50 protein-coding genes and 1 pseudogene (1 of these 51 only partly in view) are annotated in these 57,671 nt (G+C 67.3%); 42 read left to right on the forward strand and 9 right to left on the reverse strand.

Features of this window, described 5'->3' with window-relative positions:
• Positions 1 to 409: 409 nt before the first annotated feature.
• The 11 genes from rpsJ to rpsQ are packed head-to-tail and all read left to right on the forward strand — an operon-like array spanning position 410 to position 5,652.
• Positions 410 to 715, forward strand: a complete 306-nt coding sequence (rpsJ, locus tag NF4_RS14345; RefSeq protein ID WP_003938093.1) for a 30S ribosomal protein S10 — start codon at positions 410 to 412, stop codon at positions 713 to 715.
• 14 nt (positions 716 to 729) lie between these two features.
• Complete coding sequence (gene rplC / locus NF4_RS14350) at positions 730 to 1,395, forward strand: 50S ribosomal protein L3 (protein ID WP_030522699.1); 666 nt, start codon at positions 730 to 732, stop codon at positions 1,393 to 1,395.
• Positions 1,392 to 2,066 (forward strand): 50S ribosomal protein L4, encoded by a 675-nt coding sequence (gene rplD, locus NF4_RS14355; RefSeq protein ID WP_030522698.1) that lies wholly within the window; start codon positions 1,392 to 1,394, stop codon positions 2,064 to 2,066. Before rplC ends, rplD begins: the two co-directional genes overlap by 4 nt.
• On the forward strand, positions 2,063 to 2,368 hold the full coding sequence (rplW, locus tag NF4_RS14360; RefSeq protein ID WP_030522697.1) for a 50S ribosomal protein L23: 306 nt from the start codon (positions 2,063 to 2,065) through the stop codon (positions 2,366 to 2,368). The genes rplD and rplW overlap by 4 nt, the downstream gene beginning before the upstream one ends.
• 33 nt (positions 2,369 to 2,401) lie before the next feature.
• Entirely contained in the window at positions 2,402 to 3,238 is an 837-nt protein-coding gene (gene rplB, locus NF4_RS14365) for a 50S ribosomal protein L2 (protein ID WP_063127855.1), read from the forward strand.
• 14 nt (positions 3,239 to 3,252) lie between these two features.
• Complete coding sequence (rpsS, locus tag NF4_RS14370; protein ID WP_030522695.1) at positions 3,253 to 3,534, forward strand: 30S ribosomal protein S19; 282 nt, start codon at positions 3,253 to 3,255, stop codon at positions 3,532 to 3,534.
• The gene (rplV, locus tag NF4_RS14375) at positions 3,531 to 3,929 is read left to right on the forward strand and encodes a 50S ribosomal protein L22 (RefSeq protein ID WP_030522694.1); all 399 of its coding nucleotides are present in this window, start codon (positions 3,531 to 3,533) and stop codon (positions 3,927 to 3,929) included. Before rpsS ends, rplV begins: the two co-directional genes overlap by 4 nt.
• Complete coding sequence (gene rpsC / locus NF4_RS14380; protein WP_063127856.1) at positions 3,930 to 4,727, forward strand: 30S ribosomal protein S3; 798 nt, start codon at positions 3,930 to 3,932, stop codon at positions 4,725 to 4,727.
• Positions 4,728 to 4,730: 3 nt separating this feature from the next.
• Positions 4,731 to 5,147, forward strand: a complete 417-nt coding sequence (rplP, locus tag NF4_RS14385) for a 50S ribosomal protein L16 (protein ID WP_063127857.1) — start codon at positions 4,731 to 4,733, stop codon at positions 5,145 to 5,147.
• Positions 5,147 to 5,386 (forward strand): 50S ribosomal protein L29, encoded by a 240-nt coding sequence (rpmC, locus tag NF4_RS14390; RefSeq protein WP_039822435.1) that lies wholly within the window; start codon positions 5,147 to 5,149, stop codon positions 5,384 to 5,386. Before rplP ends, rpmC begins: the two co-directional genes overlap by 1 nt.
• A complete protein-coding gene (gene rpsQ / locus NF4_RS14395) occupies positions 5,383 to 5,652 on the forward strand; it encodes a 30S ribosomal protein S17 (protein ID WP_063035579.1) in 270 nt (89 codons plus the stop codon). The genes rpmC and rpsQ overlap by 4 nt, the downstream gene beginning before the upstream one ends.
• A 439-nt stretch (positions 5,653 to 6,091) precedes the next feature.
• On the opposite strand, the gene NF4_RS14400 is transcribed toward rpsQ, so the two are convergent.
• Positions 6,092 to 6,424, reverse strand: coding sequence for a winged helix-turn-helix transcriptional regulator (locus NF4_RS14400; protein ID WP_063127858.1), 333 nt, complete (start codon positions 6,422 to 6,424; stop codon positions 6,092 to 6,094).
• Between the two features lie 120 nt (positions 6,425 to 6,544).
• On the opposite strand from NF4_RS14400, the gene NF4_RS14405 reads away from it, so the two are divergent.
• On the forward strand, positions 6,545 to 7,747 hold the full coding sequence (locus NF4_RS14405; RefSeq protein WP_232330465.1) for an oxidoreductase: 1,203 nt from the start codon (positions 6,545 to 6,547) through the stop codon (positions 7,745 to 7,747).
• A gap of 55 nt (positions 7,748 to 7,802) precedes the next feature.
• Positions 7,803 to 8,393, forward strand: coding sequence for a hypothetical protein (locus NF4_RS14410; RefSeq protein WP_232330466.1), 591 nt, complete (start codon positions 7,803 to 7,805; stop codon positions 8,391 to 8,393).
• A 54-nt stretch (positions 8,394 to 8,447) separates the two neighbouring features.
• Here the strand turns inward: NF4_RS14410 and NF4_RS14415 are convergent, their stop codons facing one another.
• The 3 genes from NF4_RS14415 to NF4_RS14425 all read right to left on the reverse strand — a co-directional run bounded on the left by NF4_RS14415 (position 8,448) and on the right by NF4_RS14425 (position 11,188).
• Positions 8,448 to 9,191, reverse strand: coding sequence for a CPBP family intramembrane glutamic endopeptidase (locus tag NF4_RS14415; RefSeq protein ID WP_063127859.1), 744 nt, complete (start codon positions 9,189 to 9,191; stop codon positions 8,448 to 8,450).
• Positions 9,192 to 9,254: 63 nt separating this feature from the next.
• The gene (locus NF4_RS14420; protein ID WP_063127860.1) at positions 9,255 to 10,208 is read right to left on the reverse strand and encodes an RluA family pseudouridine synthase; all 954 of its coding nucleotides are present in this window, start codon (positions 10,206 to 10,208) and stop codon (positions 9,255 to 9,257) included.
• A 272-nt stretch (positions 10,209 to 10,480) separates the two neighbouring features.
• A complete protein-coding gene (locus NF4_RS14425; protein ID WP_063127861.1) occupies positions 10,481 to 11,188 on the reverse strand; it encodes a siderophore-interacting protein in 708 nt (235 codons plus the stop codon).
• 289 nt (positions 11,189 to 11,477) lie between these two features.
• On the opposite strand from NF4_RS14425, the gene NF4_RS14430 reads away from it, so the two are divergent.
• Positions 11,478 to 12,770, forward strand: coding sequence for a SidA/IucD/PvdA family monooxygenase (locus NF4_RS14430; protein ID WP_063127862.1), 1,293 nt, complete (start codon positions 11,478 to 11,480; stop codon positions 12,768 to 12,770).
• Positions 12,771 to 12,812: 42 nt separating this feature from the next.
• Here the strand turns inward: NF4_RS14430 and NF4_RS14435 are convergent, their stop codons facing one another.
• Positions 12,813 to 13,481, reverse strand: coding sequence for a GNAT family N-acetyltransferase (locus NF4_RS14435; RefSeq protein WP_084533126.1), 669 nt, complete (start codon positions 13,479 to 13,481; stop codon positions 12,813 to 12,815).
• Between the two features lie 153 nt (positions 13,482 to 13,634).
• Here NF4_RS14435 and NF4_RS14440 point away from each other — a divergent pair, with 153 nt between their 5' ends.
• The 10 genes from NF4_RS14440 (at position 13,635) to NF4_RS14485 (ending at position 37,715) form a co-directional block, all read left to right on the forward strand.
• Positions 13,635 to 14,390 (forward strand): thioesterase II family protein, encoded by a 756-nt coding sequence (locus NF4_RS14440; protein WP_063127864.1) that lies wholly within the window; start codon positions 13,635 to 13,637, stop codon positions 14,388 to 14,390.
• A gap of 47 nt (positions 14,391 to 14,437) precedes the next feature.
• Entirely contained in the window at positions 14,438 to 15,760 is a 1,323-nt protein-coding gene (locus NF4_RS14445) for a beta-ketoacyl [acyl carrier protein] synthase domain-containing protein (RefSeq protein WP_063127956.1), read from the forward strand.
• Complete coding sequence (gene nbtC, locus NF4_RS14450) at positions 15,753 to 18,839, forward strand: nocobactin polyketide synthase NbtC (protein WP_063127865.1); 3,087 nt, start codon at positions 15,753 to 15,755, stop codon at positions 18,837 to 18,839. Before NF4_RS14445 ends, nbtC begins: the two co-directional genes overlap by 8 nt.
• 14 nt (positions 18,840 to 18,853) lie before the next feature.
• Positions 18,854 to 23,395, forward strand: coding sequence for a non-ribosomal peptide synthetase (locus NF4_RS14455; RefSeq protein WP_063127866.1), 4,542 nt, complete (start codon positions 18,854 to 18,856; stop codon positions 23,393 to 23,395).
• A gap of 42 nt (positions 23,396 to 23,437) precedes the next feature.
• Positions 23,438 to 28,543 carry a non-ribosomal peptide synthetase gene (locus NF4_RS14460; protein WP_063127867.1) on the forward strand — a complete coding sequence of 1,702 codons (5,106 nt, stop codon included), beginning with the start codon at positions 23,438 to 23,440 and terminating at the stop codon, positions 28,541 to 28,543.
• Between the two features lie 118 nt (positions 28,544 to 28,661).
• Positions 28,662 to 30,029 (forward strand): serine hydroxymethyltransferase, encoded by a 1,368-nt coding sequence (gene glyA / locus NF4_RS14465; protein WP_063814585.1) that lies wholly within the window; start codon positions 28,662 to 28,664, stop codon positions 30,027 to 30,029.
• Complete coding sequence (locus NF4_RS14470) at positions 30,026 to 33,502, forward strand: non-ribosomal peptide synthetase (RefSeq protein WP_063127868.1); 3,477 nt, start codon at positions 30,026 to 30,028, stop codon at positions 33,500 to 33,502. The genes glyA and NF4_RS14470 overlap by 4 nt, the downstream gene beginning before the upstream one ends.
• Positions 33,503 to 33,901: 399 nt before the next feature.
• A complete protein-coding gene (locus tag NF4_RS14475; protein ID WP_063127869.1) occupies positions 33,902 to 34,972 on the forward strand; it encodes an acyl-CoA synthetase family protein in 1,071 nt (356 codons plus the stop codon).
• A gap of 435 nt (positions 34,973 to 35,407) precedes the next feature.
• Complete coding sequence (locus NF4_RS14480; RefSeq protein ID WP_063814595.1) at positions 35,408 to 36,712, forward strand: SidA/IucD/PvdA family monooxygenase; 1,305 nt, start codon at positions 35,408 to 35,410, stop codon at positions 36,710 to 36,712.
• 61 nt (positions 36,713 to 36,773) lie between these two features.
• On the forward strand, positions 36,774 to 37,715 hold the full coding sequence (locus tag NF4_RS14485; protein ID WP_063127870.1) for a methionyl-tRNA formyltransferase: 942 nt from the start codon (positions 36,774 to 36,776) through the stop codon (positions 37,713 to 37,715).
• 55 nt (positions 37,716 to 37,770) lie between these two features.
• On the opposite strand, the gene NF4_RS14490 is transcribed toward NF4_RS14485, so the two are convergent.
• Positions 37,771 to 39,786: a M13 family metallopeptidase gene (locus NF4_RS14490; protein ID WP_063127871.1), complete on the reverse strand. Its 2,016-nt coding sequence runs from the start codon at positions 39,784 to 39,786 to the stop codon at positions 37,771 to 37,773.
• Positions 39,787 to 40,267: 481 nt separating this feature from the next.
• Between NF4_RS14490 and rplN the strand changes: the two genes are divergently transcribed.
• From rplN to NF4_RS14530, 7 genes are all read left to right on the forward strand, one after another.
• The gene (rplN, locus tag NF4_RS14495) at positions 40,268 to 40,636 is read left to right on the forward strand and encodes a 50S ribosomal protein L14 (RefSeq protein WP_014349098.1); all 369 of its coding nucleotides are present in this window, start codon (positions 40,268 to 40,270) and stop codon (positions 40,634 to 40,636) included.
• A gap of 1 nt (position 40,637) precedes the next feature.
• The gene (gene rplX, locus NF4_RS14500; RefSeq protein WP_030522663.1) at positions 40,638 to 40,955 is read left to right on the forward strand and encodes a 50S ribosomal protein L24; all 318 of its coding nucleotides are present in this window, start codon (positions 40,638 to 40,640) and stop codon (positions 40,953 to 40,955) included.
• A gap of 1 nt (position 40,956) precedes the next feature.
• Entirely contained in the window at positions 40,957 to 41,520 is a 564-nt protein-coding gene (rplE, locus tag NF4_RS14505; protein WP_030522662.1) for a 50S ribosomal protein L5, read from the forward strand.
• Between the two features lie 3 nt (positions 41,521 to 41,523).
• Positions 41,524 to 41,709 (forward strand): type Z 30S ribosomal protein S14, encoded by a 186-nt coding sequence (locus NF4_RS14510; RefSeq protein WP_014349101.1) that lies wholly within the window; start codon positions 41,524 to 41,526, stop codon positions 41,707 to 41,709.
• A 486-nt stretch (positions 41,710 to 42,195) separates the two neighbouring features.
• Positions 42,196 to 43,326: an alpha/beta hydrolase gene (locus NF4_RS14515; RefSeq protein ID WP_198165337.1), complete on the forward strand. Its 1,131-nt coding sequence runs from the start codon at positions 42,196 to 42,198 to the stop codon at positions 43,324 to 43,326.
• A 933-nt stretch (positions 43,327 to 44,259) separates the two neighbouring features.
• Positions 44,260 to 44,667, forward strand: a complete 408-nt coding sequence (locus tag NF4_RS14525; protein WP_063127874.1) for a hypothetical protein — start codon at positions 44,260 to 44,262, stop codon at positions 44,665 to 44,667.
• A 496-nt stretch (positions 44,668 to 45,163) separates the two neighbouring features.
• Positions 45,164 to 45,499: a hypothetical protein gene (locus tag NF4_RS14530; RefSeq protein ID WP_063127875.1), complete on the forward strand. Its 336-nt coding sequence runs from the start codon at positions 45,164 to 45,166 to the stop codon at positions 45,497 to 45,499.
• An 80-nt stretch (positions 45,500 to 45,579) separates the two neighbouring features.
• Here the strand turns inward: NF4_RS14530 and NF4_RS14535 are convergent, their stop codons facing one another.
• Positions 45,580 to 46,272, reverse strand: coding sequence for a class I SAM-dependent DNA methyltransferase (locus NF4_RS14535; RefSeq protein WP_063127876.1), 693 nt, complete (start codon positions 46,270 to 46,272; stop codon positions 45,580 to 45,582).
• A 181-nt stretch (positions 46,273 to 46,453) separates the two neighbouring features.
• Between NF4_RS14535 and NF4_RS14540 the strand changes: the two genes are divergently transcribed.
• The 3 genes from NF4_RS14540 (at position 46,454) to NF4_RS14550 (ending at position 50,290) form a co-directional block, all read left to right on the forward strand.
• Complete coding sequence (locus tag NF4_RS14540; RefSeq protein WP_157120322.1) at positions 46,454 to 48,424, forward strand: TPM domain-containing protein; 1,971 nt, start codon at positions 46,454 to 46,456, stop codon at positions 48,422 to 48,424.
• Positions 48,425 to 48,582: 158 nt separating this feature from the next.
• A complete protein-coding gene (locus NF4_RS14545) occupies positions 48,583 to 49,809 on the forward strand; it encodes a cytochrome P450 family protein (RefSeq protein WP_063127877.1) in 1,227 nt (408 codons plus the stop codon).
• Positions 49,810 to 49,831: 22 nt separating this feature from the next.
• Positions 49,832 to 50,290: a helix-turn-helix domain-containing protein gene (locus NF4_RS14550; protein ID WP_063127878.1), complete on the forward strand. Its 459-nt coding sequence runs from the start codon at positions 49,832 to 49,834 to the stop codon at positions 50,288 to 50,290.
• Here NF4_RS14550 and NF4_RS14555 read toward each other — a convergent pair.
• Positions 50,277 to 51,407: an alkaline phosphatase family protein gene (locus NF4_RS14555; RefSeq protein ID WP_063127879.1), complete on the reverse strand. Its 1,131-nt coding sequence runs from the start codon at positions 51,405 to 51,407 to the stop codon at positions 50,277 to 50,279. The genes NF4_RS14550 and NF4_RS14555 overlap by 14 nt on opposite strands.
• Positions 51,408 to 51,749: 342 nt before the next feature.
• On the opposite strand from NF4_RS14555, the pseudogene NF4_RS39275 reads away from it, so the two are divergent.
• Together NF4_RS39275 and NF4_RS39280 are read left to right on the forward strand one after the other, a co-directional pair.
• A pseudogene (locus NF4_RS39275) lies at positions 51,750 to 53,201 on the forward strand (MFS transporter); the annotation flags it as partial.
• Positions 53,196 to 54,254 (forward strand): MSCRAMM family protein, encoded by a 1,059-nt coding sequence (locus NF4_RS39280; protein ID WP_232330476.1) that lies wholly within the window; start codon positions 53,196 to 53,198, stop codon positions 54,252 to 54,254. The pseudogene NF4_RS39275 and the gene NF4_RS39280, both read left to right, overlap by 6 nt.
• Before the next feature lie 179 nt (positions 54,255 to 54,433).
• Here the strand turns inward: NF4_RS39280 and NF4_RS14565 are convergent, their stop codons facing one another.
• Positions 54,434 to 54,841 carry a hypothetical protein gene (locus tag NF4_RS14565; protein WP_063127880.1) on the reverse strand — a complete coding sequence of 136 codons (408 nt, stop codon included), beginning with the start codon at positions 54,839 to 54,841 and terminating at the stop codon, positions 54,434 to 54,436.
• A gap of 254 nt (positions 54,842 to 55,095) precedes the next feature.
• Here NF4_RS14565 and rpsH point away from each other — a divergent pair, with 254 nt between their 5' ends.
• The 6 genes in view from rpsH to rplO are tightly spaced (at most 46 nt apart) and all read left to right on the forward strand, a layout consistent with a single transcriptional unit that may run on beyond the window.
• Positions 55,096 to 55,494, forward strand: coding sequence for a 30S ribosomal protein S8 (rpsH, locus tag NF4_RS14570; protein WP_039822465.1), 399 nt, complete (start codon positions 55,096 to 55,098; stop codon positions 55,492 to 55,494).
• Positions 55,495 to 55,509: 15 nt separating this feature from the next.
• Positions 55,510 to 56,046 (forward strand): 50S ribosomal protein L6, encoded by a 537-nt coding sequence (gene rplF, locus NF4_RS14575; protein WP_063060509.1) that lies wholly within the window; start codon positions 55,510 to 55,512, stop codon positions 56,044 to 56,046.
• Between the two features lie 2 nt (positions 56,047 to 56,048).
• The gene (gene rplR / locus NF4_RS14580; protein ID WP_063127881.1) at positions 56,049 to 56,456 is read left to right on the forward strand and encodes a 50S ribosomal protein L18; all 408 of its coding nucleotides are present in this window, start codon (positions 56,049 to 56,051) and stop codon (positions 56,454 to 56,456) included.
• A gap of 46 nt (positions 56,457 to 56,502) precedes the next feature.
• Positions 56,503 to 57,150, forward strand: a complete 648-nt coding sequence (gene rpsE, locus NF4_RS14585; RefSeq protein WP_030522648.1) for a 30S ribosomal protein S5 — start codon at positions 56,503 to 56,505, stop codon at positions 57,148 to 57,150.
• A 1-nt stretch (position 57,151) separates the two neighbouring features.
• Entirely contained in the window at positions 57,152 to 57,331 is a 180-nt protein-coding gene (gene rpmD, locus NF4_RS14590) for a 50S ribosomal protein L30 (protein ID WP_030522647.1), read from the forward strand.
• 1 nt (position 57,332) lies between these two features.
• Positions 57,333 to 57,671 carry the 5' portion of a 50S ribosomal protein L15 gene (gene rplO, locus NF4_RS14595; protein WP_063127882.1) on the forward strand. Its footprint extends 105 nt past the window's final position, so only the first 339 of its 444 coding nucleotides appear in the window; the start codon lies at positions 57,333 to 57,335; its stop codon lies beyond the right edge, outside the window.

The following is a 57,671-nucleotide window of genomic DNA, read 5'->3' on the forward strand; positions in this document are numbered from 1 at the left end:
GCCGGACCTCGGCCGACCCCGATTTGAAACGCCTCGGGGGGCTCGTGCATACTGTTCGGGTTGCCTTGCCCCGGGTGGCGGTCGTTTTCGTGAAACGGCCAGGCCGGGCGGGGTGAGCAAAACCAGCGAGTACCTCATCGTTCACCGATGCGGGTACGTCCGGGACGTAGTTCCGAAGGTCACGATCGAAGTTTTCTTCCGGGGCCGAGGAATGAGCGGAGAGGCGACACGCCCGACCGCGTGGACCGGAGAACCATGACAGATGAACAGCGGCGCGGATCGGGGTATGCCCTCGATCGTGGTCTCCACTGAGACGTCATCGTGTGTTCGGGCTGTGCAAATGAAGGTGGTACGGACGCCGTAGCCGGTATCCGGATCACGGACGAAAGCGGAGAAAAGGACACTTAGCGTGGCGGGACAGAAGATCCGCATCAGGCTCAAGGCCTATGACCACGAGGCGATCGATGCGTCTGCGCGCAAGATCGTCGAAACGGTGACCCGCACCGGGGCCCGGGTCGTCGGGCCGGTGCCGTTGCCGACCGAGAAGAACGTGTACTGCGTCATCCGTTCGCCGCACAAGTACAAGGACTCGCGCGAGCACTTCGAGATGCGTACGCACAAGCGGCTGATCGACATCCTCGACCCGACGCCGAAGACGGTGGACGCGCTCATGCGCATCGACCTGCCGGCCAGCGTCGACGTCAATATCCAGTGACGGGGACTCGAGACATGACTGACAACAAGAGCAGGCCCGCGGCCGGCATCCTGGGCACCAAACTGGGCATGACCCAGGTGTTCGACGACAAGAACCGGGTCGTCCCGGTCACCGTCGTCAAGGCCGGACCGAACGTGGTCACCCAGATCCGCACCGTCGAGCGCGACGGCTACAGCGCCGTGCAGGTCGCCTTCGGTGCCATCGACCCCCGCAAGGTGAACAAGCCGGAATCCGGCCAGTTCGCCAAGGCCGGTGTCACCCCGCGTCGCCATGTCGCGGAGATCCGCATCGCGGATGCCTCCACCTTCGAGGTCGGCCAGGAGATCTCGGCCGCCGCGTTCGAAGAGGGCACCTACGTCGACGTCACCGGCACCAGCAAGGGCAAGGGTTTCGCCGGCACCATGAAGCGCCACGGCTTCCGTGGCCAGGGCGCCTCCCACGGTGCGCAGGCCGTGCACCGGCGCCCGGGTTCCATCGGTGGCTGCGCCACCCCCGGCCGCGTGTTCAAGGGCATGCGCATGTCGGGCCGCATGGGTAACGACCGCGTCACCACGCAGAACCTGTCGGTTCACAAGGTGGACGCCGAGAACGGCCTGCTGCTGATCAAGGGTGCGATCCCGGGTCGCAAGGGCGGCGTCGTGATCGTCAAGAGCGCCGTGAAGGGTGGTGCGCACGCATGACCAGCCTCGAGAAGAAGGCAAACCTGACGCTGCCGGTCAAGGAACTCGGTGGCAAGACCAACGGCACCGTCGATCTCCCCGCCGAGATCTTCGATGTCACCGCGAACATCGCGCTGATGCACCAGGTGGTCGTGGCCCAGCAGGCCGCCGCCCGCCAGGGCACGCATTCCACCAAGACCCGCGGCGAGGTCCGCGGCGGTGGTAAGAAGCCGTACCGCCAGAAGGGCACCGGCCGCGCCCGCCAGGGTTCGACCCGCGCGCCGCAGTTCGCCGGTGGTGGCACCGTGCACGGTCCCAAGCCGCGCGACTACAGCCAGCGCACCCCGAAGAAGATGATCCAGGCCGCCCTGCGTGGCGCGCTGTCGGATCGGGCGCGCAACGAGCGGATCCACGTGATCAGCGAGCTCGTCGCCGGCCAGGACCCCTCGACCAAGACCGCGAAGACCTTCCTGTCCGAGATCTCGGATCGCAAGAAGTTCCTCCTGGTCGTCGGCCGTGAGGACGTCAACGCCTGGAAGAGTGCCCGCAACCTGGAATACGTGCACACCATCGCACCGGACCAGCTGAACACCTACGACGTGCTGGACAGCGACGAAGTCGTGTTCAGCGTCGAGGCGCTCAACGCCTTCGTGCACGGCCCGGCTGAGGCTGCACAGGAGGAGAGCAAGTGAGCACCATCGCCGATCCGCGCGACATCCTGCTGGCGCCGGTCATCTCGGAGAAGTCCTACGGTCTGATCGAGGAGGGCACCTACACCTTCATCGTGCACCCGGACTCCAACAAGACCCAGATCAAGATCGCGGTCGAGAAGGTCTTCGGGGTGAAGGTCACCAGCGTCAACACCGCCAACCGTCAGGGCAAGCGCAAGCGGACCCGCTTCGGTTACGGCAAGCGCAAGGACACCAAGCGCGCGCTCGTGACCATCTCGGCCGACAGCAAGCCCATCGAGATCTTCGGAGGCCCGGTCGCGTAGGCGGCGGGGAGTCCAGAAAGCAGAGAAGAACTCATGGCAATCCGTAAGTACAAGCCGACTACCCCGGGCCGCCGCGGGTCGTCCGTCTCGGACTTCGCCGAGATCACCCGGTCGACCCCCGAGAAGTCGCTCGTCCGCCCGCTGACCAAGAGCGGTGGCCGTAACGGCCACGGCCGGATCACCACCCGGCATCGCGGTGGCGGTCACAAGCGCGCCTACCGGCTGATCGACTTCCGCCGGCTGGACAAGGACGGCGTGCCGGCCAAGGTCGCTCATATCGAGTACGACCCCAACCGCACCGCCAATATCGCGCTGCTGCACTACCTGGACGGCGAGAAGCGCTACATCATCGCGCCCAAGGGCATCACGCAGGGCACGAAGATCGAGTCCGGTCCGACCGCGGATATCAAGCCCGGCAACAACCTGCCGCTGCGCAACATCCCGACCGGTACCACCATCCACGCGGTGGAGCTGCGTCCCGGCGGCGGTGCCAAGATGGCCCGCTCGGCCGGTGCCAGCATCCAGCTGCTGGGTAAGGAAGGCCCCTACGCCACGCTGCGTATGCCCTCCGGCGAGATCCGCCGCGTCGACGTGCGCTGCCGCGCCACCGTCGGCGAGGTCGGCAATGCCGAACAGTCGAACATCAACTGGGGCAAGGCCGGTCGTATGCGCTGGAAGGGTCGCCGCCCCACGGTCCGTGGTGTGGTCATGAACCCGGTCGACCACCCGCACGGTGGTGGTGAGGGCAAGACCTCCGGTGGTCGCCACCCGGTCTCGCCCTGGGGTCAGCCGGAAGGCCGTACCCGTAAGCCGAACCGTCCGAGCGACAAGCTCATCGTCCGTCGCCGTCGCACCGGCAAGAAGCGCTAAGGAGGAGGTAAGAAATGCCACGCAGCCTCAAGAAGGGCCCGTTCGTCGACGACCACCTCCAGGCGAAGGTGGACGTGCAGAACGACAAGGGCACCAAGCAGGTCATCAAGACCTGGTCGCGTCGTTCGACCATCACCCCCGATTTCATCGGTCACACCTTCGCCGTCCACGACGGCCGCAAGCACGTGCCGGTGTTCGTCTCGGAGAACATGGTCGGGCACAAGCTCGGTGAGTTCGCGCCGACGAGGACGTTCCGCAGCCACGTCAAGGAAGATCGGAAGAGCAAGCGGCGATGAGCACAGAAACTCAGAATCCGACTGCGCGCGCGACCGCCAAGCACGTGCGCGTGACCCCGATGAAGGCCCGCCGAGTCGTGGACCTCGTTCGCGGCAAGCGTGTCTCCGACGCGCTCGACCTGCTCCGGTTCGCCCCGCAGGCCGCCAGCGAGCCGGTCGCCAAGGTCGTGGCCAGTGCCGCGGCGAACGCCGAGAACAACCTCGGCCTCAACCCCGACACCCTGGTCATCTCGACGGCGTATGTCGACGAGGGCGCGACCATGAAGCGGTTCCAGCCGCGGGCCCAGGGCCGCGCGTTCCGGATCCGCAAGCGCACCAGCCACATCACCATCGAGGTCGAGAGCGTCCCCACCGCCGGTGGCACTCGTGGCCGCCGGAAGGGAGGGGCAAAGTAAATGGGACAGAAGATCAACCCCCACGGCTTCCGCCTCGGAATCACCACCGACTGGAAGTCCCGTTGGTACGCCGACAAGCAGTACTCGGACTACGTCAAGGAAGACGTCGCCATCCGGAAGCTGCTGGGTACCGGCATGGAACGGGCCGGTATCTCCAAGGTGGAGATCGAGCGCACCCGTGACCGGGTCCGCGTCGATATCCACACCGCGCGTCCGGGCATCGTCATCGGCCGCCGCGGCGCCGAAGCCGACCGCATCCGCGCCGAGCTGGAGAAGCTCACCGGCAAGCAGGTCCAGCTGAACATCCTCGAGGTCAAGAACCCCGAGTCGGATGCGCAGCTGGTCGCCCAGGGTGTGGCCGAGCAGCTGTCCAACCGTGTGGCGTTCCGTCGCGCGATGCGCAAGGCCATCCAGTCGGCCATGCGTTCGCCGAACGTCAAGGGCATCCGTGTGCAGTGCTCGGGCCGCCTCGGTGGCGCCGAGATGTCGCGCTCGGAGTTCTACCGCGAAGGCCGCGTCCCGCTGCACACCCTGCGTGCCGATATCGATTACGGCCTCTACGAGGCCAAGACCACCTTCGGTCGTATCGGTGTCAAGGTCTGGATCTACAAGGGCGATATCGTCGGCGGCAAGCGTGAGCTGGCTGCCCCGAGCGCGCCGGCCGGGGATCGCCCGCGCCGGGAGCGTCCGAGCCGCCCGCGTCGTTCCGGTTCCTCCGGCACCACCGCGACCAGCACCGAGGCCGGGCGCGCCGCTACCGCGGTGGCCGAGCCCCCGGCAGAAAAGCAGGAGGGCTGACCAATGCTGATGCCCCGCAAGGTCAAGTTCCGCAAGCAGCATCACCCGAGCCGCAGCGGTCTCGCCAAGGGCGGCACCTCGGTGTCGTTCGGCGAGTTCGGCATCCAGGCGCTGGAGCCGGCGTATGTGACCAACCGGCAGATCGAGTCGGCGCGTATCGCGATGACCCGCCACATCAAGCGTGGCGGCAAGATCTGGATCAACATCTACCCGGATCGCCCGCTCACCAAGAAGCCGGCCGAAACCCGTATGGGTTCCGGTAAGGGTTCGCCGGAGTGGTGGGTCGCGAACGTCAAGCCCGGCCGCGTGATGTTCGAGATGAGTTACCCGAACGAGGAGATCGCTCGCGAGGCGCTGCGCCGCGCGATGCACAAGCTCCCGATGAAGTGCAGGATCGTGACGAGGGAGGAGCAGTTCTGATGGCAACCGGTACCCCTGCCGCAGAGCTCCGCGAGCTGACCGAGGAGGAGCTGGTCTCCCGCCTGCGCGAATCGAAGGAAGAGCTGTTCAACCTGCGCTTCCAGATGGCGACCGGTCAGCTGACCAACAATCGCCGGCTGCGTGTGGTGCGTCACGAGATCGCGCGTATCTACACGGTCATGCGTGAGCGCGAGCTCGGTTTGGCCACCGGACCCGCTGACAAGGGAGATGCGGCATGAGCGAGAAAGAGCAGGAGCGCGGCCGCCGCAAGGTGCGGACCGGCTACGTCGTCTCCGACAAGATGAACAAGACGATCGTCGTCGAGTTGGAAGACCGCCACCGGCACGCTCTCTACGGCAAGATCATTCGCACCACCTCCAAGGTGAAGGCGCACGATGAGAACGAGACCGCCGGTGTCGGCGATCGCGTGCAGCTGATGGAGACCAGGCCCACATCGGCCACCAAGCGGTGGCGGCTGATCGAGGTCCTGGAGAAGGCCAAGTAAGGTCGCTCTTCGGCTGAGAAGGTCGTAAACGTAAGGCCCGCTTCCCGTTTCGGGAAGCGGGCCTTATTGCGTCTCCGGATCGATGTGGGCTCGTTCTTGGTCGATGTCCACTCAATTCGTCTGGCTCACCACCTACTTCGACATGATCGATGTATGCGAGGCTCTCGCTCACGAGACCGCTGCGGCGTGGATGACCCATGATCACGGCGAGAGAACCGAACTCCACGAACTCCCTTTCCGGGAACAGGTCGGGGACCTTTTCGATACCGGTCGCCGTGCGTTGCTTCCCAGTATCAACACATTGACGATCCGGCGAGGTCTCGATGGCGACACCTTCTTCCTTCATCGCCGGGGTGCGGCATCGGTGACGCTCGCTCCTGGGTTGACACCTCGGTTGTCTACGCTCGTGGACATTCTGGATTGCCTACGAACGTTGCCTCTACCGTTGACCGACGGTCCGGGAGCGGTAATCGTGCCCCCATGATTCGAGCATCCCCGCCACCGGCCGCAGGCTCGCGCCGAGGTCCGTGAGATCGTATTCCACCTTCGGTGGTACTTCGGCGTACACGGTCCGGCGGATCAGTCCGTCGGCTTCGAGTTCGCGGAGTTGACGAGTCAACATGCGCTGGGTGATGGAAGGCATGGCTCGCCGGAGTTCGCCGAACCGCAGGGTTCCGTCGAAGAGGTGGTTGATGATCGCCATCTTCCATTTGCCGCCGACCACCTCCATCGCCGCTTCGACCGTGCAGTAATCCGGTGTGGTGTCGTCCATATGACCTCCATCGGTATACAAACTGTGCCTACCGCACAGAAAAGACCGTACTTGTACAAAGGGTGGGTGACGCGGAATCTGTTCCCGACCCGGTTTTCGGTCGAGTGCGAGGAGTTCGGCGTGACTATCCATCCTGTTCTGTCCGAGGTGCGGCTCGGTGCGCTGCGGTTGCGTAATCGTGCGGTGGTGGCGCCGATGTCGCGGGTCAGTACCGCGGGGGACGGTGTACCCACGGCCGCCATGGCGGAGTATTACGCCCGGTTCGCCGCCGGCGGTTTCGGGATGATCACCACGGAGGGGACCTATACCGACGCGGAGTTCAGCCAGGCCTATCCCGACCAGCCCGGAATCGTGACCGGGCTTCAGATCGAGGGCTGGCGGGCGGTCACCGGCGCGGTGCACGCAGCGGGTGCAGCGATCGCGTTGCAGTTGATGCATGCGGGGGCGTTGCTCCAGGGCAACCGGCACAGTGACGGCAGTATCGCGCCTTCGGCTGTACAGCCGAAGGGCGTGAAGATGTCGTCCTACGGCGGCGGCGACGGCCCGTTCGCGGTGCCCGTGGCGGCGACCCGCGCGGATATCCGCCGCATCCTGGGCGGGTTCGCCGCAGCGGCCGAGCGTGCTCGGCTGGCCGGGTTCGATGCGGTGGAGATCCACGGCGCCAACGGATATCTCATCGATCAGTTCCTCACCGACTACACGAATCGTCGTGACGACGATTACGGCGGTGATCCGGCCGGGCGGGTGCGGTTCGCGGTGGAGGTGGTCGAGGCGGTGCGGGCAGCGGTCGGACCGGAGTTCCCGGTGGGGTTACGGCTCTCCCAGACGAAGGTCAACGATTTCGCTTACCGCTGGTCCGGGGCCGCCGAAGCAGCGACGATCTTCCGTGCGGTCGGTGCGGCCGGGGTCGACTATCTACATCTCGCGAGCGAGGGGCGGGACTGGTATGAGACGGCTGTCCTGGACACCGGCGAGACCATCACCCGATTGGCCAGGTCTGTCACCGGGCTTCCGGTGATCGCCAATGGCGGTATGCACGGTCCGGATCTCGCGCGGACGGTACTCGACGAGGGGCACGCGGACCTGGTGGCGCTCGGCCGCGGCGCGCTCGCGAATCCGGACTGGCCGCAGGTGGTCGCCGAGGGGTCCCGGCCGGTCGAATTCGATCGTGCGATGCTCGCGGCCGCGGTGACGCTCGACGGTCAGCGATCCTGGGAGGAAGCGCGCAACGGAGAGATTCCTGTGGTGAACGGTGACCCCACGGCGCCCCTGGCGCCCGGTCGAACGCCGTTCACCGTGTGGGTTCCGGCACACGAAATGTGATATAGGGGAGGGCGGTTGACGGACCGGGGTCCCTCGGCGCTACGGTGTACGGGCTATGAGGGACGCTGCGACAACGATTTCGGGGGCCTGGCAGATCGAGGACGGCACAGCGGTTACCTTCCGCGATGCCGCGGTGGCCTGGGCGATGGCTGCCTATGATGTGCTGGCCGAGACCGCGACTACGTACGGGTACTACGTCACCGTGCAGGAACTGGCCGACCGGGTGCAGGAGATATCGGGCGTGCGTACCGACGCCCCGACCCGCACCTGGATGGACGCGATCCTGCGCAAGGTGGCCCGGCGCTGCCACAATGCGGGCGAGCCGCCGCTGACGGCGCTGTGTGTGAAACGCAACCTGAAGGTGAGCGACAGCTACAAGTACGTGCTGGAGCTGGCCGCATTGCCGATACCGGCCGATATCGAAACCCACGCCGCCTACGCCCGCTGGGCCTGCTACGCCGCCGCCGGTGCCGATGTACCGGCCGACGGCGGCACGCCGCCGCTGATTCCGCGCGGGGGGAGTGCCCGGCAGGCAGCCGCCGCCACCCGGCAGGCCGCGGCCAAATCGGATCCCGGGGCACGCACCGTGGTGTGCTCCAGCTGTTTCATTCAGTTGCCGGCCACTGGGGTCTGCGAGCACTGCTGACCCAGCGGGCCGGCGTGCTCACGTCGGCGTGAGCACGCCGGTCGTCTGCCCGGTTCACGCCAGTGTCGTATGCCAGAGCAGGGCGGCGGTGAGGGCGCCGGCGCCGTTGACCGCCCAATGCAGCGCGATGGGCGCGAGCAGGCTGCCGCTGCGGTGGCGCAACCAGGTGAACACGACGGCCGCAGCCGCGGTCGCGGCGACCGCGATCAGGACACCGGCGATCTGCCCGAGGGCCCCGCCGCCGATCAGTTCGGACAGGCCGCGGTTGCCCGCGGTGAGCCCCAGGGACGAGGCGATATGCCAGAGTCCGAACAGCAGGGAGCCGGCCGCGAACACGCCCCGGGCGCCCCACGCCCGATCGAGGGTCCCGTGCAGAACTCCACGAAACGCGAGTTCCTCGGGTATGACGGTCTGCAACGGGATGACGATCATCGAGGCGATGAGCGCGCCGGAAACGGTGGCGTAACGATCGGCCAGGAAGAACGGGCGGGTCAGCGGAAGCACGGCCCCGATGACCACGGCTGCCAGCACCACCCCGACGGCGGCGAGTGCGTATTTGGTTCCCGTCCGCCAGTGACTGGGCGACAGGCCCAGTTCCGACCAGTGCAGGCCGCGGCGGCGCATGAGTCCCAGTAGCACCAGGGCGGCGATCGGCACGCTCACGATGTTCGCCCACGCCGTGGTGAAATGGGCGATCAGATTCGTGCAGGTGAGGACGACCACAACGACCGCCACGTCGGCATAGGCGTGGACTCGCGGTCGCGGGGCAGCTGTTTCCTCGGTAACCCGGTTGAGCATTCGGCCCAGTGTACGGATGCCCCGGGCGCGCTCGCCGGGTGCACGGAAAGGGATACCCCGTGCTCAGGAAGCGGGTGCGCCGTCCGGTCCCGCCGCCCAGCCCCGCGGGTCGGTCCACGCCTGGAGAGTGCGGGTGCTGTCGAAGCGCCTGGTCGCACCGGTCACCGGGTCGGTGAATTCGAGGGTGGCGGCCAGCAGTTGCAGTGGGCGGGTGAAATCGTCGACGGACTTGTCGGTGATCACCGGATAGAAGTCGTCGCCCAGGATGGGAACCCCGAGCGAGTTCATGTGCAGGCGCAGCTGGTGGGTGCGGCCGGTGGCGGGACGGAGCCGGTAGCGGGCGATATCGCCGCGGTGTTCGAGAAGTTCTATCCGGGTGTACGCATTGGGCGGTCCGGGTACCTCCTGAGCGGCCAGGACATGTTTTTCCTTGATGATCCGGCTTTCCACGGAGAGTGGGAAGACCAGCCCGCTGCGATACCCGGCGACGGCCTCGTACTCCTTGTGGACCTGCTGCCGCTGGAACAGCGTCTGGTACGCGCCGCGGCGGGCGGGGTCCACGACGAACAGGAGCAGACCGGCGGTGGCGCGGTCGAGGCGATGGGCGGGGATCAGGTCGGGCAGGTCGAGTTCGCGGCGCAACCGGACCAGGGCGGTCTGCAGAATATGCCGGCCTCGGGGGATCGTGGACAGGAAGTGCGGTTTGTCGGCCACCAGGATGGTGTCGTCCCGGTAGACGATCGGAATATCGAAGGAGACGGGTGTTTCCTCGGGCAGATCGCGATGGAACCAGACTGCACCGCCCGGCACATAGGGGGCGTCGGGAGCGATCGGGCCGTCCAGGTCGACGATGCCGCCCGCCCGCAGCAACTCGTCGATACGTTCGGGGGTCACGCGGGGGAGACGATGCACCAGGTGGTCGCGGATCGTCGCCCAGTGACCGTCCTCGGGCAGCCTCAGCCGGGCCGGATCCAGACCGTGCCGCTTGGGCAGCGGGGGTTGCTGCCTTCTTCTCACCGCGCCGAGCCTATCCAATCCGGTGTGCGCCCGGTACGCCGCGGCCTGTGGCAGGCGCGGATGGCAGCATCGGCCGAGTCCCCGGGCGGCCGCCTGGAGACGCGGGAACTCGCGGGCAGCGCAGCTCGGACGCCGACCAGCTCGAGGGTGTGGTCCCGTCTCTTCGGGGCCGTCGGCCGGTCCTCGGGAGTGGTGTGCGCGGGCCGGCCGGTTCGACCGGGCACCGCCATCCGTTGAGCGCCGACATCGCAGCGAGAGCACCGGGCCGGGTGTTACTTCCAGTACGCCTGGTATTTCATGGCCGATTTGGGCAAACCGTGGACCTGCTTGAAGGTTTTGACCACGGAACGGGTAGTGGGCCCGTCGCAGGCGATCCAGGCGAATGCGTCCGTGGGACAGGTGAGTTCGTGAGCGGCTTCCCGCAGCAGCTTTCCGTCTTCGATGCGCTGTACCCAGGTGAGTTCGTGATGCGAGTTCGTGTGCACCGGTATCTTCTGGTCGGTTTCGTACTGCCACTCCAGCCAGATCCGGGCGGGAGTGTCGCCGATGGCGTCCAGCAGCGAGTTGACGGCGGGCAGCGAGGCGGTATCGCCGAAGATCAGGTACTCGCTCGGTTTCGTTTCGGGCAGTTGGAAATCCGAGCCGAGAACGGTTACCTCGAGTTCGTCTCCGACGCTCGCCTGCTGGGCCCACCGTGCGGCGGGCCCATCGTGGATCGCGAAATCGATGAAGAAATGATCCTTGTCCGGATCCTGGTCGACCAGCGTGTAACCACGCTGATGCAGCTTGTCTCCATCGTCGACCGGTATCCAGCAGCGGACCCACTGGGTGGGGTGCACGGGGTGGTCGGCGAGCAGACCACCGGCAGTGAAGCCGATTCGCAGAAACTTGTCGGTGATGTATTCGCTGGCGGTGACCGTTATCCGGTAGTCGCTCCCACCCCACGCCTTGGTCAGTAGGCCGTTCAATCCCTTACCCATGGGCTAAGGTTAGCCTAACAATACTATTCTTGTCGCGCTTCCATCGTGAACCTGCCGCCGGCCGCGAATGGAGCGGTAGCCGGGCCGTTCGCCGCGGCGGCGCGCCGGCCGGGGTCGAGCGGGACTGCCGCGCGCGGCTTCCATTCGCGTGTGTAGTTCCACAAGGCGCGGTGCGGTGCGCCTAAAGCGATATAAGGTAAGGCTATGCAAACATGGTGCGGGGCTCGCCGTGGCCGAGGTGCGGACATCGGTGGGCGGACCATGGTGTGGCTGGAGAGAGTAGGTATCGGTGGAAACACTCGTTGTGGTAGGTGCCGGGCCGAAAGCCCTTGCCGTGGCGGCCAAGGCGCGGGTGCTGCGGCAGCTGGGATTGCCGGCGCCGCGGGTGATCGTGATCGAAAAGCATGCGGTGGGCGGTAATTGGCTACCCACCGGCGGCTGGACCGATGGACAGCACCGGCTCGGCACCAGTCCGGAGAAGGATCTCGGATTTCCCTATCGCTCCACTCTGGTCCGTGGCCACAACCAGGCGATCAACGAGGCGATGATGGCCTATGGCTGGGCCGCGTTCCTGGTCGAGCAGGGCACCTATTCCGAATGGGTGGACCGGGGCAGGCCCAACCCGCAACATCATGTCTGGGCGAAGTACCTGCAGTGGGCCGCGCGCAAGAGCGAGCTGGATCTGGTGCTGGGTACCGTGCGGGAGGTGGCGGCCGGCAACAGTGGGTGGCTGGTCACCGCAACCGACGCCGAAGGGGTTTCCACCCGGATCGAGGCGGACGGGCTGATGATCACCGGTCCCGGACGCAGCACCAAGGCACTGGCCGGGCACTCCCGGGTGCTCAGCATCGCGCAGTTCTGGGACCTGGCCTGCCGACGCGAGCTGCCCGTGTCCTCTCGGGTGGCCGTGATCGGTGGCGGTGAGACCGCGGGTTCGGCACTGGACGAGCTGTTGCGCCATGGGATGCTGTCCATCTCGGTGATCTCGCCCATGGCGACGATCTATACCCGAGGCGAGAGTTTCTTCGAGAATTCACTGTTCAGCGATCCGATCAAATGGGCGGGGCTGTCCTTCGACGAGCGCCGCGACGTGATTCGACGCACCGACCGTGGCGTCTTCTCGGTACGTGTGCAGGAGAGCCTGCTCGGTGACAGCCGCGTACACCATTTGCAGGGGCGTGCAGTGCGGGTGGCCGACCACAGTGACGGGGTGGCACTGACACTGCGCAACGAGATGCGGCCGGACCAGGTGCAAACATTCGATCTGGTGGTCGATGCCACGGGTGGCCAGCCGCTGTGGTTCCTCGACCTCTTCGACCGGGAAGCGGCCGAGATGCTGGAGCTCGCGGTGGGCGGCCGGCTCACGCAGGAGCGGATCGAGACCGCGATCGGTTACGACCTGGCGGTGGCGGGTATGGACGCCAAATTGTTCCTGCCCAATCTCGCCGGCGTCGCGCAGGGACCCGGCTTTCCGAATCTGAGCTGCCTGGGCGAGCTTTCCGATCGTGTGCTGTGTGGGGATACCGCCCGGGCTCGGGGGAGGGCCGGTATTGCCTCGATCGGTATCTCCGGGCACGACTGAACGCAGCCTCCGGTGCCCTCACCGAGGGCTCGGGGCCGTGGCTCAATCGCGCAGCGTCGGAAAATCGTCCGGTGTGCGCGGCGTGGTGAGCAACATGATGCGGCGATCGGGGCGAATATCGAACTCGCCCAGGCACGGCCACCCGTACTTCTCCACCACCCGGCGGGTGGCGACGTTGCGGTGATCGGGATCGGCCATGATGCGGCGGCACCGGGGTTCGGCTTCGAAGATCCCGGCGACCAGCTGGAAGAAGAATTGCGCGATCACTCCGCGGCCGAGAAGTTCGTGCTCGGCGGTCGCGATATGGAAGCCGACATCGTAGGGGTCGGCGTGGTAGAGCCGGGCGATCTCGTCCTTCGCCGCGCGATACACCTCCAGATAGGCGACCTCGCGTCGTCCGAGATCCGGGCGATCGATCGCCGCGAAATCGAAACCGAGAATGCACGGCCTCGAGTAGCTGCCCGCCAGTTGCGCCCGCAGGTTCGCGCGACGTTGTTCCGCGCTCCACGGCTGCTCCCACGCTTTCACCAGATGCGGCCGGTTCATCCAGTCGGCCAGTAGATCGGGGTCCGGACCTTCCGGGTCGGCCAAGCGGATCTCGAACGGCGCCGCGAGATGTGGCAGTGCCGGCGCGGGCGCGACCCGGATCTCTTCGGGAATATCGGTCAGCTCCCGCGCCAAGCCGCTCGGCGTATCGGTGGGGTTGGTCACTTGTCGGTCTCCGATCGGCAGGCTGTGTGGGAGTAAGGTTACCCTATGCTAATCTCTCGATCGGTAGGGTGCCCGCCGGTCGAAGGGGCGGCGAGGACCACCGCGCCGTGATCGATCGAATCGATCGGGGCAAGGATGTAGGAGATATGTGTTATGCCGAAGGCGCCCGGATGGCTACGAAATTTCCACAAACCTTCCACGGGTTCATCTCTACCCTTCGTACTCTTTCCGCACGCGGGCTCCGGGGCATCGGGTTACCGATCGTTTTCGAAAAGGCTCAGTGAGGATTTCGACGTAGCCGTCGTACAGTATCCCGGGCGGCAGGACCGCATGGCCGAGCCGGCCGCCGCGACCATGAACGAACTCGCCGCGGGCGCGTTCGCCGAATTCGTGGAGTCGCCGTGGTCCCGCGGCGAGCCGGTGGTGGTATTCGGGCACAGTATCGGGGCGATAGCGGCTTTCGAGTTCGCGCGACTGCTCGAGGCCGCCGGGAACGAGGTCGGATTGCTGGTCGCCTCCAGTTCGGTCGCACCGGCACTGGTCGCGGAATATCCGCCGCACCCGACCGAAGACGAAGAGTTGCTCGACCGGCTGACCGCGTTGCACGGCACCGGCGCCGATGTCCTGGCCGACCGCGACATCATGCGACTCACCCTGCCGGTGCTGAAGGCTGATTACCAGGCCTTCGACCGTTATCGATACAGCGCCGAGGCTCAGGTGCGCGCCCCGATCCAGGTGCTGGGTGGCGCCGACGACGAGTTCGTCACGATCGAGCAGTTGCGGGCGTGGGCGGGGCAAAGCAGTGGGGGAATTTCGGTGTCGCTGTTCGACGGGGGGCATTTCTATTTGCACGATCATATCGACGACGTCGCCGAACTGCTTTCGGCCGCAGCGGTTTACGCGAATTAGCCCGAACCGGTCGAGTCAATTTCCACGTTAGGTTCACCATGGCAGATATGCACTCGGGACGCGACGATCCGATCGTCATTGTCGGAATGGCGGTCGAGGTACCCGGCGGAATCGAGAGCCTTGCGGAATTCTGGTCCGCGCTCGCCGAATCGAAAGAGCTGATCGGTCCTTTTCCGCGTGACCGGGACTGGCCTGTCGATCAATTGCTCACCCTGCATCACAACGAAGGCTGGTCACCGGTCCGTGACGCCGGTGGTTTCCTCACCGGGGCAGCGGATTTCGATCCCGGCTTCTTCGGAGTCAGTCCCCGCGAAGCCGTGGCCATGGATCCGCAGCAGCGCGTCGCGATGCGAGTGGCGTGGCGAGCGGTCGAAGACGCGGGGCTCAACCCGGCCACGGTCGACGGTAGTGCCGGCGGTTGCTGGATGGGCGTATCGGTGCTGGAATACGGGCCGTTGATGGCGACTGTCAGCGAGCACAGCGGGTACCGGTTGACCGGGTCCGCGCTCAGCGCGGTGGCCGGACGGGTATCGCACAGCCTCGGGTTGTCGGGTCCTTCGGTGAGTGTGGACACCTCGTGTGCCGCCTCGCTCACCGCGGTGCACGTCGCAGCGGCCGCCCTCCGCGCGAACGAATGCGAGTGGGCGGTGGCCGGTGGGGTGTGCGTCATGGGCTCGCCCGGCATGTTCGTCGAATTCTCCAAGAACAACGCCCTGTCCAGCGACGGGCACTGCCGCCCCTACTCCGCGGACACCACGGGAACCCTGTGGGGTGAAGGTGCCGGAGTCGTGGTGCTGGAGAAGGAATCCCGTGCGCTGCGTGAAGGTCATCGTATCTACGGTCGTCTTCTCGGTTCCCGGGTGAACCACAACGGCCGGGGCGGGCCGCTGGCCGTGCCCAGTGCCGAGGGCCAGCAACGTCTCATCGAGGACACCCTCGCCGTCGCGGGGGTGGCGGCCGATTCGATCGGTCTGATCGAAGGACACGGAACCGGGACCCCGGTCGGTGATCCACTGGAACTGGCCGCTCTCGTCGCTGTCTACGGTGCGCCCGATCGTGCGGACGGTGGTGCCATGCTCGGCTCGGTCAAATCCAATACCGGGCATACCCAGGCGGCGGCCGGGGTCCTCGGCCTGATCAAGGTGCTGCTGTGCGGGCGATACGGGCACACGGTCGCGAGCCTGTGGTCGGACAACCCCAGCGCGGCTGTCGACTGGGAGGCGACGAGCCTGCGGTTGGCCGGGAAATGCGCGCCCTGGGAGCCGGTGGACGGTGTCCGCCGCGCGGCGGTCTCCGCGTTCGGAATCTCGGGGACCAACGTGCACGCTGTCGTCGAGATCGCGGACCGCCAGGGGGCACTCCATGTCTGACTATCGATTACCGGACGGTACCTTTCCGGTCCTGATCTCCTCCGATACCGCGGCCGGCCTGCGTGCCGAAGCCGAAGCGATCTCGGCTTATACCGCCGACCATCCGGCGGCGACGCCGGACCGGTTGGCGAGCACACTGCTGCGCATCAGGGTCGCGCGTCCGCACCGGGCGTTGATCATGGCCACCGAGCGATCCGATCTGCTGGACGCTCTGCGTGCCGCCGCGGCCGGCACGGACCATCCGGCGCTCGTTCGCTCGCCCGGTCCGGCGACCAGGCGGCGTATCGGCTTCGTATTCCCGGGGCAGGGCGGTCAGCAGGCCGGAATGGGCGCGGTGTACTACCGATATTCGGCCGAATACCGCGCGGTGGTCGACGAATACAGCGCCCGGCACGAACAGCGCTACGGGGATCGGCGGCCGCTGAGCTATCTGCTCGGCGACTCGGAAGAGCCCACGGAGAGCCTGATCGCGGTCCACCCGGCACGGATGTTCCATATGCTGGGTCTCGCCGCGATGTGGCAGGCGGTCGGCGTCCGGCCCACGGCCGCCCTCGGGCACAGTCAGGGCGAGCTCGCCGCCTGTGTGTCGGCGGGGATGATCTCGCCGGACGATGCGGTAGTGACCGCCGCGCGGCGGGCGGAGTTGCTGGAGCGGTTCACCAGCCGCGGCTATGCGGTAGCCGTCCTGGCGGCCGATATCGCCGCGGCCGAGGCGCTGCTGGCCCGGCACTCGGGCTGGGCGGAGATCGCCGTGCTCAACTCGCCCCGGATGCTGGCTGTCTCGGGCGAACAGGAAACCGTCGACGATCTGGTGGCGGCGGCGCAGCAGGCCGGACGGTTCGCCAAACGGATCCAGATGTCCTATCCGGCACACACTTCGGCCGTCGTCGAACTGCGCGCGGAACTGGAGAAGATCCTCGAGGTGGAGCTGGGCAGCGGTTCGCTGCGGGCCGGTGCGTTTGCCTGCTACGGCGGCACGCTCGGCGAGCAGGTACCGGCCGATTGCGCGCACCGGCAGTACTGGTACTGGAACCTGCGCAACCGGGTCAGATTCGATCGTGCGGTCGTGGCGGCGGCGGAGCAGGTGGACACCTTCCTCGAGATCTGCGAGCACCCGACCCTGCAGCTGGCGATCCGGCAGAGCCTGGACGACCTCGGTGAACGAGGAACCGACGGTTACTACATCGGCGGTACCACCCGCCGGGACGCCACCGATCTGTCCCAATTCGCCCGCAACGTCGCCGAACTGGCGGTGCGGGATCTGAACTTCTCCTGGGACGGCCTTCGCGCAGCGGGGAGCGAGGCGTTCACCCCGCCGCTGCGTGATTTCCCGTCGACCGTGATGAATTCCCGGCGGTTGTGGGTGTCCTACCAGCCCGCCGGCCGGCACCTCGGTGACGTTCGGAGTCCCGACGGGCCTTCGTCCCGCGGCGGCGCCGCGGAACCCGTCCTGCTGGTCGAGGAGTGGTCCCGGCTGAAACGGCGAGATCTCGCCGAACCACGGACGATCGCGGTGCTCGGCGAGAGCAGGCCCGAGCTGGCCGAGGCGCTGCGTGTGCAGGCCGAGCGCTACGGCGCGGTGATCGCCGACCCCGGCGCGCAGGATCAGGCCGATGTCGTGCTGGTGATACCACCGGCCGCTTCCAGCGACGACGAAGCCGAATCGGTCACCGAATTCGCCGTATTCGCGGGGATCATGCAGAGTCTGCCCGAATTCGGCTCGCGCACGCGCGAATGCTGGCTGGTGACCGCGGGGAGCGAGGCGGTGATCCCGGACGATCTCCCATCTCTGGGGCATGCCGGGGCGAGCGCGATGTTCCGCTCGGTCGCCCTCGACCACATCGGGGTGGCGTTCCGTCACCTCGACCTGCCCTCCGATGCCGCCACCACGGACCCGCATCGCGCGGCCCGGTGGATCGTCGAAGCCGTGCACCTGACCGCGGACGAGCCCGAACTGGCTGTGCGGGAGGGGAAACTCCACGTGAAGCGACTGGTCACCGCCGCCGCCGCACCACGTCGAATTCCCACCGGGGAGGTCCTGATCCTGGGTGGCACCGGGCATGTCGGCCTGCATTTCTGTGAGCATTTCGTACGGTCGGGTGCCCGCCGGGTCACCCTGGTGAGCCGCAAGGGCGAAACGCCCGCCACTACGCAACGGCTGGCGTCGCTGCGCGCGCTGGGGCGGACCGATATCGAGGTGGTGGCGTGCGATATCACCGACGAAACGGCGGTGGCCGGTCTCGCCTCCCGTTATGACGACGATCCGGCGGATGTGGTCGTGCACGCCGCGGTGGATTACATATGGCTGGATCTGAATCCGGCGGCGGCCCGGACCGCGGCGGCGGCCAAAGTCCTGGGTGTCACCGCGGTTCTGCGCGCCGTTCCGCTGGCCGAGGACGGCGTGATCATGCTGTGCTCCTCGTTCACGGCATCGCTGGGGGCGCGCGGTCAGGCGCTGTACACCGGAACGAACCGGATGCTCGACGCGCTCGCGACTCGATTGCGTGCCACCGGTCGTGACTGTGTCTCGGTGCAGTGGGGGCTGTGGGTTGTGCCGGGGAACGCCGACCCGAGCGCCGAGGCCCGCACCATCGGGGCGGGGTTGCTACCCATGCCGCCCGCTTCCGCGGTCCCCGCCGCGTTCGACGGCGGTCGCCGCAACTACCTCGTGGTTTCGGGCGATTGGCCGCGGTTACGGGAGACCGCCGCGGTGGTGGGCTTGCGGAGCGTCTTCGAACCGGCGCTGGTGGAACTGATTCCGGCTGGCGCCACGGAGGGGACAACTCGGCCGGCCGACGTGTCCACACCATCCGATCCGGGCACCCGGCCGCCGCCGGTCGGAATCGGTGATCTGGCCGACGCGCTGCGACGGGAAGTCGAGTGCGTGATGCTGGCCGACGGCGCCACAGAGATCGATGGCTCCGTACCCCTGCTGCAGCTCGGCTTCGATTCCCTGCTGGCGCTCGAACTACGCACCCGTATCAAGGCGGAATTGGATCGGGAAGTGCCTGTCGCGGAGATCTTGAGCGGCGCCTCGCTCGATGACGTCGTGCGGCTCATGTCGGACAACCGAGCCTGAGGAGGCCATCACCCATGTCCCACCATTCGCAGGCTTCCCCGCCCGAGATCGAGGATGTGCTGGCGCTCAGTCCCTTGCAGGAGGGTTTCTTCACCCTGGCGCGACTGGCCGGCGACGGCGATCTGTACTCGATGCAATTCGTCCTCGAGATCACCGGACCGCTCGATTCCGAGCGGCTGCGCCGGAGCGCGCGAGCGATACTGACCAGGCATGCGAACTTGCGGGTCGCGTTCTGGGATCGCGATCTGCCCAAACCGGTGCAGATCGTGCCCACTGCCGCCGAACTGCCCTGGAGTATGCGGGAGATCACCGCCGACGAGCTCGACGAGGTGTTCGGCGCCCAGGCCCGGGCTCCCTTCGAACTCGACCGCGGCCCGCTCCTCCGGGTATTGCTGGCCAGGCTGCCCGACGAGACGTGCAGGCTGATCCTGACAGCGCATCACATCGTGCTGGACGGTTGGTCGCTCGGCGTTTTCTTCCACGAGTTGTTCGCTCTCTACGATGCCGGCGCAGACGCGTCCGCGCTGCCCGCGCCGCGCCCGTACCGGGATTACATCGGCTGGCTGGCCGCCCGCGACAGCGCGGCCGATCTACGGCAGTGGGTGCGTTACCTCGATCGCGTCGAACCGCTTCTGGTGGCCGAGCCCGGTGATTCCGCGGTCAACACGGTCGTGCCCACCGAACATCTGCAGTCGCTCGGCCGGGCCGGTACCGAACGTCTGGTCGCCTGGGCCCGCACACACGGACTGACCATGAACACCGTCGTGCAGTATGCGTGGGCGCTGGTCCTGGGTCGTCTCACCGACCGGCGTGACATCGTGTTCGGCACAACCGTGTCCGGCCGTCCGGATGAGCTGCCCGGTGTGGAAACCATGATCGGGTTGTTCATCAACACGGTTCCCGTCCGGATCCGGCTCGACGAGACGAGTGGGGTCGACGGTCTCCTGCGGTGGCAGCGTGAACTCGCCGCCATGCGCGACGCCGGCTACACGAGCCTGTCGTCCATCCAGCGCACCCTCGGCGCCGGAACTCTGTTCGACACCCTCTCGGTGTTCGAGAACGCCCCGATGAACGACGTATTGCGCACGACGACCGCGGCCGACGGCGTGCAATTCCGGCCGGTCGTATCGCAGAGCCTGACCCACTACCCGCTCGCGGTCACCTCCTTCCTGCACGATGGAGAACTGGTGGTGGGCATCGAAGCGGTGCAATCCGCGCTCGGGGCGCTGTCCGGCCCCGACGTGGGGTCACGGCTGCTCCGGGTGCTGCGACAGTTGCCGGAATCCGATACCTGGACGCCCGATACCGTCGACGTGCTGTTGCCGGGTGAGTACCCCGGGGCCCCCGGACTCCCGGCCGCCGATGTGCGCGGCACGACCGTGGCCGAGCTGTTCGCCCGGCAAGCGGCGGCCACACCCGACGCCGTGGCCGTCACCACCGAGCACGAACGCCGCACCTACCGGGAGCTGTCGGCGTCGGTGGGACGGCTCGCCGCGGTCCTGGCCTCGCACGGTGTGGGCCCGGAAGACGTGGTGGCCTTGGCGGTGCCACGTTCGGTGGACACGATCGTGGCCGTGCTGGCGGTGCTGTGGACCGGTGCCGCCTATGTGCCGTTGGACACCACGCTGCCGGCCGCGCGGATCGAATCCATCGTTCGGCGGGCCCGTCCCCGGCTGGTCGTGACCGATATCCCTCAGGTGTCCGGTCTCGACGATGTCGCCGGTCTGCCCGCGCGGTTGGCGCTGAGCGACGTGCGCTGGGGCGGGCCGGTTGCCGAGCCGGTGGTGGTGGCCCCCGACAGCCGCACGTATGTGATCTTCACGTCGGGTTCCACCGGTGAACCCAAGGGCGTCATGGGCACTCACGGGGCGCTGGCGAGTTACTTCGGCGATCACCGCGCGCGGGTGTATCGGCCGGCGGTGCAACGGCTGGGACGACCGCTGCGGATCGCGCACGCGTGGTCGTTCGGGTTCGATGCGTCGTGGCAGCCGCTGATCGGCCTGTTGGACGGACATTCCATCCATGTATTCGACGCCGACGAGATGCGCGACGCGCACCGCCTGGTCGAGGGGATCTCCCGGCACGGCCTGGACATGATCGATACCACCCCGTCGATGTTCGCCCAGCTGGCCGCAGCGGGGCTCGTCGACCGCGGCCGATCGGATCTGACGGTGCTGGCGCTCGGTGGCGAGGCGATCGGCCCCGCGTTGTGGAAACAGCTGTGCGCCTTGGCCACTACGGCTGTGCACAACTGTTACGGGCCGACCGAGACCACGGTCGAGGCAGTGGTGGCGGCGGTGACCGACGCCGAATCCGTCCCTGTCATCGGCCACCCCGTCACCGGCACGACCGCCTATGTGCTCGACTCCCGGCTGCGTCAGGTTCCGGCCGGGGTCGTCGGTGAGCTGTACCTGTCGGGAGCCCAGGTCGCCCGCGGCTATGCGGACGAGCCGGGACGCACTGCCGAACGTTTCGTCTCCGACCCGTTCCGCGCGGGTGCACGCATGTACCGAACCGGTGACCTCGTGCGCTACCTGGCTTCGGGGGCACTGAGCTACCTGGGCCGGGCGGACGATCAGGTGAAGATCCGCGGTTTCCGCATCGAAATCGGGGATATCGAGGCCGCACTGTCGGGATTGCCCGGGGTGCGGGCGGCCGCGGTGATCGCCCTCGCTCGTCCCGGCGGCGCGAGCCTCATCGGTTTCGCGGTGGGCGAGGGCCTGTCCCCGGCGCGCTTGCGGGCCGCGCTGGCCGAGCGACTGCCCAGTTATATGCTGCCGCAGCGGGTGTTCGTGCTGGACCGGCTGCCCACGACGGTCAACGGCAAGCTCGACACCACGAGTCTGGCGGCCACCGCCCGGACGGGACTCGACCGCGCGGCGGATACGAGCCCGCCGAGCACCCCGACCGAACGCCGCGTCTGCGAGATCATGGCGCAGCTCTCCGGTATCGCGCAGCCCGGCGTGGACGACGATCTGGTTCAGCTCGGGCTGGACAGCATCGTGGCGATCTCCCTGGTGAATGCGCTACGCCGGGAAGGTCTTCCGATCAGCCCCAAGACAGTGCTCGACTCCTCGACCATCCGGGAGCTGGCGGCCCGGATCGACACCGACGCCGACCGTGTCGCCGACAGCGGCGACATGCTCCCCGAACCGCCAGGCCCCGTCGGGCCGGTACCGGTCGTGTCCTGGATGCACGAATTCGGGGGATACCGGCGGCTGACACAGAACAATCTGCTGCAACTGCCGGACGATATAGACGAGCAAGGGTTGACCGCGGTACTACAGGCGGTGCTCGACGGACACGATATGCTGCGGTCCCAGTTCACCGCACAGGGTCGGGACTACGATTTCCGGACCCGCGAACCGGGCAGCGTGCGCGCGACCGACATCCTGACCCGGGTCGAGGTGGGCGCGGATATCGGTCCGGTACTGGCCGAATGCGCGCGCACCGCCATCGACCGGATCGATCCCACGACAGGCGATATGGTCCGCGCGGTGTGGTTCGTCCGCGCCGACGCGCCGGATGTACTGCTGCTGAGCATTCATCACCTGGCGGTCGATGTGGTCTCCTGGCATGTCCTCGCGGCGGATCTGGCCGCCTGCTGGGCGCAGTACACCGTCGACCGTGCGGTGACACCACCGGTGGAGACGACCCCATATCGGAAATGGGCGCGGCTCCTGCAGGAACGCGCGCACGGCGACGCGGTCTCGGCGCAGCGGGACTATTGGATGGAGCAGGTGACCGCACCGGATCCGGCGCTGGGGGCGCGACGGCCGGACCCACGGATCGATACCTGGGGTTCCTGCCGGGTGCGCCCGGTGCCTTTCACCGAGGCCGCGACCGGGGTGATCCTCGAGGGGACCGTCGGCATGTCGGCGGGTGTGCGCGAGTTCCTGCTGGCCACCTTGACCTCGACCTTGGCGAGCTGGCGGGCCGAGCGTGGTGAGGATCCGGCCACGGGAGCCTTCATCGATATGGAAGGTCACGGTCGAGAGGACGAAGTGCTGGGCGCCGAAGTCGACACCGCCCGAACAGTCGGCTGGTTCACCAGTGTCGTGCCGGTGCGTCTGGGCGTTGGTGACGAGGCAGTCGAGATCGCCGCGATAGCGGAAGATCCGGCCCGCGGACGAGGACTGCTGGCCCACGTCACCGACTACCTGGCCGCGGTGCCGAACTCGGGCGTGGATTACGGTCTGCTGCGCTATCTCCGGGCCGAGTCGGCGCTGGTGGCTGCCCCCGAGCCACAGATCCTGTTCGAATACCTGGGCCGTTTCGACCTGGCCGGTGCCGGTGGGCCCTGGTCACTGATGCCCGATACGGACCTGAGCGGGCGGCTGCCCCTGGTTCCGGAGCCGGACTTCCCGCTGCGCTATGCGCTGGATGTCATCAGCGCGGTACGGACCACCGACGCCGGCCCGCAGTTGGTCACCTTCCTGCGCTGGAGCGCAGCCGTGTTCACCGAGTCGGAGATCGACCGGCTGGTCGAACTCTGGTTCGCGGCCGCGCGCGCGTTGGAGCGCGCACTCGTCCCCGCCGCCGCGCGAACCAGCTGACCTCACTTGCCACAGATCCACCCTCTTCGAAGGACTTAAACGATGTCGGACGACTCTCTTCAGCGCAGAAAACAACTGCTACTGCAGCGGTTGCGGGAACAGCAGCTGGTCGAGCCGGAGACCGAGCCCGCACCCGTGCGACCGCCGAACGAGCCCGGCCCGCTCTCCTCGCCCCAGCAGCGCATGTGGTTTCTGCAGAGCAGGTATCCCGCGGACACCACGCTCAACGTCTGTATCGCCTACCGGCTGGAGGGCTCGCTCGACGTACCGCGACTGCGTGCTGCCTTCGACACGGTCGTGGCCCGGCACGAGGTACTGCGCAGCACCTACCGCACCGCGGAGGACGGGACACCCGTGCAGGTTCCGCATCCCGATTCGGGTGTGAGCTGGCACGAACACGATCTCACCGAGCGTTCCGCGGAGGGCCGGGAGCGAGGGGTGGAGCTACTCGCCCGCCGCGAATTCGGCCGGCCGTTCGATCTCGAGAACGACCGGCCGCTGCGGGTCAACCTGGCGCGCACCGGCCGCGAGGAATATGTCCTGGTACTGGTAGCGCACCATATCGCCTGGGACAACGACTCGTGGCCGGTGTTCTTCACCGAGCTCAACGCGGCGTACCGGCAGGAGGAGCTTCCCGCTCTGCGCGCTCAGTACCTGGATGTGGCCGTCGGTGAGCGCGACGGTGACGCTGCCGACGAAGCCTATTGGCGCGAGCAGCTGAAGCCGCTGCCGGAGCGGGTCGAGCTCCCGGGGCAGGCGTCGGCCGACCGCGACGCCTCACACCAGGCGGACAAGGTGGTGCGACCGGTGGGCACCGAGCTCATCGACGAGGTGGCCGCGCTCGGCCGGGAACTCGGCGCCACCCCCTTCATGGTGCTGCTCGCGGCATTCCAGGCAGTCGTCTCGCGGTATACCGCGGCAGCCGATTTCCTGATCGCGGTGCCGGTGACGGACCGGTGCGGCGCGCGGGCGCAGGAGCTGATCGGCTACTTCGGCAACACCGTGCTCATTCGCGCCAGACCGGAGCAGACGCAATCCTTCGCCGACCTCGTGACGGCCACCCGCGAAACGTGTACGGACGCATTCACCCACCAGGGCCTCGGGGTCGAGCAGGTGGTGCGCGTGGTTTCGCCGGGGCGGTCGACCGGCGGCGACGGTCTGGCTGAGCTCGTACAACTGAGTTTCAGCACCCGGGGCAGCGCGAACGATTTCGAATTGCCCGGCGTGAGTGTGCGGGAACTGGACCTGAACAGTCAGGTGGCGCAGGAACCGCTGGGCCTGATGGTCGTTCTGGACGAAGGGCGCCCGCGGCTGGAACTCACCTACCAGGTCGAACGACTCGACCGGGAGCTGGCAACCCAGCTGCTGGACCATTACCTCGGGCTCGTCGGCGAAGCGGTGCGCGATCCTCGCCGATCCCTGCGCGAGCTGGATATGATCGGTCCCGCCGGTCGTGCCGATATTCTGGCGTCTTCGCACGGACCGATCGTGGCGACCGCCGCCACGACCCTGGTCGAGTTGCTGGAGCGGCAGGCCGCGGCCACCCCCGACCGGGTTGCGGTGATCGCGGAGGAGGAAGAACTCACCTACCAGGCATTGCATGAGCGTGCGAACCGTGTGGCGTACTGGCTGATCGGGCAGGGTCTCGGCCCGGAACAGTTGGTGGCGTTGCGGATCGCGACCTCGGTCGAGTTCATGGTGGCCGCGCTGGCGGTTCTCAAATCCGGTGCGGCGTATCTGCCCGTCGATCCGGCCTACCCTGCCGATCGCATCGACTATCTGCTGACCGACGCTCGCCCGCGGCTGATCATCGACGCGGAGGCTGTGGTTGCCGCCGAGGAAGCGGCGGCCGGGCTGCCCACCACGAATCCGACCGACGTACAGCGCCGTTCGCCCCTGCGACCGGCCAATATCGCGTATGTCATCTACACGTCCGGATCCACGGGCAAGCCCAAGGGCGTGCCGGTGCCGCACGATGCCATCTCCGACCATATGGTGAACTTCGCCGAGGAATGGCGCGTCGGCACCGGAGCCGACACCCGAGCGCCCGACCGGGTACTGCAGACGACCTCGGTGAGCTTCGACGCCTCGCTGGCCGATACGTTCCTCCCGCTGATCGGTGGCGCGTGCGTGGTGATCCCGAAACCGGGCGCCTTCCGGGACATCCGGTACGTCGCCGAACTGGTCGCCCGGCACGACATCTCCATCCTGCACATGGTGCCATCGATCCTGGCCACCTTCCTGCGTCTGCCCGAGGCCAACGACTGGCGCGCACTGCGGCACGTCCCGGTCGGCGGTGAGGCGCTGCCGGGCGAGGTGGCCGACCGCTTCGCCACCCAGTTCGACGCCGAGCTGCGCAACCATTACGGGCCGACCGAGGCGGTGGTGTGCTCCACGTCGATGCCGGTCGAGGGGCCGCAGGGGCCACGGATCGTGCCGATCGGTTATCCGAACCGGAACGTGTACATCTATCTGCTCGACGACGCCCTGCGGCTGGTGCCTTCGGGTGTGGTGGGAGAGATCTACATCGGTGGGTTGCAGCTGGCCCGCGGGTACCTCGATCGTCCCGCCGGCACCGCCGAGCGGTTCGTCGCCGATCCCTTCCGGCCGGGCGAGCGGCTGTATCGCACCGGCGATCTGGCCCGTCGCACACCGGCCGGTGAGATCGAATTCATCGGCCGGGCCGACGAACAGGTGAAGGTCCGTGGTTTCCGCATTGAGCTCGGCGAGGTGGAGGCGGCCGTCGCCGACCACCCCGCGGTCGAGCGTTGTGTCGCGATCGTCACCGAACACGAGTCGCTCGGTCCCGTGCTGGCCGCCTACCTGGTGCCTCAGGAGGGCGCCGAACCGGACGTAGGGCAAGTGCGCGCTTTCGTCGCGAAGATGTTGCCCGAGCACATGGTGCCCGCGGCATTCGCCGTCATCGACGACATTCCGTTGTCCGCGCACGGCAAACTCGACCGCCGGGCGCTTCCCGCACCGGTGGTCACCATGGCACGTAGCTATCGGGAGCCGCAGTCGCCCACGGAGATCCGGGTCGCCGGCCTCTACAGCGAGCTGTTCGATGTCGAGCGGATCGGCGCCGACGACTCCTTCTTCGAACTCGGCGGCCATTCGCTGCTCGCGGCGCGGCTGGTCGCCATGGTCCGGGCGGCGTTCGGAATCCAGGTCGATGTGCGCGCGGCCTTCGAGAATCCGACCGTGGCCGGATTGGCTGCCCATCTGGTGGCCCGGTATGCCGAGCAGTTCGGTGGCGATCTCGACGAAGTGGCGCCGGGCGAGCTCGGCACGGTACCGGCGGCCGCGCAGCCCACCAAGCGTGACCGCCCGGAACGTCTTCCACTGTCGTACGCGCAGCGCGCTCTGTGGTTGCGGCGCAAGCTGGAGGGGTTCTACGCCTGGGAGAACTTCCGTTTCGCGGTGCGTTTCGAGGGCGCGCTGGATCTGGAAGCGCTGCGCGCCGCCGTTGCCGATGTGCTCGGCAGGCATTCGGCGCTGCGGACGGTGATCCAGGAGGAATCCGGTGCCGCCTACCAGCAGATCCGCCCCCTCGGACCGGTGGAACTGCCCCGCACCGTGCTGACCGCCGCGGATGAAGGGTCGCGGGAGGAGCGGCTGGCCGCGGCGCTGGACGCGGAGTCCGCCCATGTCTTCGATCTCGCTACCGGGCCGCTCTATCGCCTCCGGCTTTTCGTGCTCGACGACCAGACCCATGTGCTCTCGGTACTCATTCACCATCTGGTGACCGACCGTGAATCGTGCCGGGTGTTCATCGACGACCTGGCTCTTGCTTACCGGGCCCGGTTGCGGGGCGCGACGCCCGGCTGGCCGGAACTGGCTCTGGAGTTCGCCGATTTCGCGGTATGGCAGCGCGAGACCTTCGATCGTGTTCCCGGCCGTGACCAGCTCGGCGACGGCGACTACGGCGAGCGGCAACTCGACTACTGGCGGACCGCGCTGGAGGGGCTGCCGGTCGAGATCGCGATCGCGCACGACCACCAGCGGCCGGCTCGGCTCGGTTTCGCCGGAACCAGCGCCTCCCGGACACTGTCCGCGACCACCTGGCGAGCATTGGGTGCGCTGGCCGGGTCGTCGGGAGCGACGGAGTTCATGGTCTGCCAGGCGGCGGCCGCGACGCTGGTACGTGCGCTCGGTGGTGGCGACGATGTCGCGATCGGCGCGGCGGTCGCGAACCGGCCCGGCGTCGGCACCAGCGATCTGGTGGGCTTGTTCGCCGATATGTCGGTGCTGCGTGTGGATCTGTCCGGTGACCCGACCGTGCGGACGGTCCTCGACCGGGTCCGCCGGTCCGCCCTGGGGGTACTCGCGCACCAGGACGTGCCGTTCGAGCGGGTCGTGGAAACACTCGACCCGCCGCGAGTGCTGGGCCGTAACCCGCTCTTCCAGGTGATGCTGCAGTTCGGGCAGCAGACCGAGACGTCGTCGTTCGGCGACAGCGCGGTCGTGGCCACCGTGGAGGCGCCACACTACGACATCGCGTTCCTGGATCTGCATTTCGAGTTCCTGGTGGCGGCTACCGGTGAGCTGACGGTGCGGGTGATCACCAATTCCGCGCTCTACGATCCGCCGGCGAGCGAGATGTTCGCCGATGTCCTGGCCGCGATCCTGACCGCGTTCGCCGACCATCCCGATCAGTCCGTCTCCGCGCTCGACGTGGCGCCGCCGGATTGGGATCCCGCGCGGACCGTGGTGCGCTACGCGCACGATGTCGTGGGTTCGGTCGACCTGGTGGACGGCCCGCCGTCCACCGATACGGAACGAGCGCTGGTCGAGCTGCTGGAAGAGTTGCTGGAGATCACCGATGTGGGCCGCACCGACGGTTTCTTCGCTCTCGGCGGTGACAGCGTCATGGCCATTCAGTGGTCGACGCGAGCCGGGGAACTCGGCTTGGCGCTGAGCCCGCAGATGATCTTCGAGCATCTCACCATCGCCGAGCTGGCCGCCGCGGTCGACGCGGCCGGGCCGGCGCCCAGGGTCGAGCCCGCCGCGGAGCAGCACCGGCATGCGCCCATGTCGGCTTCCGGTCTGTCCGACAGTGCGCTGGCGATGTTGCGGGAGTCCTGGATGGCCGATGGTCGCGAGCGGGCCGGCTCCGCGGCCACTGACGTAGTTGAAGACTCAGTCTGAGTATGGTTAGGCTAACCTACGTTTGCACTACCTAGTAGAAGGCTGTGGAATGTTTGCTGGTGACAGTGCCCTCGTTCGAGACGGGCATCGCGACACGGCGGCTCCTTCGCATACGAGAATGCTGGAAGTCGGTGCCGAAAGGCTGATCCGCGACGATCCGGCCCTGGCCCGCCTGCTCGATCGCCAGACGTGCTACCAGGAAGACACCTTGGCGATGATCGCGTCGGCGAGTATCGCCGGGCCGTCGGTGCTCAGCGCCGCGGCTTCGGCGCTGTCGAATGTGACGGCCGAAGGGTACCCGGGCCGGCGCTATCACTCCGGAACCGCTGTTTTCGACGAGGTCGAGGAGCTGGCACGGCACCGGGCCCGAACGGTGTTCGGGGCGCGACACGCCAATGTTCAGCCGTTGTCCGGTTCGGCCGCGAATCTGGCCGTACTGCACGCTCTGATGCCCGATGGCGGCCGGATGCTGAGCCTCGGGCTCGACGAAGGTGGTCACCTGACCCACGGTGCGCCGGTGTCGATCACCGGCCACAGCTACGACGTGGTGCACTACGGTTTGGACGGCGCCGGCCGGATCGATTTCGAAGCGGTGAGAGCCGCTACCGCGCAACATCGCCCGGCGGTGATCATCGCCGGATCGAGCGCGTATCCGCGAACGATCGATTTCGGCCGGTTCCGCGAGATCGCCGACTCCGTCGGTGCCTATCTCGTGGCCGATATCTCTCATATCGCCGGTCTCGTGGCCGCGGGTCTGCACCCGAGCCCCATCGATCACGCGCACATCACGACAACGAGTACGTACAAGCAGTTGTGCGGGCCGCGCGGCGGAATCATCCTGCTGGGCAGGGACGCCGATACCGCCGGTCCGGACGAGCGCACCCCCTTGCGGTCGCTGATCGACCGCGCGGTGTTTCCCGGAGTCCAGGGCACACCCGACCCGGCGTCGATCGCGGCCAAAGCCGCCGCGTTCAACTATCTGTCGCAGCCGGAGTTCCGCGATCTGGCCGCCTCGATCGTGCACAATGCCCGAGCCCTCGCGCACGCCCTGTCCGAGTACGGATACCGGGTGCTCACCGCGGGGACCGACACTCACATGGTGGTGGTAGACCTGCGGCCCGCGCCGATCACCGGGCTCGCGGCCGAGCGCGCCCTCGAAGCGGTGGGGATTCTCGTCAATCGCAACAGGATTCCCGGGGATCACCGACCGGCGCGAACCTCGAGCGGGCTGCGGCTGGGCACCAATATCCTGTCGGCCCGCGGAATGGACGCGGCGGATATGCGTGAATGCGCGGAGCTGATCGACATCGTGCTCCGGCAGTTCGACGCGAATGGTGAGTTGCGACAGGAGTCGCCGGTGCTCATCGAGGTCGCGGACCGGGTACGCGCACTGTGCGCGACGCATCCCCTACTCAACGGACTCGAGGTCTTCCCGCTGGTGGCACCGGACAGCGAGTCGTTCGACAAAGAAGCGAGTGCTCTATGACCACCTCCATGTTGACCACCGGCGAGCTCCGGGACCTGATCACCTCGGTCCTCGGCCTGGACGGCGATCGGGTGCAGCCCGACGACGACCTGATCGCCCTGGGAGTCGATTCGATCAGCATGATGCGAGTCGCGGGTAAGTTGCGTGCCGCCGGGGTCGACGTGAATTTCGCGGAGCTCGCTGCCGAACCGAATCTTGCGGCGTGGGACCGGTTGGTGAACTCCGGAGCGCCCACGACGCAGGGCGACGCCCCGGATCTCGCAGCCGATTCGCCATGGTTTCCGTTGGCGCCGGTGCAGCACGCCCTGTGGCTCGGCCGTGGCCATCACCTGGATCTCAGCGGGGTGGCCAGCCATCTCTACGTGGAATTCGACGCGCCACGAATCGATACCGATCGGCTCCGGTCGGCGATCGGCAGGCTCCTGGACCGGCACGAAATGCTGCGAGTCGCCATCGGCGACGACGGTACTCAGCGCATTCTCGAGTTCGACGTGCCCGCGAAGGAACTGACAGTCGTCGACCTGAGTGATACCGATGCCGAAGCCGCCGCCGTGGCGCTCGACGAGATCCGCGAGCGGATGTCGTCGCAGAGCCTCGATGTACAAGGCGGTCGAGTCATCGATATCGCGGTCACGCACCTGCCGGGCTCGGCAACGAGCAGGCTGCACATCGATTTGGACATGATCGCCGCCGACGCGGCCAGCTACCGGATCCTGGTCGACGATCTGGCGTCGTTCTACGTCGGCGCCGGGCCGGAGCGGCCCATCGGTTTCTCGTTCCGGGAGTACCTGGCCACGATCACCGGACAGCACCGGGACCGTTGGGAGCGGGATCGGGACTGGTGGCAGCGCCGGCTGGAGCGGTTGCCGTCGACCTGTTCGCTCCCGGTGGTCCCCGACGCCGAGCGCGGTCCGGTGCTGGCCCGCCGCTACGACCATTGGATCGATGCCGACCGCAAGGCAGCCCTGGAAGCCGCGGCGCGGCGCAGCGGGGTGACCCCGGCGGCCGCCATGGCGACGGCCTTCGCGCAAGCCGTACTGGAATGGTCGGCCGACGACGCGACCCTGATCAATGTTCCGCTGTTCAACCGGCAGATCGTGCATCCGGATGTGCCCGCGCTGGTCGGGGATTTCACATCGACGGTTCTGCTCGACGTAGCGGAAGCCGCGACCGACAGCGTGCACGATCGGGTTGCCGCCGTGCAGCAGCGTCTGCACGAAGTGTGCTCGCACGCCCAGTACTCAGGTCTCGAGGTATTGCGCGACCTGGGGCATCACCAGGGGAGCACGGTGCTCGCGCCGATCGTGTACACCAGTGCCATCGGCCTCGGCGAACTGTTCTCACCCGTCGTGCGCGACCATTTCGGCAAGCCGGTATGGCTGATCTCGCAGGGACCGCAGGTGCTACTCGACGCACAGGTCACCGAACTCGACGGCGGTCTGCTGTTGAACTGGGACGTGCGCGCGGAGGCGTTCCCCGAGGGCATGGTCGACGCGATGTTCGACAGGTACCGGCGCTGCATCGATACCCTCATCGATGTTGCGGACTGGACGAGCACCGGTTTCGAACGCGAGCTTCCCGCCGCGCAGGCCGCGGTCCGGGCGACAGTCAACGACACCGCGGCGCCGATCGATACGCAGTCGTTGCACGATCCCTTCTTCACCCGTGCCCGCTCGGCTCCGGACGAAATCGCTCTCCGCTGGTCGGGATCGTCGCCGGACGATCTGTGCAGCGCCACCTACGGGGAACTCGCCGCAGCCGCGTTGCGAGTCGCCGGAAGTCTCCGCGAGTTCGGCGTCGAGAAGGGCGATCTGGTCGCGATAACCCTGCCCAAGAACTTCGATCAGGTCGCGGTGGCGCTGGGCGCACTCGCCGCCGGGTGCGCCTACGTTCCCATCAGCGTGGATCAGCCCGCAGCACGGGTGTCCGCGATCGAGCAGGTGGCGGATATCGCCGTGACCATCACGACCGACGAACGCGCCGGGTCGAAGGATTCGCCGACTCTGGCGGTCTCCCGGGCGCTGGCGGGTCGTCCCCTGGCCGAGCCCATCGCCACCACCGGTAGCGACCTGGCCTACGTGCTGTTCACATCCGGTTCCACCGGCATACCCAAGGGCGTCGAGGTCGAACACGGGCCCGCCGTGAACGCCATCTCCGATATGGCCGAACGGTTCGGCATCGGGGAAACGGATCGTTCGATGCATCTGGCATCGCTGGAGTTCGATCTGTCCATCTTCGATATCTACGGCATGCTGCGCATCGGCGGTTCCGTCGTGCTGGTCGACGACCGGTACCGCCGGGACGCCGAGCACTGGGCCGCACTGATCCGCGCGCACGGCGCGACCGTCCTGAACTGGGTGCCGGCTCAGATCGATATGCTGCTGCGCGCATCCGAGCCGGAGGCGCTGCGGACTGTGCGGGTCGTGCTGGTCGGTGGTGACTGGGTTCCGGCGGAACTTCCCCGCCGCGCTGCCGGGCACATCCCCGGCGTTCGCTTCGCTTCGCTCGGCGGTACGACCGAGAATGTCGTGCACTCGATCGTCAACGAGATCCCCGATCCCACGGCGTCCGAGGGACCGCTGGCGTACGGAATTCCGATGCGCAATATCCGGTGCCGGGTGGTGGATTCGGCCGGATTCGAGTGTGCGGACTGGGTTCCCGGCGAACTATGGATCGGCGGAGTCGGCGTTGCCCGTGGATACCGGGGCGACCCCGAGCGCACTCGAGCCCGTTTCGTCACCCATGAGGGGCTGCGCTGGTTCCGTACAGGGGACCTCGCGTTCTATTCACCGGACGGTGTTCTGCGGTTCATCGGCCGGCGAGACAACCAGGTCAAGGTCAACGGGCACCGCATCGAACTCGGCGAGGTCGAGACCGCGTTGCGGGCCCTGCCGATGGTGCACCATGCGGCGGTAGGGGTGGCCGGTGACCCGGTTCGGCTCTGCGCCGCGGTGACCGCGGCCGATACCGTCACGGCCGTGGACGAGGCGGAAGTTCGCACCGCCTTGCGCGAGGTGTTGCCCGAGCACATGATTCCGTCGTCCATCGAGGTGTTGTCGGCGCTTCCGCTCACCAACAACGGCAAGCTCGACCGCGCCACACTGCGCAACACCTTCGAGCGCGCGGCCGCGGCCACGCCTTCGGTGGAGGTCGAACCGGAAGACGCCTTCGAGGCGGCCGTGTGCATGCTGGTCGCCGAACTGCTCGAACGCCGGCAGATCGGTCCACACGACGACTTCTTCGCCGTGGGCGGCACTTCGGTCGTCGCCACTCAGCTGGTTCGTGAGCTCCGCGATCGCATCCCCCTGGTCGAGGTCCAGGCAGCGGACGTGTTCGGCGGCCGCACTGTTCGCGCGATCGTGCGCTGTATGCGGGACCGTGCGGCCGAGCCGGATCGCCTGATCGCCGCGGGCGAGATCTACCTTCAGGTCATGGCCCTGGCCGACGACGAGTTGGCGCCGGCCGCGGACTGATCGCCTCGGGGCGATGACTGCGCGTCCCTCCATGGGGGACCGGGCACGGCGCGCAACGAAAGGGATCGGTGCACCACCGATCCCTTTTCGTTTTCGTCCGGCCGCGTTACTTCGGCCGTCGCCGGTTCGATACTCGTACGGGCGGGTCCCGGTGCTGCCGATGAACTGTGCCCCGGCGCCCGAATGCCGGGGCATTGACCTCCCGGCGACTCGACGTGTTAGCTTAGCCTAAACGAATTTATTGTGAGAATGTATGGCTACCATATGGAGAATTCGGTTCTCTGGATATAAGGTAACCCTGATCTCACGTGTGTGCAGGTTCGGCGGTGACCATGCCGACGATCGAGCGAGAGCAGCGGTGGGCGAAACCGGGCGCGCTGCGGGGCCAGGAGGTGACTGATGACCATCGTCGACGATGTCAGGGGTAGCGACTCGTTCGTCGTGCCGAGCCTGACGACCGGTGAACGGGTGCGGATGCTCGAGGAATGGGCTACCGGTGTCGAGCCCTATGACGTCTCCGCACTGGTCACCGTGATCAGACACGGCCATATGGTGCCCGGCACCCGGGTAGCGGCTCGCTGCGCCGGCGAAGTGCTCACCTACGGCGATCTGTTCGGCGGCGGCGATCTGTCCGGCGGACGCGGCAATGGCGCAGGGGCGCGGAGTTCGTCGGCCCTGCCCACCCCGGCCGCGGTCGCCGCACTGCTGGCCGAATTCGTCACCGCGTCCCGCGTGGGGCTCGGTCGATTCGGTGATCGTGGTCTGCTGCTGAGCGCCGACGCCCTCGCAGTCGCCGTCGCCGACCGCCGCAATATCGCCGCGGACCGGCGGCCGCGGCGCGTGGATCCGGCGATGCGGCCCGCCGATGTGCGACTGCTGGCCCTGCCCTGGGGGGATCCGCAGAACACCGTGGACCTGCTGGCGGCATGGTCCTCCGGTGCCTCGGTGGTAGTGCCCACCGAGGCGCAGCGCCGGGATCCGACCGCGCTGGCCGGTCTCATCGACACCTACGGGGTGACGCAGATGGTGGCCGAGGCCGGACTGCCGATTCGTTTCGTCGAGGACGGCGTGGATCGGCTGCCGACAGTGGCTCGTTGGGACCTGGTCGGTACGAGCGGTGGATCGATGCTTCCGGAAGCGGTGCGCTGTTTGTCGCCGGACGCCGTGGCGACCGTCGCATTCCATGCCCCGGCGTACCTGGGCGCGGTGTCGCGCGGTCCGCTGGCGCCGACCGCGTGGACTCGGCCGGTTCCCGGGGCGAAGGTGCTGCTGCTCGACGAGGGGCTGCTGGTGGCGCCCGGCGTCGTCGGTGATGTCCACGTGGGCGGACGGGCGTTGGGCGCCGAGTTCGCGCTGGGGCGTGATCGCGACAGCTTCGTGGACGATCCGTACGATCCCCGGGCCCGCCTCTTCCGGACAGGTCATCGGGGCTGGTGGACATCCGAGGGTCGACTCATCATCGAATCGTGAGTCCCGCGCAGGCTGAAACATTGCCCGAGGGCGGAGTTCGGTCCGCCGCCTGATCGACCGAAGTTGTTGCGGCACAGGGGACAGGCCGAGTCGCATCGAAGTGCCCTCCGTCCGGTCGTGAACCGATAACGGTCGATCGGGTGGGCCGCGGTCGACAGCGCCGGACCGGTACTGCGCGGGTGGCGGCGAACCGGTACGGGGCGCCGAATCCGGTCGAATTCGCCGGATGTTGCCGAGCCACGTTGACACTGGTCGTAAACGGTTTCGAGGCTCGTCGGCAGCCGCATTCCGTAATCGAGCGCAGGATCCGGCGGCCCTCGGTGTTGTAAGGTAAGCCTATGCGAAACTGAGGGGATCGGGTGGCCGGTGCGGGTGGATGCCCTCGCACCGATCCAGGGCGATGCCGACGAGCTGCCGGGAATGTTGGGAGAACCAGTGGACAGACTTCTGGTGGTCGGCGCGGGCCCCAAGGCCATGGCTGTAGCAGCCAAAGCGTACGTACTGCGCGAGCTGGGGCTGCCCGCGCCGCGGGTCACCGTGGTGGAACCGAATGCGGTGGGCGGGAATTGGCTGCCGACCGGGGGCTGGACCGACGGCAGGCACCGGCTCGGGACGAGCCCGGAAAAGGATATCGGATTCCCGTATCGCTCGACCTGGGCTCGCGGTCACGGTCCCGCCGTCGACCAGGCCATGATGACCTTCGGCTGGACGGCCTTCCTGGTCGATCGCGGTACCTACGCCGAATGGGTGGACCGCGGCAGGCCGAGCCCGGAACACGCCCTCTGGGCGAAATACCTCCAATGGGTCGCGCGCAGATCGGGGGTGGAGATGATCCACGGCCGGGTTCGATCCATCCGTGCCGCAGGTGCCTGCTGGCAGGTCACCATTGCCGGTGCCGAGGGTGCGACGGTCGAGATCGGCGCGGATCGGTTGATGATCACCGGTCCGGGCAGCAGCAAACGATCACTGGACGACCATCCGAAGCTCCTCAGCATCGCCGATTTCTGGGATCTGGCCGGACGACGGCAGCTGCCGGTGTCCTCTCGGGCGGCGGTGATCGGCGGTGGTGAGACCGCGGGCTCGGCCATGGACGAACTCGTGCGCCACGACGTGCTGACCGTTTCGGTGATCTCACCCGCGGCCACCATCTACACCCGGGGCGAAAGTTATTTCGAGAATTCGCTTTTCAGTGACCCTGTCAAATGGCGTGCGCTGAGCATCGCCGAACGTCGGGATGTGGTGCGACGGACCGACCGGGGTGTCTTCTCGGTCCGAGTGCAGGAAACCCTGCTCGCGGACAACCGGGTTCACCACCTGCAGGGGCGAGTGGTGCGGGTGGCCGAGGAGGGCGACGGGGTCGCGCTGACCCTGCGAAACGAAGCGCGGCCTGACCGCACGCATACCTTCGATCTGGTGGTGGATGCGACCGGCGGACAGCCGCTGTGGTTCCTCGATCTGTTCGACGAGGAGGCGGTAGATCTGTTCGAGCTCGCTGTCGGTGGCCCGTTGACGCAGGCCAGGATCGAGGGATCGATCGGTGACGATCTGGCGGTCGACCGATTGCCCGCAAAGCTGTACCTGCCCAATATGGCGGGTCTCGCCCAAGGCCCTGGTTTTCCGAATCTCAGCTGCTTGGGCGAACTCTCGGACCGGATTCTGGCAAGCGCCCCGGCGGCGCCCGTGGTCTCCGGTGCATCGGTGGCTGTTTCCGCGTTGCCGGAGCGAGTCGCGAGCCACTGAGACGTTCGGCTCAGATGCTTGCCTTACTTCTGTCCGTATCGCCTAAAGATGAGGTTAGCTGATGCGTATCGTGTCGTTCGGGTTCCAGACCTGGGGACGAAAAACTCTACAAGCACTGATCGATTCCGAGCACGAGGTGGTGTTCGCGGTAACCCACCCTGCCAGCGAGGATTCCTATAAGGGGATCTGGTCGGATTCGGTGGAGGAGCTCGCCCGGGAGCACGGGATCCCGGTCCACCTGACCGAACGCGCCGATGCCGAGACGATCGATCTGGTCAAACGCACCGAACCGGACGTCATCGTGGTGAACAGCTGGTACACCTGGATGCCGCCGGAACTGTACGAAATGCCCACCTACGGCACGCTCAATCTGCACGATTCGCTGCTGCCGAAGTTCACCGGGTTCTCCCCGGTGCTGTGGGCGCTGATCAGCGGTGCCTCCGAGTTCGGTCTGACGGTGCATCGGATGGACGACCAACTCGACACCGGCGATATCCTCGTGCAGCATTCGCTGCCCATCGGGCCGCAGGCCACCGGCACCGAATTGGTCCTGGCCGGTATGGAACTCATCCCGGCCGCGCTCAACGAAGCCCTGGAGGCACTCTCTTCCGGGACCGTGCAGTGGCGGCCGCAGGACAAGGCCGCACGCACCTATTTCCACAAGCGTTCCGATCGGGACAGTCGCATCGACTGGAATTGGCGCGCCACGGATCTGGAGCGTTTCGTCCGGGCCCTGTCGTCGCCGTACCCGCGCGCGTTCAGCTACTACCGCGGCGAACGGATCGAGGTGCTGGAGTCGAGCGTGTCCGCGGCCCGCTACGGCGGCACTCCGGGACGGGTCATCGTGCAGGAGGGCGGTGGTGTGGTGGTGAGCGGGCCGGAGGCCCATCGCGGTGACAACCACGGACTGCTCATCACCCGGGTCCGTACCGCCGACGGCGTCGAACACAGTGGCGCCGAATTCTTCCGGCGTGGCGGGTACCTGACCGACGCGGCGGAATGACGCCGCCGCGCGCCCGGGCTGTTCACCGCACGACCTGCGCACGGCTCCCCGGCGGTCACAGCTCGATGCGCTGATCCTCGGGCAGGAAGAGCTTGTCCGATTCCACGACCCCGAATGTCCGATAGAACTCGGCGATATTTCGGACGACCTGGTTGACCCGGAACTCGTCGGGGGCGTGGGTATCGCCGGCCAGCAGGCGTTCGGTCACCTCGGGGGTCGATTTGGAGCGCCAGATCCGCGCATAGGAATTGAACATGGTGTGGTAGTCGGGATTCGTGACGCCCTGACGCTGCTCGGCGATCCGGTAGGCGGCCAGCGCGATCTGCAGCCCGCGCAGATCGGCCAGGTTCTCGCCGACGGTGAGCGCGCCGTTCACATGCTGTTCCGGGGGCAACCCCTCCGGGACGAGTGCGTTGTACTGCTCGATGAGCTGCTGGGACTTCGCGTCGAAGGCGTCCCGGTCGGCGGGGGTCCACCAGTCGCGCTGGTTGCCGTCCCCGTCGAACTTCGAACCCTGATCGTCGAAACCGTGCCCGATCTCGTGTCCGATCACCGCGCCGACCCCGCCGTAGTTCACCGCGATCTCGGCGTCCTTGTCGAAGAACGGCGGCTGCAGGAAGGCGGCAGGGAACACGATCTCGTTGTTGGTGGCGGAATAGTAGGCGTTCACCGTCTGCGGTGAGGCGCTCCACTCGGACTTGTCCACCGGCTTTCCCAGCCGGTCGAAGGACCGCTTGACCTCGAAATCGTTGATGGCGCGCAGTGATTCGATGATCTTGCCGCGAGTGACTTTCAGTCCGGAGTAATCCACCCACTTGTCCGGGTAGCCGAGCTTGGTGCCGATCTTGTCCAATTTCTCGATCGAGGCCTTCCGGGTTTCCGGGGACATCCAGGTGCTGTTGGTGAAATTCTCCCGGTAGGCCGCCATCAGATCGTCGACCATCGCCTGGACCCGTTGCTTGGCCTCGGGCGGGAAATGCTTGTCCACGTACAGCTTGCCCAGCTGTTCGCTCAGGTTGCTGTCCACCGAGCCCACGGCCGACTTCCAGAGCTCGGGCCGCTGCTTCAGCCCGGACATCAGCCGCCCGTTGAAATCGAAATTGGCGTCGGAGATCTCCTTGGGCAGCACGTTCGCGTAGGTCTTGAGCACCGCCAGCTTCAGGTACTCGCGCCAGATCCCGATATCGGTCGCCGCCCAGATCTTGCCCGCTTCGGTGACGAACGAAGGCTGGTTCACCACCACCTTCGCGAACAGATCCTTGGGCCGGTCGGTGATCCCGCGAAGCCACGGATCCCAGTCGTACTCCGGGGCCAGAGCCGTGGCTTTGTCCCACTCGAAGACGTTGTAAGTGGCCTCCGCGTCGCGGTTGCGCACATTGTCCCAGTGAGCGGCGGCGATCCGCTTCTCCAGATCCAGCAGTCGCGCGGCCACCCCGGCGGGGTCGGGCATATCCGCGCCCTTGGCCAGGCGTTCCAGATACGTCCGGTAACCGGCCAGTTCCTCGGCGAACTGCGGGTCGCGATAGTACTGCTCGTCCAGGCCCAGCCCGGACTGGCCGATGGCGGGGATATAGGCCGAGGAATTCTTCTGGTCTGTACCCACTCCGATACCGATCAGCCCGCCGATCGGCAGCCTGCCCATCACCTCGGCCAGGGCCGGTTTGTCCTTCGCATCCTCGATCTCGGCGAACATCGACTCCAGGGGCGTCAGACCCAGTCGCTCGATCTCGTCCAGATCCATCCGCGCGTCGTAGAGGTCGCGGATCTGCTGCGCCTCGGTACCGTCCTCCGGGTCGCTGATGCTCTCGATGATCTCCCGCAACTGCTGCTGGGTGCGTTCCCCGGCCTCGCTGAACGCCCCGTAGGAGGTCTTGTCCGGCGGCAGCTGGTACTCGCGCAGCCATTTACCGTTGACGTGCCGGTAGAGATCGTCCTGGGGCCGGATCGCCGGGTCCGAACCGCTCATGTCGACGGTCACCAGCTTGAGGGGTGCGGCCTCCGAACACGAGGCCAGCCACGCGGCCGCGGGGGCCAGGCCCAGTGCGACGAGGAACCCACGGCGATCGAGCACGAACCGACGATCCGATGATTTCAACGAAACCTCTCCCCGATGCGGGACCCGCACCTCTCCTTGGCGAACCGGCCCCATGAGGCTACCGGCGCACCATCCGGCCGTCGCGCCGGGAGACACGGACCGTCCCGGCCTCGGGGCTACGGGCATCAGCAGCCGGGGCCGCCCCCGGTTCCGGAGCGACACAGAGCGAGGGAGCGCAGCGACTGAGCGGCGGAGTGAAGAACCGGGGTCACAGGCCCCGACCCGCCCCGCCGACGGCGGGCAAATGAACACAACCCCGATTTCGCTCCGAGCTGGGGATTCGGTATCCTTGACCGGTTGCCTGCGGGCCCGGTGCCCGCGATTCGGCCGCGAACCCCCGGTGGTTGATCGTCGAGATCGTACAGAACCGCTGGTAGGCGCGCGTTCGAGTGGTGACAGACCATGCCCGTCGGGTCGGCAATCCGGCGTGCTTTTCGTCCAGGTCGAGGAGGCTGAAGTGATTCAGCAGGAGTCGCGGCTGCGCGTCGCCGACAACACGGGTGCCAAGGAGATACTCTGCATCCGCGTTCTCGGTGGTTCGTCGCGCCGCTATGCCGGTATCGGCGATGTCATCGTCGCCACTGTGAAAGACGCCATCCCCGGCGGCAACGTCAAACGGGGTGACGTCGTGAAGGCCGTCGTGGTGCGCACCACCAAGGAACGGCGCCGTCCGGATGGTTCCTACATCCGTTTCGACGAGAACGCCGCCGTGCTCATCAAGGCGGACAACGACCCGCGTGGCACCCGTATCTTCGGCCCGGTCGGGCGCGAGCTGCGCGACAAGAAGTTCATGAAGATCGTTTCGCTGGCCCCGGAGGTGCTCTGACATGAAGGTGCACAAGGGCGATACCGTGCTCGTGGTCTCGGGCAAGGACAAGGGCGCCAAGGGCAAGGTCATCCAGGCCTTCCCGAAGGACAACCGGATCCTGGTCGAGGGCGTGAACCGGATCAAGAAGCACGTCGCGAACTCCGCGAACCTGCGTGGCGCCTCGTCCGGCGGCATCGTGACCCAGGAAGCGCCCATCCACGTGTCCAACGTGATGGTCGTCGACTCGGACGGTAACCCGACCCGGATCGGCTACCGCACCGACGAAGAAACCGGCAAGCGGGTTCGGATCTCCCGTAAGAACGGGAAGGACATCTGATATGACCACCACCGAGAAAGTGCAGCCCCGGCTGAAGCAGCGCTACCGTGCCGAGATCAAGGACGCGCTGAACAACGAGTTCAACTATGCCAACGTCATGCAGATCCCGGGCGTGGTCAAGGTCGTGGTGAACATGGGTGTCGGCGACGCCGCCCGGGACGCCAAGCTGATCAACGGTGCGGTCGATGACCTGGCCCTGATCACCGGCCAGAAGCCGCAGATCCGCAAGGCCACCAAGTCCATCGCGCAGTTCAAACTGCGTGAGGGTATGCCGATCGGCGCCAAGGTCACCCTGCGCGGCGACCGGATGTGGGAGTTCCTGGACCGCCTGGTCTCGATCGCCCTGCCCCGTATCCGCGACTTCCGCGGCCTGTCGCCCAAGCAGTTCGACGGCAACGGCAACTACACGTTCGGCCTGAGCGAGCAGTCGATGTTCCACGAGATCGATGTGGACAAGATCGACCGTCCGCGCGGTATGGACATCACCGTTGTCACCACCGCGACCAACAACGAAGAAGGCCGTGCCCTGCTGAAGCACCTCGGCTTCCCGTTCAAGGAGAACTGAGACATGGCCAAGAAAGCACTGGTCAACAAGGCCAACCGCAAGCCGAAGTTCGCTGTCCGCGCCTACACTCGCTGCCAGCGCTGCGGCCGGCCGCACGCGGTGTACCGCAAGTTCGGCCTGTGCCGCGTGTGCTTGCGCGAAATGGCGCACCGCGGCGAACTGCCGGGCGTGCACAAGAGCTCCTGGTGAGCTGACCCGGGCCGGAGACTGTCCGGTCCGGATCGACACAACCTGAAAGGGACCCGAGCCGCGGCTCGGGTCCCTTTTGCGCTTCCTCCCGGCGGTGTGTGATCCGCGCCATAGACCGATACGGCGTCAATAATAGGGACTTCTCTGCTGCCGTTCCGGTGACACCGAAGGCGCACCGCGGCGAGCTGCCCGGCGTGCACTACAGCTCCTCGGCGTGTTCGGCCGCCGATTGTTCCCGGATCCGATGCCGTCTGGCACACTTGCTGGATGGCTGCCGTGCTTTTCGACTGCCGTAACGGCGCTGCCTGTCCCAGTGGGCCGTGTCGTGGTGCAGCTCGGTTGATCGGCCCGGGTTGATCAGGCGATTGCCGAGGTGATGACATGGACCGCTCCGGGCCGGGTGTGGATTGGCTTCTGGCGGATCTGAGCCCCGGAGTCCTACAGGCCAGACTGTTGGCCCGGCGTTTGGACCGGATAGTCCAGGAAATGGGCGAAGGTATTTCCGAAGCACTGTATCGCAGGACACGTGATGCGGTGGTGCGCGGCAACCATGAATTCATTTTGGCCGACCCGGACAACGACCGAGTGCTCCGAGAACTCTTGCGGCAAGAAACACCCGTCGCCGCCTCCGGGCCGCCGCGTCCGGATATCGGATTGCCCGGCGATCCACGGCAGCTCCGGGAGGTCTGGGAAGATCTCTCTTCATCCGACAGAGCCGAACTTTTCCATTTGGATCCGTTCCTCGGAAACCGGGAGGGGATCCCGACGGCGGATCGAGATATTTACACCCGCCGCGCCCTGGATGGTCTCCTCGAGCGAGCCCGAGGAGCGAACGATCACACGCGGGCCGCGGCTTACGCCAAGATAAAGAGAATGCTCGATGAGCCCGGGCTCTACCTCACCTACATCGACAACGATGGAGGGCTGGCGTTCTCGCGGGGTAATCCGGATTTCTCCCGCAACACCGCCGTACTGCTGCAACCTGCTCAACGACCTCAACACGTGCTCGATTACGCGAGTTCGACTGTGGAACAGTTCCATCAGTTGGCGCTACGCACCGCGCCCAATTCCAGAACGGCGGTGAGCTACTGGGGCGTCTACAACCAGCCCCAGTCCATGCTGCAGGCGATGTTTCCCCAGTTCGCCCAGGACGGTGCTGCCCGAGTGCGGGACTATCACGAGGGTTTGCGGGCAACGCATGAGGGGCCGTCCGCGCACATCACCACGATCGGTCATTCCTACGGGAGCGTCCTTGCCGGCCACTCCGCCGGCTACGGAGAGACGCTGAACACGGACGTCGTCGTGTCCATGGGCAGCTGGGGAATGGGCGCGGACCACGTCGGTGAGTTGAGTCTCACCGGGGTCTCGCCGGAACGAACCGGCGAGCGTGTATTCTCCACAATTTCTCCGACCGACTTCGTTCAATTGATGCCGGACACACACGGCAGATTACCTACTGATCGTGATTTCGACGCGACGGTATTTGCCTCCACTCCGCGTTTTGCCGGACAATGGAACCCGTTGGACCACTCGGTGGAAGCCTATCTGCACTCCGGAAATCCGGCTTCGGGAAATATCGGCCTTATTATCACCGGATACGGCGACCTGGTTGCCTGATGATATTGCGGCAGGAGATACACGATGGACGGTGGTATGAATTCCGATCGGACCCAGGCGGCGGCGCGGGAGCAGTTGTACCGCCATCTCCTGCGAACGCTGCGTATGCTTCCGGCCGAATCGGCATTGTCACTGGTGCATCCGGAGCTCCCGGAGGCGCGGCTACACCGGGGCGTGATTCTGCCCTGCGAAGATGCCGATCCGGAAGTCGATGCGGAGTTCTTCGACATCGCGTACTGGCTCACCGGCGTGGCTTCGGAGGTCGCGGGCGAATGCTTCGACCTGATCGTGCGTGCATGGATCGGGTTCGGATGGCCGACTCGCGCGGACCGTGAGTCCCCGCCGCGAGCGGCCTATACCCGAACCCCTGACCAATTCGGGCTATCCGTTCGGGAAAGTGTGGATGGATACGTGAGCCTGTCGGGTGCGACTCCTCCGTTCGCTCGGGATACACCCGCAGGAGACCCGTTCCCGCAGACCATCGAATATCAGCTCTCGTCACCGGATGGGGCCGGGCCGGATAGTATTTCGCCGGCGACCGTCACTGATCCTGCCGCGCAGCCGGACCACAGAGATCCCGGTTAGGGCGGCGTTCCCTCGGCGGCTTCTCGATGCGCCCGGTTATCCCGTCTTCGGCAGATCAGGCCGTGCTCAGGTCGTCACGAGGAAAGAGATCGTGGTGGCGAGTCGGGCGGCCGGCTATGCACGAAGCAAACCGCCCACGAGAAGCAGCAATGACTCCTGAGCCCGGGCATGCGCGGTGTGCTTGTCCTCGGCGTGGGCCCTGCGTGATGCAGCGGTAGTGGCGGCCGAGTGCGGACCAGGGCGGCCGTGCTCGAACCGGTAGGCGTTGCGGCATAGTCGAATTCGTTCCCAGCGGCGAAGAGAACCGGATAAACCGGGCGCGAACCGCTTCGGTTAGTATCGGCAACTGTGAGGCATATCGCGCGGGCGCCGCAGCTGCTGCGGGTGCTCGTGCTCGTTTTCGCCGCGGTGGTGCTGACGCTGGAGGTCCGCGACGGCCAGATGGTCGATCCGCGGGAAACCACCTATGTCTCGCTCGTGTCCTTCTTTGTCGCGGAAAGTAATTCGGCCGAATCCGAGGTCGAACGGCCCGGCGAATCCGGCGGGCAGTCCGTGCACTGCCGCTACGCCTGCGCGCGTGCCGCGGTGCCGCGTCCCCGGCCGGGTGACCTGTGGTCTATTGCGCTGATCTTCATGGGTCTTGTTGTGGGACTGCTGGATTACGCGCGCCGCACCTCGTCGCGGGTGCTACCGGCGTCCTCTCCGGCCGCGACCGGAGAAGAGATTCTGCTGCGTCTGTGCGTCTGCCGGAGATGACAGGTCTGCGCCGAGCAGGCGGGCCGATGCCCGCCCCGCCGCTGCGGGCTGCCCCGACATCGGGACGTGCGATCTCGGAGACGGCTGTGCTGGGTTGGTGCGCGTACCGCGGGTGACCCCGGGTACCGGTCCGTGATCGTGACCTGCCGGATGCGGGCCCAGGCGAACGGAAAGCCGGTGTCGGGCCCGCGCCGGTCGTGCGCATCGATTCGTTCGTCACGGACCGTCTCCGCCCGCGCGCTGTCCGCTTCTGCTCCGGCGGTCTCGCAGCGGTGGCTTTCGCGCCTCCGAAAGGCGTCGGCGGAGCTGTCCGGCAACGGATGCTCCCATCCCGGCGCCGGTCCCGCAGAAAGGAACGCGCCGAACGTAACAGCCCTTTTCGCTTTCGGCCCGGCGCTCGGTCGCCCGAGCGGACAAGGGCCCTGCCGACTGCCGTCCATGGCGGCGCAAGAGCACATCGGACACCCACGATCAAACGACTACACAGGAGATATTCGTGAGATTCCACCTTCCACTGGCCGTCCTCGCGGCTTCGGCCGGCTGTCTCGTTCTCGGGAGCGGCCCGGCTTCGGCGCTGTCGGTCGATCGCTCCGAGGAAGCGGTCGCCGTGCACCTCACCGACGCGGAGGCCCGGGCGATCGAGGACTTGAACCTCGGCCCGGTGCTCGGCGCATTGCCACCCAACTTCACCCCGGAAGCGAAACAACGTCTCGGTGAGAGCATCACCGAGTACGCCGGCCGAGCGGCCGACCATCCGGGATCGACCCTGTCGGTCATCATCGACCAGCCGATCGCGGCGCCGCCGGGGGTGAGTGTCACCGTCACCCGCTGATCCGCGGGTGATCACCGCCCGGCCGGCGAAACCCCGATTCCGGCCGGGCGGTCCGGCGCGTATGTTCGGGGCGGGTTCGATCAGATCCAGACCGACGCCATCGTGAAGGGATGTCCGCGCAGGTGCGCCCAGTTGGGTTTTGCGGCGATCCAGGTGTCATCGATCGAACTCTCGGCGAGTTCGGCCAGCTGCCATCCGGCCGCGACACCGGCCGTCACATGATCGCCGAAGGTGTGCAGGTGGGTGGATATGGCCAGGGGTTCGCCGTCGGAGCCGGTGTAGTGGGTGGGCATACCGGTGACCATCATGAACTGCGGATGGTAGCTGACCAGGACGAATACTCCGCCGGGCGCGGCCAGTCTGCGCGCTTCGGTGTAGAACGGCGCGAGTTCGGGCAGATGTTCGTCGATCAGCGAGGAGATCACGAGATCATAAGCGGCGCCGGGGAACCCGGTATCGCGGACATCGCCTTGCGTGAGCTCGGTGTGGATACCGCGCCGCCGGGCGCGTCGCAGCATACCTTCGCTGAGGTCGATGCCGTCGATCTGTGCTGTGCCACGCTCGCGCAGCCAGGCCGCGGTGCGGCCGGTGCCGCAACCCAGGTCGGCTGCCCGCCGCAGCTGCGGCCACGCCGGCCGGCGCAGGCGGTCGAGCAGCGCGAGATCCATATCGTCGAGCACGGTCTGCTCGTAGGTGGGTGCCCATCCGTCGTAGCCGGTGGCGACATCGACTGTTCGGTAGTGGCGACGGTCGAAATCGGCGAAGGTCGGCATGGCCCCATCGTGCGGGGCCGCCCGGCGCGCGTGCAACGGATTTCCGGCCCGTCCGGAAGTTATCGAGACAAGAGTTGGTCGGTGTTTCTTATTTGTATCGGTGGCCGTTCACTGCGAAACGGTGGCGGACCCGACACCGTGACCGCTGGCCCGCGGACCCCCGCGCGCTACATTCGGTGATATGCCGACCTCGAACAACCCGCTGCGCCGGATCGCGTGGTTCGTGCTCGGCCTCGTGTGCGTCACCGCGGTGGCGGCGCCGGTCGCCGCGGCGGAGCAGCCCACCCGGATGGACACCTACGTCACCGATTCGGCCGGTGCGCTCGACGCCGGTGACGAACAGCGTGTCCGCGCGGCGGTCCATACCCTCTATGCCGATCACAAGGTGCGGCTCTGGGTCGCCTACGTGAACGATTTCGCCGGGGACAGCCCACAGGACTGGGCCACGCAGACCGCGCGGGAATCCGGCTTCGGCAACCGGGATCTGCTGCTGGCGGTCGCCACCCGGGATCGTGCCTACGCCTTCGACGGTGAGCGCCCGGCCGGGGTCGGTGAATCCGAGGTCGACCGGCTGCTCACCGAGCGGGTGGAGCCCGCGCTGCGCGACAGCCGGTGGGCCGACGCGGGCGTCGCCGCGGCCCAGGGGATCGGCTCGGCAATGAGTGGGGGCGGGGTGAGTACGGGTCCGGTGCTGCTCATCGGCGCGCTGATCGTGCTCGCCCTGGCAGGTCTGCTGCTGTATCGGCGCTACCGGCGCCGGGCCCGGGACCGGGCCGAACTCGAACAGGCCCGGCAGATCGATCCCACCGACCCCACCGCCCTCGCGGCGCTACCGCTCGCGGCGCTGCACGCGCGGTCGCGGGAGATCCTCGTCGAACTCGACAACGCCGTACGGACCAGCGCCGAGGAATTGGACCTGGCTGTCGGGGAATTCGGCGGGCCGGCGGTGCTGCCCTTCCACGCCGCGCTGGAGAACGCGCGAGCTGCCACGGCGAAGGCCTTCACGATACGACAGCGGCTCGACGACGCCGTCCCGGAAACGCCGGACGAACAGCGCACACTGCTGATCGATCTGATCACCACCGCCGGTCACGCCGACCGCGAACTCGACGCCCGCGTCGCCGAGTTCGACGCGATGCGCGATCTGCTCATCGATGCCGGGCCCCGGCTGGACGCGCTGACCCGCGATATCGTCGACCTCACCGGCCGCCTCCCGGCATCGGAAGCCGAACTGGCCCGGCTCTCGGGCGCCCATCCGGCCAGTGTGCTCGCACCGATCGCCGACAACGTCACCATGGCCCGGGAGCGGATCGCTTTCGCCGACGACTGCGTCGACGACGGCCGGCGGGAAATCGCCCGGCCCGTGGGTGAGCAGGGCGGAGCGGTCGCCGATATCCGGGCGGCCGAGGGCGCGATCGGTCAGGCCCGCACTCTGCTCGACGCCGTGGACGGCGCGGCGGCCCATATCCAGCAGGCGCGGGCGGGCCTGCCCGCCGTCCTCGACGAATTGCGCGGTGATCTCGGTGCCGCCGCCGAACTCACCGAACACGGCGGTCCGGACCTGGCGACGGCCGTCGCCGCCGCCAGGACCGTGCTGGCGCGTGCGGACACCGCCGCCGCGGCCGACCCGCTCGGTGTCTACCACGACGCGGTCGCCGCCGACGGGGACCTGGATCGCGCGCTGGCCGCGGCCGGGAAGCGGAAGACGGCCGCCGCGGACCTGACGCGCCGGCTGGATCAGGCGCTCGGCGACGCGGCCGCCCGGGTCCGGATAGCAGGCGATTTCATCGCCACCCGCCGGGGCGCGATGGACGCGATGCCGCGCACCCGGCTGTCGGAGGCCCAGCGGCACCTCGACGAGGCGCGGCGGTTGCGCACCGCGGACCCGGCCGCCGCGCTCGATCATGCGCGCCGGGCCGCCGATCTCGGCGGTCGCGCACTGCAGGAAGCGCAGGCCGGGGTGCGGACCTGGGAGGTCCGGCGGTCGCCGTCGGGCGGGGCGCAGGCCGGTGCGATCCTGGGCGGCATCCTCATCGACAGCATGCTGCGCGGCGGGATGGGCGGCGGTCGCGGTCACCGCGGTGGGTACCGCGCGGGGTCGTTCGGTGGGTCGGGCGGATCGCGGCGGATCAGCCGCGGCGGACGTTTCTGAGCGGCCACGGAACCGCCCGCGTGTCGGTATCAGTGCGCGGTTTTACGTTTCGAGGAAGAAAATGCCGGCTTCGGGTGCCGGTGCGGTGGAGGGCCATGACGATGGAGCCGTTGCCATCCGGCACCTGACCACGCTCGACAACCCCGGGGAGAAAGACCATGCTCGAGCCCGCCATCGCCTTGCCCGCGGCCGGAGAAACCATCTTCGACAGTTACCACCGACTGCGCCGCCGCGGTTCCGTCGTGCCCATCGAACTGCCCGGGAACGTGCCGGCCTGGCTCGCTGTCGGCCACCGGGCCGTCGGCGAGATCCTGGCCGGTGACGGCACCGTATTCAGCAAAGACGCCAGGAATTGCCCCGCGCTCCGCGATGGCACCATCCCCCCGGATTGGCCGCTGCGTGCGCTGACCGACTCCGACCATATGCTCAACCGGGACGGCGAGGACCACCGGCGGTTGCGCCGGGCGATCGGGCACGCGTTCACCCCGGCGCGTACGGCCGCGCTGGAACCGCGTATCCGGCAGATCGCGACCGAACTCGTCAACGATCTACCCACCGAGACCGGACAGGTCGACCTCACCACGGCGTTCACCATCCCCTTACCGGTGCGTGTGATCTGCGAACTCTTCGGGGTGGCGCGGGGTGAACAGCACCAGATCCGGTGCTGGGTGGGCATGCTCGTCTCCCATACGAGCACAGGCGAGGAGATGCAAACCGCACTCACCGAGATGCGCGCCTACCTCGCCGAACTGCTTGCGCGCAAACGCCGTGTTCCCGGCGACGATCTCACCACCGCGCTGCTGGCGGCCGACGCGGACCGTGCGCTGAGCGACGAGGAGATGGTCGATATGTTGTGGCTCGTCCTCAGCGCCGGGCACGAAACCACCGTGCACCTGCTGGGCAACGCGGTGGTGACCCTGTGCGCACATCCGGGCGAACTTGCCCGGGCCCGGCGCGAGAACCGGTGGGCCGACGTGATCGAGGAAATGCTGCGATACCGGTCGCCGGCGTGTGTGATGTTCAACCGCTACGCTCTGCGGGACGTGGTCATCGACGGTGTCGATATACCCGCCGGCGCGATAGTGGGTTGGTACGCCGGTGTCGGCCGCGACCCCGATCGGTACCCGGAGGCGGAAGTCTTCGATATCGATCGCGACCACCGCGACCAACTGGCCTTCGGCAAGGGACCGCATTTCTGTCTCGGCGCGCCGTTGGCGCGGCTGGAGGGACGCATCGCGCTGACCACACTGTTCCAAGCATTTCCACGACTGGCCCTCGCCTGCCACCCGGACCTGATTCCCTACAGCCCGCAGATCATCACATGTGGCCCGCTCTCCCTCCCGGTATACCTCGACCCGCCGTACAGCACCGCGCGGGGAACCTGAACGCATCGCCGAACTGCTTTGCATGATCGCGGTGGGGGATCTGGGCCCGCAACGTGCGCATGCTGCCGAAACGGCGGAGCAGGTGCGGCGCTTCGTCCGCGAGAACGCCGGTACCGCGAATCTACGTCTATCCGAGGTCGCCCGGTCGCTCGACTGGTCCCCGCGGCAGTTGCGGCTCGCGCTGCACCAGGCCGGGACGACATATCGGGAGGTGCGCCAGGACGAGACCCTGCGCATCGCCCGGGATCTGCTGACGCGCAACGGACCGCATGCGATGGCTGTCGGAGAGGTCGCGGTGCGTTGCGGGTTCACCCGAACCTGGTTCTCCGAGGCGTTCAAAGCGCGTTACGGCGAAACACCACGGGAGTACCAGAAGCGGGTCTGGGCGGTGTACGGCGGATCGACTGCGGCGAGCACGGCCGAGTCCGGTACCGGCAGTGGCCGACTCGGGGACCCTGTGCCGACGTTCAGGGCGAAATGATGAGCGGCACCAATTGTTCGTCCGGCGTCCGGGCGCCGTGGTGGCCGGCCATTGCCGACTCCAGTGGTTCGTGCTCGGGTCGCACCAGCACGGTGCGACCCTGCGCGACGGCGAGGAGATCCCCGATCCGGTCGGCGATCACCGGAGTGGGTGGCGTGGGGCCGAACCAGTGCTCGTCCAGGGCCTGCTCACGGGTCACCACCTGGGCGTGCCCCGACAGCTGCTCCCGCCAGGTCGCCAGCGCGTCGGCTCGCGCGGCGGCGCGTTCGAGGTAGATGTGGCGGACCCGGGCCTCGCCCGCGATCAGGGCTACGTCGCGGTGCAGCACCTCGGAGTCGTCGAGGTCGATCGCGTGGCCGGCGTGGATCATCCCGTGATCGCCGGTGACCAGCAGGGTGCAGGTGCCGGGCAGTTCGCCGAGTAGTCCGGCCGCGAACGCGTCGATATCCCGCAGGACCGCCAGGGCCTCGGGTGATTCGGGTCCGTGCAGGTGACCGGTCGAGTCGAGGTCGGGGAAGTAGGCGTAGGCGAATCGCGAACCCGTACCCGGATGACGGGCGACCGCCAGGATTCCGGCGCGGACTTCGTCGAGCGTGGTGGCGGGGTGCAGGATTCCAGGTGCGCGGAATGATGCCCGGGTCAGGCCGGAGCGCACCTGATACTCCGGGACCACATAGTGCACCTCCACGCCGCGCGCGGCGAGGTCCTGCAGGCGGCTCGGGCGCGGTTGCGCCGATTCGGGCGGGTAGGTCTCGCGTGCGTCGTCACCGGTCGCGGAGTCGAATCGCCAGCGCAGGGAGTTGAACAGCCGCATGCCGTCGGCGGCGGGCACGGCGAAGCTGTAGCCGATGATGCCGTGCGTCGCGCAGGGCGCGCCGAGCGCCAGACTGGTGAGGCTGGTCGCGGTGGTCGCCGGGAAACCGGCGGTGAGCGTGGTGGTCAGGTGCGCCGCCAGCGTGGGGGCGAGGTCACGGTGGCGCGCGAGTAGTTCGGCGCCCAGACCGTCGATCAGCAGCAACACGACGTCCCGGTTGGGGGCGAGGCCGAGTGGGCCGGGCGAATCCGGCCCGAACGACGCGGCGATGGAGGGGAGGATATCGGCGAGCGTGTACTGCACAGGTTCCCATGGTGCAGTACCGGGGCGAGCCAGGAGGGAATCCGCGGGAAGATCGGCTGCGGGGCCGGCATCCTGCCCCTGCCGTCGCGCTCGTCGCGATGCGGGATCTTGCCGGTCGGCCGGGGTCGACGTGATCGGCCGGCGGCGATCCTCATGGTCTATCGCGCGTGCGGGAAGCCGTGTCTGGGGATGCCGCCGAGCGGCGTGACTCGGTAGCGCGTTCTGCTCCCCTTCGACCCGGACGGTGCGAAATGTTCACACGGGCGAATTGGTTAGATTGCATCATGCATGTTATGTGTACGATGCACATCGGCTGACTTTCGCATATCGAGGAGCACGCTCGTGACCAAACCCGAACCCGTCGTCCGCCCCGCGGCGGTACTGGCGGTGCTCGCATACGCCGGGATCGTGGCGTCGTTGACGCAGACCCTGGTGATGCCGTTGCTCGGGCAGCTACCGGAGATCCTGAACACCGAACCCTCGAACGCGACCTGGGTGGTGACCGCGAGCCTGCTGGCCAGCGCGGTGACGACCCCGGTCGCGGGCCGGCTCGGTGATCTGCTCGGTAAGCGGCCCGTGCTGGTGGGATCGGTGGTCCCGCTCGTCATCGGCTCGGTGATCTGTGCCGTGTCCTCTTCGCTGTGGCCGATGCTGATCGGCCGCGGTCTGCAGGGGATGGGCGTGGGCCTGATCCCGGTCGGTATCGCCGCCCTGCGCGATCTCCTGCCGCCGGCCAAACTCGGCTCCGGTATCGCGCTGATCAGTTCCTCGCTCGGCGTCGGTGGCGCGCTCGGGCTCCCGCTGGCCGCCGCGGTCGTCGAATACAGCAGCTGGCGTTACCTGTTCTGGGGCGTCGCAGCGCTGGCGGCGGTGGCCGGTGCGCTGATCTTCGCGGTGGTGCCGTCGACGCCGCCGCGGGCCGAGCGCGGCCGGTTCGACGTATTGGGCGCACTCGGTCTGGGAGCCGCCCTGGTCTGCCTGCTGCTGGCCGTATCGAAGGGCGCGAGCTGGGGCTGGACCAGTGTCACGACGATCTCCCTGTTCGTCGCCGCCGTGGTGGTGTTGCTGCTGTGGGGCGCGTGGGAGCTGCGCTCGCGTGATCCGCTGGTCGACCTGCGCGTCACCGCCCGTCCCCGGGTACTGCTGACCAACGCCGCCTCGATCGTCATCGGTATGTCGATGTTCGCGCAGGCGTTGATCTTCCCGCAGCTGCTGCAGCTGCCGGAGGCCACCGGCTACGGCCTGGGCCAGTCGATGGTCGCCATGGGTCTGTGGATGGCGCCCGGTGGTCTGATGATGATGTTGTCCTCGCCGCTCAGCGCGAAACTGTCCGCGCTGGCCGGGCCCAAGGTGACGCTGATCCTCGGCGCGATCATCATCGCGGCCGGATACGGCGCCTCGGTACCGCTCATGGGTGAGCCCTGGGGCCTGATGGTCGGCGCGATCATCATCAGTCTCGGCGTGGGCTTCGCCTACGGCGCCATGCCCGCACTGATCATGAGCGCGGTGCCGATCACCGAAACCTCGGCCGCCAACAGCTTCAACACCCTCATGCGCTCGATCGGTACCTCGGTGGCGTCGGCGGCCATCGGCGCGGTGCTGGCCGAGATGAGCACCACCTTCGCCGGTGGGATCTCGGTGCCCACCGAGAACGGTTTCAAGGTCGGCATCCTGATCGGTTGCGGGGTCGCCGCGGCGGCCGCGGTCATCGCCCTGACCATCCCCACCGCCAAACGCGCCGCCGCGGCCGCGGTCGCCGGCGCACAACCCGAGACCGCGAAACCCGACATGGTGCACGCGGTCGCCGAAGCGGTTCCCGCCGCTCCGGCCGGTCTCTCGGTGGAAGCCGAGCGGGTCGTCGGCGATGCCGAAGCGGGCCGGCCCGAGGCCAACGGTTCGGTGCCCACCGCGGCCCCGCGGCACGCGGCCCCCGAACCGGCGCCGGCGTCCTTCGCCGCGGCGGAAACCGACGCGACCGCCTCGGCCGGAACTGCGCCGCAGCCGAGCGGAAGCGGATCCATCCTGTTCGGCCGAGTAAACGACGCGCGGGGTGTCGCCGTGATCGGCGCGACTCTCACGCTGATCTCGCCGTCGGGCCGGCAACTGGGCCGGGCGCTGTCCGGGCCGGACGGTTTCTACGAGATCACGGCCCCGGCCCCCGGTACGTATGTGCTGATCGCCTCGGCCGAGGGGCGCCGCCCCGACGCGTCCACCGCGATCCTGGGGAGCAACCCGGTCTCCTACGACGTGACCCTCACCACGCTCGCCGGCCTCACCGGCACGGTCGCGCGTATCGGCGACGGCGCCCCGGTGTCCGGCGCCACCGTCACCGCCCTGGATATGCGCGGTGAGGTGCTGGCCGCCGCGGAATCCGACGGCACCGGCGGATTCGACCTCGCGGGCCTGCCCGAAGGCGAGTTCACCGTGGCGGTCAGCGCGTTCGGCTACCATCCGACCGCGGTGTCGGCGCGGGTGAGCAGCCGGGACACCGTACTGCTCGAGGTGCTGCTGCGCCCGGGCGTGCGGGTGGCGGGCGTGGTGCGCGGCGGCGGCCGGCCGCTGGCGCAGGCCCGGGTCACCTTGACCGATTCCCTCGGCAATGTGATCGAGACCGTGGCCACGGACGCGGACGGGTCCTATGCGTTCGGGAACCTGGACGGGGGCACCTACACGGTCGTGGCGACCGGGTACGCGCCGTCCACGGCCCAGGTACACGTCGGCGAGCACGACGTGGACGGGCTCGATATGGACCTGCGCGCGGAACCGCTCCCCGGCTCGGACGGCCCGGACGAGGTGGACAGCGAACAGTTCGGCGAGCTGCCGGAGGTACACAAGAGCTCCTGGTGAGCTCCGGGTACGGAAGCTGAACGAACCAGGGCCCCGGAGCAACTGCTCCGGGGCCCTGGTCGCTTCGATACCGTCGGGTGAACTCGGCGCGGGTTGCGCACGTAATCACCGATTCGTGGCCGGCCCTGCTGTAGGACTCGCGGGGCCGGAACCGCGCGTGCGGTTGTCCAGGCCTTCGCCTACCGGTCGCCGCCCTTACCGTCGAGGGCGAGCGTGATCAGGTTCACGATCTGCTGCTGGCCGGTGGTCAGCATGTCGAACTCGCTCCGCATCTCCAGGGTCAATGTGTCGACCCTGCCGTTCAGCTGTCCGAGTTCGCCGCGGATGTCGGTGATGTCGCCGCGGATCCCGGTGATGTCGCCGCGGATATCGGCGATATCTGACCTGGTCGCGTTGTGAAGACGCATGTTCTGTTCACGGAACTCCCGCAGCTCGATCCGAAGCTCCGAGGTGTCGCGATCCGCCCCGCCCGCAAGCACCCGAGCCGCAGCCGCATCCTTCTCGCTGCGCTGCAATCGATGCTTGATATCTCCCATTTCACTCTCGAGGGCCGAAAGCCGGTCCTCGAAGTTCCCCTTCTCCGTCATATCGGCCAGATTACCTGGTCAAGGGGGTATTCCGGGGCCCTGATTTTGTCCTACTCGAGCCAGCTCCTACACTAGACCGGTTGCCAGGGCACTTCTGTGTCCATGGGCGGCCTGACGTGGCTGCCCGGGCGATGCGAACTCATCCGGCGGCGACTGCCGTCCGGACCAGCCGAATTGCTGTAGGCCCACGGCCCGCGCCCACTGGCGTGGGTGTTGTATGGGAACCGCAGCGAGAAAGGTGTCGAGGTCGAACTATGACCATGACCGATCCGATCGCAGACTTTCTGACTCGTCTGCGCAACGCCAATTCGGCGTACCACGATCAGGTGAAGGCCCCGCATTCGAAACTCAAGGCGAATATCGCCGAGATCCTGAAGCGCGAGGGCTACATCGCCGATTACCGCACCGAGGACGCGACCGTGGGTAAGAACCTCGTCGTCGACCTCAAGTACGGCCCCAGCCGCGAGCGCAGCCTGCAGGGTCTGCGCCGCGTGTCGAAGCCGGGTCTGCGCGTGTACGCGAAATCCACCAACCTGCCCAAGGTCCTGGGCGGCCTCGGCGTGGCGATCATCTCCACGTCGACCGGTCTGCTCACCGACCGCCAGGCGGCCAAGCAGGGAGTGGGCGGGGAAGTCCTCGCCTACGTCTGGTAAGGGGAGGTACGGACAATGTCGCGTATCGGTAAAGATCCCGTCGCGGTTCCCGCGGGCGTGGAAGTGACCATCAACGGCCAGGACGTCGCGGTGAAGGGCCCCAAGGGCCAGCTGTCGCTGACCATCGCCGAGCCGATCAGTGTCGCGCAGGAAGACGGCCGCCTGGTGGTCTCCCGCCCGGACGACGAACGTCGCAGCCGCTCGCTGCACGGCCTGACCCGGACCTTGATCGCCAATATGGTCACCGGTGTCACCCAGGGCTACGAGAAGAAGATGGAAATCTTCGGCGTCGGCTACCGCGTGCAGCAGAAGGGCAGCAACCTCGAGTTCGCCCTCGGCTACAGCCACCCGGTGCCGATCGAGGCGCCCGAGGGCATCACCTTCGCGGTGGAATCGCCCACCAAGTTCTCCGTATCCGGGATCGACAAGCAGAAGGTCGGCCAGATTTCGGCGGTCATCCACGGACTGCGCAAGCCCGACCCGTACAAGGGCAAGGGCATCCGCTACGCCGGTGAGGTCGTTCGCCGCAAGGTCGGAAAGACGGGTAAGTGATCATGGCGCAAACCGAGAATCAGAAGGCCAAGCGCATTCCGCTGGGCAAGGATGCTTCCACTCGCCGGCGGCTGTCCAAGACGCGTCGCCACTTCCGCCTGCGCAAGAAGATCGAGGGCACCACCGCGCGTCCGCGGCTGATCGTGCACCGCTCCTCGCGGCACCTGCACGTGCAGCTCGTCGACGACTCCGCCGGTCGCACCCTCGCTTCGGCGTCGACCATCGAGGCCGACGTGCGGGCGCTGGACGGCGACAAGACCGCCAAGGGCAAGAAGGTCGGCGAACTGATCGCCGAGCGTGCCAAGGCCGCCGGTGTGGAGGCCGTGGTGTTCGACCGCGGTGGCCACGACTACCACGGCCGGATCGCGGCGCTCGCCGATGCCGCTCGGGAAGGCGGGTTGAAGTTCTGATGACCAACATGACTGCACATACCTGTGTGAACGGAAGGAACGTCTGATGCCGGGACGTCAGCGGCGTGACGGCGGAAACGGACCCGCCGGACAGAACTCCAATGCCCCCGACGGGGGTCGCGGCGACCGCCGGGGCGGCGACCGCCGTGGCGGTGGCGACCGTCGTAACGACCCCGCCGAGAAGAACCAGCTCGAGCGCGTCGTAGCGATCAACCGTGTCTCCAAGGTGGTCAAGGGTGGTCGGCGCTTCAGCTTCACCGCTCTGGTCATCGTGGGCGACGGCAACGGCCTGGTCGGTGTCGGCTACGGCAAGGCCAAGGAAGTTCCCGCGGCCATCCAGAAGGGTGTCGAGGAAGCGCGTAAGGGCTTCTTCCGCGTCCCGATGATCGGCTCCACCATCACCCACCCGGTGCAGGGCGAAGCGGCGGCCGGTGTGGTCATGCTGCGCCCGGCTTCTCCGGGTACCGGTGTGATCGCCGGTGGCGCCGCGCGTGCCGTGCTGGAATGCGCGGGCATCCATGACATCCTGGCCAAGTCGCTCGGTAGCGACAACGCGATCAACGTCGTCCACGCCACCGTCGCGGCGCTCAAGATGCTGCAGCGGCCGGAAGAGGTCGCGGCTCGCCGTGGTCTGCCGCTCGAGGACGTCGCTCCCGCGGGCATGCTGCGTGCCCGTGCCGGACAAGGAGTCTGATATGGCAGATCTCAAGGTGACCCAGATCAAGAGCTCGATCGGCGCCAAGCAGAATCAGCGCGAGAGCCTGCGGACCCTGGGTCTGCGGGGTATCCGCAAGTCGGTTGTCCGTGAGGACAACCCGCAGAACCGCGGTCTGATCAATGTCGTGCGCCACCTCGTAACTGTTGAGGAGGTCTGACATGACCATCAAACTGCATCATCTGCGGCCCGCTCCGGGCGCGAAAACCGATAAGACCCGCGTCGGTCGCGGTGAGGGTTCCAAGGGTAAGACCGCGGGTCGCGGCACCAAGGGCACCAAGGCACGCAAGAACGTGCCGGCCGCGTTCGAAGGTGGGCAGATGCCCATCCACATGCGGCTGCCGAAGCTGAAGGGCTTCACCAACCCGTTCCGGGTGGAGTACCAGGTCGTGAACGTGGGTGCCATCGCCGAACTGTTCCCCGAAGGGGGGACCGTCGGCAAGGACGAGCTGGTCGCCAAGGGCGCTGTGCGCAAGAACCAGCTGGTCAAGGTGCTCGGC

The sequence above is a fragment of the Nocardia fusca NBRC 14340 genome (assembly GCF_001618425.1).
Lineage (GTDB): Bacteria > Actinomycetota > Actinomycetes > Mycobacteriales > Mycobacteriaceae > Nocardia > Nocardia fusca.

Bases quoted from the DNA above. Each gene is read 5' to 3' on its own strand.
- rplR (WP_063127881.1), top strand. From the start codon at position 56,049: ATGGCGCAAACCGAGAATCAGAAGGCCAAGCGCATTCCGCTGGGCAAG.
- glyA (WP_063814585.1), top strand. From the start codon at position 28,662: ATGCTGGAAGTCGGTGCCGAAAGGCTGATCCGCGACGATCCGGCCCTG.
- NF4_RS14400 (WP_063127858.1), bottom strand. From the start codon at position 6,424: ATGGACGACACCACACCGGATTACTGCACGGTCGAAGCGGCGATGGAG.
- NF4_RS14510 (WP_014349101.1), top strand. From the start codon at position 41,524: ATGGCCAAGAAAGCACTGGTCAACAAGGCCAACCGCAAGCCGAAGTTC.
- NF4_RS14535 (WP_063127876.1), bottom strand. From the start codon at position 46,272: ATGCCGACCTTCGCCGATTTCGACCGTCGCCACTACCGAACAGTCGAT.
- rpsE (WP_030522648.1), top strand. From the start codon at position 56,503: ATGCCGGGACGTCAGCGGCGTGACGGCGGAAACGGACCCGCCGGACAG.
- NF4_RS14440 (WP_063127864.1), top strand. From the start codon at position 13,635: ATGCCGAAGGCGCCCGGATGGCTACGAAATTTCCACAAACCTTCCACG.
- rpmD (WP_030522647.1), top strand. From the start codon at position 57,152: ATGGCAGATCTCAAGGTGACCCAGATCAAGAGCTCGATCGGCGCCAAG.
- NF4_RS14540 (WP_157120322.1), top strand. From the start codon at position 46,454: ATGCCGACCTCGAACAACCCGCTGCGCCGGATCGCGTGGTTCGTGCTC.
- rplV (WP_030522694.1), top strand. From the start codon at position 3,531: ATGAGCACAGAAACTCAGAATCCGACTGCGCGCGCGACCGCCAAGCAC.
- NF4_RS14550 (WP_063127878.1), top strand. From the start codon at position 49,832: ATGATCGCGGTGGGGGATCTGGGCCCGCAACGTGCGCATGCTGCCGAA.
- NF4_RS14470 (WP_063127868.1), top strand. From the start codon at position 30,026: ATGACCACCTCCATGTTGACCACCGGCGAGCTCCGGGACCTGATCACC.
- NF4_RS14445 (WP_063127956.1), top strand. From the start codon at position 14,438: ATGCACTCGGGACGCGACGATCCGATCGTCATTGTCGGAATGGCGGTC.
- rplE (WP_030522662.1), top strand. From the start codon at position 40,957: ATGACCACCACCGAGAAAGTGCAGCCCCGGCTGAAGCAGCGCTACCGT.
- NF4_RS14475 (WP_063127869.1), top strand. From the start codon at position 33,902: ATGACCATCGTCGACGATGTCAGGGGTAGCGACTCGTTCGTCGTGCCG.
- rplB (WP_063127855.1), top strand. From the start codon at position 2,402: ATGGCAATCCGTAAGTACAAGCCGACTACCCCGGGCCGCCGCGGGTCG.
- rpsS (WP_030522695.1), top strand. From the start codon at position 3,253: ATGCCACGCAGCCTCAAGAAGGGCCCGTTCGTCGACGACCACCTCCAG.
- rplP (WP_063127857.1), top strand. From the start codon at position 4,731: ATGCTGATGCCCCGCAAGGTCAAGTTCCGCAAGCAGCATCACCCGAGC.
- NF4_RS14545 (WP_063127877.1), top strand. From the start codon at position 48,583: ATGCTCGAGCCCGCCATCGCCTTGCCCGCGGCCGGAGAAACCATCTTC.
- NF4_RS39280 (WP_232330476.1), top strand. From the start codon at position 53,196: ATGGTGCACGCGGTCGCCGAAGCGGTTCCCGCCGCTCCGGCCGGTCTC.
- rpmC (WP_039822435.1), top strand. From the start codon at position 5,147: ATGGCAACCGGTACCCCTGCCGCAGAGCTCCGCGAGCTGACCGAGGAG.
- NF4_RS14415 (WP_063127859.1), bottom strand. From the start codon at position 9,191: ATGCTCAACCGGGTTACCGAGGAAACAGCTGCCCCGCGACCGCGAGTC.
- rplX (WP_030522663.1), top strand. From the start codon at position 40,638: ATGAAGGTGCACAAGGGCGATACCGTGCTCGTGGTCTCGGGCAAGGAC.
- rplC (WP_030522699.1), top strand. From the start codon at position 730: ATGACTGACAACAAGAGCAGGCCCGCGGCCGGCATCCTGGGCACCAAA.
- rpsC (WP_063127856.1), top strand. From the start codon at position 3,930: ATGGGACAGAAGATCAACCCCCACGGCTTCCGCCTCGGAATCACCACC.
- rpsH (WP_039822465.1), top strand. From the start codon at position 55,096: ATGACCATGACCGATCCGATCGCAGACTTTCTGACTCGTCTGCGCAAC.
- rpsQ (WP_063035579.1), top strand. From the start codon at position 5,383: ATGAGCGAGAAAGAGCAGGAGCGCGGCCGCCGCAAGGTGCGGACCGGC.
- NF4_RS14410 (WP_232330466.1), top strand. From the start codon at position 7,803: ATGAGGGACGCTGCGACAACGATTTCGGGGGCCTGGCAGATCGAGGAC.
- rplD (WP_030522698.1), top strand. From the start codon at position 1,392: ATGACCAGCCTCGAGAAGAAGGCAAACCTGACGCTGCCGGTCAAGGAA.
- rplF (WP_063060509.1), top strand. From the start codon at position 55,510: ATGTCGCGTATCGGTAAAGATCCCGTCGCGGTTCCCGCGGGCGTGGAA.
- NF4_RS14515 (WP_198165337.1), top strand. From the start codon at position 42,196: ATGGGCGAAGGTATTTCCGAAGCACTGTATCGCAGGACACGTGATGCG.
- NF4_RS14565 (WP_063127880.1), bottom strand. From the start codon at position 54,841: ATGACGGAGAAGGGGAACTTCGAGGACCGGCTTTCGGCCCTCGAGAGT.
- NF4_RS14485 (WP_063127870.1), top strand. From the start codon at position 36,774: ATGCGTATCGTGTCGTTCGGGTTCCAGACCTGGGGACGAAAAACTCTA.
- NF4_RS14460 (WP_063127867.1), top strand. From the start codon at position 23,438: ATGTCGGACGACTCTCTTCAGCGCAGAAAACAACTGCTACTGCAGCGG.
- NF4_RS14455 (WP_063127866.1), top strand. From the start codon at position 18,854: ATGTCCCACCATTCGCAGGCTTCCCCGCCCGAGATCGAGGATGTGCTG.
- NF4_RS14425 (WP_063127861.1), bottom strand. From the start codon at position 11,188: ATGGGTAAGGGATTGAACGGCCTACTGACCAAGGCGTGGGGTGGGAGC.
- nbtC (WP_063127865.1), top strand. From the start codon at position 15,753: ATGTCTGACTATCGATTACCGGACGGTACCTTTCCGGTCCTGATCTCC.